We start from the raw sequence: 55,952 nt of genomic DNA, 5'->3' as shown, positions 1-55,952 counted from the left end.
TTCCGGTCAGGCTCTCAGGATGACGACCAATTGCTCGGCTCGACCGGCCGCTCGGGGCGGCCGACCGACGTTCAGCTCGGCCGCCCCACGCTGTGATACACGAAGCCGTGCTCGGCCATCTGGTCGGCGCGGTAGACGTTGCGCAGGTCGACGATCACCGGCTGCTTCATCGCGGCCTTGAGCCGCGGCAGATCGAGCGCGCGGAATTGCACCCATTCGGTGACGATCACCAGCGCGTCGGCGCCGTCGGCGCAGGCATAGGCGTCGTCGCAATAGGTGATATCGGGCAGTTCCGCCTTCGCCTGCGCCATGCCGACCGGATCGAAGGCGCGGACCTTGGCGCCCATGTCCATCAGCCCGGTCACCAGCGGAATCGACGGCGCCTCGCGCATGTCGTCGGTGTCGGGCTTGAAGGTGAGGCCCAGCACCGCGACGGTCTTGCCGCGCAGGCTGCCGCCGAGCGCGTGCGCGACCTTGCGGGCCATCGCGCGCTTGCGGTTGTCGTTGACCGCGAGCACCGCCTCGACGATCCGCAGCGGCACCTCGTGATCGGCCCCGATCTTGACCAGCGCGCGGGTGTCCTTGGGAAAGCACGAGCCGCCGAAGCCGGGGCCGGCGTGCAGGAACTTCGGCCCGATGCGGTTGTCCATGCCGATGCCGCGGGCGACGTCCTGGACGTCGGCGCCGACCTTCTCGGCCAGATCCGCCATCTCGTTGATGAAGGTGATCTTGGTCGCCAGAAAGGCGTTGGCGGCGTATTTGATCAGTTCGGCGGTGCGCCGCTCGGTGTACATCAGGGGGCCCTGGTTCAGCGACAGCGGCCGATAGATCTCGCCGAGCACCTTCCGCGCGCGTTCGTCCGAGGTGCCGATCACGATCCGGTCGGGGAACTTGAAGTCGCGGATCGCCGCGCCCTCGCGCAGGAATTCCGGATTGGAGGCGACCGCGGCGTCGGCTTCCGGATTGGTCTCGCGGATCAGTCGCTCGACCTCGTCGCCGGTGCCGACCGGGACGGTCGACTTGGTGACGACCACCGTAAAGGCCTTCAGCGCGGCGGCGATCTCGCGCGCCGCGGCGTAGACGTAGCTCAGATCGGCATGGCCGTCGCCGCGCCGCGACGGCGTGCCGACCGCGATGAACACCGCGTCGGCTTCGCCCACCGGCGCCGTCAGATCGGTGGTGAAGCCGAGCCGCCCCGCCTTGACGTTCGCCGCCACCAGTTCGTCGAGCCCCGGCTCGTAGATCGGGATCTCGCCGCGATGCAGCGCCGCAATCTTGTCGGCATCCTTGTCGACACAAACGACGTGATGTCCGAAATCGGCAAAGCACGCCCCCGACACCAGCCCCACATAGCCGGTTCCGATCATCGCTATTCGCATTTCACGCTCTTTTGGCTGCGAACCGGCAGAGCGCCGGCGTCGATGCTCTTAGCAGACCGAGCCCGGTTTAAAAATAACAGGAGGCCAAAGGTTGGGCCGGTTATACTATTTTTGCGGATTTAGTATAACCACGCCTTTCGCGAGAGTTCCATTCTTCATATACTATTTTCGCGAAAATAGTATAACGAGGTTCCATGGCGGCATCCGCGGCGCTCGATATCTCATACCAGACGCTCTACTCTGAGCTGGTCCAGCGCTGCCTGGACGCCAGCTTCACCTCCGAGTTTGCTGCCGACGGACGCTTCGTCGCCGTCGAGGTGAAGAAGAGAAAATACTGGTACTTCGATACGCCCAATCCCGAAGGGGGCGCACAGAAACGGCGATATGTCGGTCCCGTCGACGATCCGGACATCACCAGGCGCGTCGAGGCGTTCAAGGATCTCAAGGCGGACCTGAAGGGGCGCCGGCGCCTCGTCGCCACGCTGACGCGCGAAGCCTATTTGCCACGGCCGCTGATGATGAGCGGCCAGGTGGTCGAAGAATTGGCGAAGGCCGGCTTCTTCCGTCTCCGAGGGGTCCTCATCGGGACCGTCGCGTACCAATGCTATCCCGGCGTGCTCGGCCGTCGCCTCGACGCGACCGCAATGCAGACGGGCGACGACGACTTCGCCCAATTCCACGAGATCTCGGTGGCGGTCGGCGACAGCCTTCCGCCGATTCTGGAGGTTCTTCACCGCGTCGACGAAACCTTCCGCGAAATCCCCAGCCAGACGGACGCGCGTGTCTCCACGCAGTTCGTGTCGCGCAACAACTTCAAGGTCGAATTCCTGACGCCGAACCGCGGTCCGGACGATATCGCGGGCAAGCCGGTCCAAATGCCGGCATTGGGCGGTGCCGCGGCATTCCCGCTGCGCTTTCTCGATTTTCTGATCCGACACCCGGTTCGGGCCGTGCTGCTGCACAGAGCCGGCGTGCCGGTTCTCGTTCCGTCCCCCGAACGCTATGCGGTGCACAAGCTCATCGTCGGATCCCGCCGAAGGGAGGATCGGGACAACGCGAGCAAGGCAGCCAAGGATCGCCTTCAGGCCAAATCCATCATGGAGGCGATGATCGCCAACCGGCAGCAAGACGATCTGGCCGCCGCCTACATGGAGGCCTGGGACCGCGGTGATCATTGGGTCGCCGCGATCCGCACCAGCCTGACGACCTACGACGATCAGTTCCGCAGCCTGCTCGGGGCCGAAATCGGTAAGGGCATCAAGAACAACGGCGGAGAACCAGGGGGCTACGGATTCGATGATTGATCGGATGGCTTGTCCCATCGAAGGCGGTCGGCCGGTCGGTATCGCGACGATCCTTCCGGCAGACTAATCCGGTTGAGCGGATGGTTCCGCGAGCCGTCCGGACATTGTATTCCACCGGTGGGCAGGGCATGGTGGGTCTCCGTCTTGAACCCGCTCTGCCCACCGCCGGATCATGAAGAACGACCAGCTCCTCGGCCGGATTTCCGACTATTGCCGCCAGGCGGGCATGGCCGAGACCACGTTCGGCCGGCGCGCTGTCAATGACGGCAAGCTGGTGCAGCGGCTGCGCGAGGGCAAGCGCATCACCGTGGATACGCTGGAGCGGATCGAGGCCTTCGTTGCGGCGGGGCTGGGCACCGCGCCGCCGCCGCGCGGGCTGGTGGTGCCGCCGGAGCGGCGCGACCCGCGCAGCAATTTCCGGTTTTTCGAGAATCGGCAGAAATACCTGCTGTTCGTCCACACCTGCAGCGAAAAGCGCGTGGTCGCCGACCGGGTCGCGCTGGAACTGGGCAGCATCCATCCGCGGCCGCCGGCGCTGCGGGTGTTCGACGCCGGCTGCGGCGACGGCACCGTGCTGGCCCGGGTGATGCGGTCGATGCATCACCGGTTCCCGCACATGCCATTCTACGTCGCCGGCAAGGAACTCAGCGTCGAGGACGTCCGGCTGACGCTCGACAAGGTTCCGGACCGGCTGTTCGAGCATCCGGCGACCGTTTTCGTTCTCACCAATATGTATTACGCCGAAGCGCCATGGCTGACGCCGGCCTCGCCCGCGGCGGCGGCCGGGATGATCTGGCACGAGGTGGCGCTGCGCGGCGCCTCGTCCGGCGAATTCGAGGCGCAGATCGCGGAACTGGCGCCGTTTCTGCAGGAAAACTGGCGCGCCAATGTCAGCCCGCGCACCGGCATGCCGGTCTACGAGCGGCCGGCGGCGATCGTCCTCTACCGCGAGGATCACCGGTTCCTGCTCGATTCGGTGATCCCGCGGGCGGGGCGGACCGAGGCGAATTTCGACCTGATCATCGCCTCGCAGCCCTATCGGGCCAAATCCAGCGTGAATTTTCGCGCCAAACGCATCATTGCGCCGCTGGCGCGGGCGCTGCGGGCGGGCGGGCGGCTGATCGGGATCCACTCCCACGGCCACGATCCGGGGCTGGAAATCGTCCAGTCGGTCTGGCCCGAAGAAAGCCCTTTTTCGGTCAGCCGGCACGAGTTGTTGCGCGCGGTCAAATACGAACTGGGCTCGGCCGGTAGAGATCTCAATTTTAACGCTTATGCGGATAGCCGGTCGATCTTTCGTTATGATATGGAAGCGCTGCCAAACGAGGTCACCGGGCCGATCGGCAATTCGACTGCCTTTGCGGCCTGGAATGCGGCGGTGTATGTCGCCCAGATCGAGGACGATCGACTGACGGAAATGACCCAGGGCGGCCAATATCTCGATGCCACCAGAGAGGTTCTGCGCAAGCACAGCGGGCTCTGGTTCTACGACGAATCCTACGTCATCTCGCGCCGTCGCGACTGACACTTCAGGATATCATTCACGAAAGCGCCGCTGGGGTCCGGCGGATAAGGGGTTGGTGATGCGCGCGTCTTATATGTTCACGAGTGAGTCGGTGTCGGAAGGTCATCCGGACAAGGTCTGCGACCGGATTTCCGACGAGGTCGTCGATCTGTTCTTCCGCGAGGGGCCGAAAGCCGGCATCGATCCGTGGGCGATCCGCGCCGCGTGCGAAACGCTGGCAACCACCAACAAGGTGGTGATCGCCGGCGAGACCCGCGGCCCGGCCTCGGTCACCAACGACCAGATCGAAAGCGTCGTCCGCGCCGCCATCAAGGACATCGGCTACGAGCAGGAAGGTTTCCACTGGGACACCTGCGACATCGAGATCCTGCTGCATCCGCAATCGGCGGACATCGCCCAGGGCGTCGACGCGCTGCAGCCCGGCACCAACAAGGAAGAGGGCGCCGGCGACCAGGGCATCATGTTCGGCTACGCCACCAACGAGACCGCGGATCTGATGCCGGCGCCGATCTTCTACGCCCACAAGATCCTGCGGCTGATCTCGGAAGCCCGCCACTCCGGCAAAGAGAAGGTGCTGGGCCCGGATTCCAAGAGCCAGGTCACCATCCAGTACGAGAACGGCAAGCCGGTCGGCGTCCGCGAAATCGTGGTGTCGCACCAGCATCTGGTCGAGGACATGACCTCCGAGCAGGTCCGCGAGCGGGTCGAGCCCTATGTCCGCCAGGCGTTGCCCGCCGACTGGATCTCCGACAAGACGATCTGGCACATCAACCCGACCGGCAAGTTCTACATCGGCGGCCCGGACGGCGACACCGGCCTGACCGGCCGCAAGATCATCGTCGACACCTATGGTGGCGCGGCCCCGCATGGCGGCGGCGCGTTCTCCGGCAAGGACCCGACCAAGGTCGACCGCTCGGCCGCCTATGCGTCGCGCTACCTCGCCAAGAACATCGTGGCCGCCGGCCTCGCCGACCGCTGCACCCTGCAGCTCGCTTACGCCATCGGCGTGGCGCGGCCGCTGTCGATCTACATCGACACCCACGGCACCGGGAAGGTTTCGGAAGACAAGCTCGAGAAGGCCGTCGCCGAGGCGATGGACCTGACCCCGCGCGGCATCCGCAAGCATCTCGACCTCAACAAGCCGATCTACGCCCGGACCTCGTCCTACGGCCATTTCGGCCGCACCCCGGACGCCGACGGTGGCTTCTCCTGGGAGAAGACCGACCTCGCCGACGCGCTGAAGAGCGCGGTTTAAGAACGCCCGACACGAGCGCATAACCTCTCCCCGCGCGCGGGGAGAGGTCGACCGGCGTAGCGCAGCGAAGCCGGTCGGGTGAGGGGGCCTCTCATCAAGGCCAAGTCTTGGAGGCCGGGCCTCGCCGCCGCCCCTCACCCCGGCCCTCTCCCCGCAAGTACGGGGCGAGGGAGAAGAGGCGCTGTCATAAAACGCCCGATTTCGTTTCGTATTGAAGTGCCCGGATTACTCCGTTTCAGGAAAACAAACACATGACCGCCACCGCCACGAAGACGACGTTCACCGATTACATCGTCAAGGACATCGGCCTCGCCGACTTCGGCCGCAAGGAGATCTCGCTGGCCGAGACCGAAATGCCCGGCCTGATGGCGACGCGCGAGGAATACGGCCCGAAGCAGCCCCTGAAGGGCGCGCGGATCGCCGGCTCGCTGCACATGACGATCCAGACCGCGGTGCTGATCGAGACGCTGGTCGCGCTCGGCGCCGACGTGCGCTGGGTGTCGTGCAACATCTATTCCACCCAGGACCACGCCGCCGCGGCGATCGCCGTCGCCGGCATCCCGGTGTTCGCCATCAAGGGCGAGAGCCTGGAAGACTACTGGGACTACACCGCCCGGATGTTCGACTGGCACGGCGGCGGCACCCCGAACATGATCCTCGATGACGGCGGCGACGCCACCATGTACGTCCATCTCGGACTGCGCGCCGAGAACGGCGACACCGCCTTCCTCGACAAGCCCGGCTCCGACGAGGAAGTGATCTTCTTCGCGCTCTTGAAGAAGCAGCTCAAGGAGAAGCCGAAGGGCTACTTCGCCGAGATCGCCAAAAACATCCGGGGCGTCTCCGAAGAGACCACGACGGGCGTGCACCGCCTCTACGACATGCAGAAGGCCGGCACGCTGCTGTGGCCCGCCATCAACGTCAACGACTCGGTCACCAAGTCGAAATTCGACAACCTCTATGGCTGCCGTGAATCGCTGGTCGACGGCATCCGCCGCGGCACCGACGTGATGATGTCCGGCAAGGTGGCGATGGTCGCGGGCTTCGGCGACGTCGGCAAGGGCTCGGCGGCGTCACTGCGCCAGGCCGGCGCCCGCGTCATGGTGTCGGAAGTCGATCCGATCTGCGCGTTGCAGGCGGCGATGGAAGGCTATCAGGTCGTGACCATGGAAGACGCGGCGCCGATCGCCGACATCTTCGTCACCGCCACCGGCAACAAGGACATCATCACCATCGAGCACATGCGTGCGATGAAGGATCGCGCCATCGTCTGCAACATCGGCCATTTCGACAACGAGATCCAGATCGCGCATCTCAAGAACATGAAGTGGGACAACATCAAGCCGCAGGTCGACGAGATCACCTTCCCGGACGGCAAGCGCATGATCCTGTTGTCCGAAGGCCGCCTCGTGAACCTCGGCAACGCCACCGGCCATCCGTCCTTCGTGATGTCGGCCTCGTTCACTAACCAGACGCTGGCGCAGATCGAACTGTTCGCCAACAACAAGGACGGCAAGTACAAGAAGGAAGTCTACGTCCTGCCGAAGTCGCTGGATGAGAAGGTCGCCCGCCTGCACCTCGCCAAGATCGGCGTCAAGCTCACCGAACTGCGCAAGGACCAGGCCGACTACATCGGCGTCAAGGTCGAGGGGCCGTTCAAGGCGGATCACTACCGGTATTGATGCGGGAGGGCGGCGGGCGCTGCGCGCGCGGCCGTCTTCGCCGGCGCCACTCACCTGGCGCCGCCGCCATCGTCCTCGCACAGCGTCATGGCCGGGCGAAGGCGCGGCCATCCATCCCGCGCGAAGCGCGTCTTCGAAAGACTCTCTTGCGAAGAAGATGGATTGCCGGGTCAAGCCCGGCAATGACGGTCTAGACTAGGCTCTGCCATCCATCGGACAACGAAAAAGCCCCGGAGCGATCCGGGGCTTTTTGCTGGCGGGCGTCTGAGCCCCGTGTCCCGGACACGGCGCAGCACACCCGGGTCCGCGCTCCGCGGCCCGAGTGCAGGCTCCTTGCTGCTCCGCAGATCCGGGACCCCGCTACGCTGCCGGCCAGAGCGGTTCAGCGTCGTCGAAGCGGGACCCCGGATCAGCAGCGCACCACGCCGCAAGCGCGGCGAGTTGCGCAGCATCCGGGGGCTCGCGCCGCGTTGGCCAAACGTTCAGCCCGCAGCTCGGATGGAGGAGCCCGGAGCCTGCGTCGAGTGAAATCCGGGAGATGCATCGTCGAAATCGGAAGACCCGGCTGCGCTCCATGCGGGTCCCGCGGGCAGATCGCTGCTGACGATCTTGCGCCCCGCGCTACAGCGCCTCGTATTGCTCGTAGATCGCGCGGGCGACGCCCAGCAGGTGGTCGCGGTCGGTCTGGGCGACCACGGCGTAGGACAGTTTGGCGTCGATCCAGGAGAATGCCGACAGGCTGCCGGCGCGTTCGAAGCGGAACGCGCTCGGCTCGGCGTCTCCGCCCGGACGTACATAGATGGTGACGCGGCGGCCCTCCGCGTCCTCGTACATGAACTGCGCCGCCGGGCTGTCCGCCGCCGGCAGCAGCCGGCCGCCGATCAGTTTCAGCCCGAGCGCGTCGAGCTTCGGCGCGGTCAGGCGGCGGCCGAGCCGGCGCGACAGCCATTGCACCAGATGCGTCTCCTGGTCGGCCGCGACCTCGACCGGGTGCGCGACCTCGACCGCGTAAGTCCGCCACGCCGCGATCGCGGCGTCGGCGACCGGCACGTTGGCGACGACGGCCGGCGCGCCGTGCCAGCGCTCGGAGGCGAGCCAGCCACCGGCGCCGCCGATGAACAGCAGCGCCAGCGCCGCCGCCATTGCGCCGAGCCGCTGGCCGAACCAGGCGCGGCGCGCCGCCCGCAGATGCGTGATCCGCAGCCGCGCCGGGATCGGCTCGGCGCCGACCGCCGCAAGCCGGGCGCGCAGATCGTCGCGGTCGGCGATCTGGCCGGCGATGCGATGGGCGGCCTCGGCGTCGGAGTCCAGATAGGCCTCGATCTCGGCGCGGCGCGCGGCGTCGAGCCGGCCGTCCACATAGGCCTGGAGCTCGTCCTCGCTGAGAGGGCGACGGGCGGTCATTTCACTCTCCTCAACACTGTGGCGCGGCCGGTCTCGAGGCTGGTGCGCAGCGCCTCGCGGGCGCGGCTGAGCCGCGACATGATGGTGCCGACCGGCACGTCGAACATCCGCGCGGCCTGCTCGTAGCTCAGTTCCTCGACGCCGATCAGCAGCAGCAGCGAGCGCTGGTCTTCCGGCAGATCGTCGAGGCGCGCCAGCGCGTCGCGGGCGATCAGGGCGCGCTCCGGTCCGGCCGCGCCGTCGGCGAGGACGACGCGCGAATCGAGGTCGACCGTGCCGCCGCGCCGGACCGCGCGGCGTCGCTGGTCGAGATAGAGATTGCGTTCGATCGTGAACAGCCAGGCGCGTAAGTCACCGCCCGGCCGGCGCAGCCGCCAGCGCGTCAGCGCCCGCTCCAGCGTGCTCTGGACGAGATCATCCGCGGCGTCGCGATCGCGCAGCAGCGCCCGCGCGTAGCGGCGCAGGCTCGGAATCAGCGGCTCGATCTCGGCGGCGATCTCGTCCAAGGCGATCTCGTCGAATCAGGGCTTGGCGATGTGCCAGGCGCCGTTGAGGAAGCCGTCGCCGGTGGTGTCGCCCGGCTTGGTGTCCTTGGTCCAGGCATACAGCGGCTTGCCCTTGTAGGCCCACTGCTTGGCGCCGTCGTCACGGGCGACGATGGTCCAGTCGCCGGAGGCTTGCGCGCTCGCCGCGGCGGTCAGCGGCGGCCAGTTGGTCGCGCACGGGCCGTTGCAGGCCGACTTGCCGCCGGCGTCCTTGTCGAACGTGTAGAGTGTCATACCCTTGGCGTCGACCAGCGCCTTGCCCTTGGCGGTGTCGGCGATGCGAGCGGGCGCTGCGGCCTGCGCGAACGCCGCGGTGGCGGCGAGTACGAGGGCGGTTGCGAGCGTGAACGAGCGGATCATGTGTTCTCCTTCAGGTGGGTGGATCCCTTTCAGAGACGTCGCGGCAGAGCGGATATTCCCGGAAGAGAGGTCACGAGTCTGTGAGGCTGCGGAGGGCGGAGCGAAACGGCCGACCTGGCGCTCACGGTTGGACCCGATCACGATGTCATTCTCCAAGAAGCAAGTGTAGCCCGGGTGAGCGAAAGCGACACCCGGGACTCTTGATCGGATCGCTCGCCTTCCCGGATTGCGCTGCGCTCATCCGGGCTACAGCGAGCTTCAGAGCTGGAGATCGCGCATCCGCACGTCGCCGCGCGAAAATTCGTCATCGTCCTGCGGCATCGCCAGCAGCATGTCGGCGAAGGACGGCGCGGTGGCGCGGTCGAGTTGCCGTAGCCGTTTGTACTCGGCGACGTCCATCACCACGACGACGGGCTGACCGCGCTTGATCACGATTTGCGGACTGCGCCGCGCCGCCTCGACCACCTCGCTGAAGCGGTTCTTGGCATCCTGCACCGACCAACTGCGCTCGGCCATCGCGATGGATCTTTCTGGCTGAAAATTCCGGCTGGGGAAGGGGGCCGGCCAATCGTGATCAGCAAGCGTTGGGTGGGCAAAGGCGCCCTCGCGCCGTGCCCACGCGCGGCGCGGGGAGCGGCGATGGTGGGCACGCTGCGCTTTGCCCACCCTACAAACTCCGCCGGCGTCAAACTCGTCGTGAAAAAGCCGGCGATCGGTCGCTCAGCGATCCATGCCATCATGAAGGATCGCCTCGCGCGGCGTGTCGGGGAGGTCGACCCCGCCGAGCGCCGCGAACCGCTCATGGATGGCTTGCGCGAGATTGCGCGGGCGAGGCTCGTCGGTCGGCAGCGCCGCGCGCAGGGTCTCCCGTGCCTCGTCCTCGATCGAGCGCCCGTTGACCGCGGCGCGCACGCGAAGCCGCTGCTCAGTGGCATCGTCGACGTCCCGGATCGTCATCACCGCCATGCCGGTCTCCATCAGTCCATGACTTGAAATTCGTCATTGACGCGGCAGGCCGCAAGCGGGGCAGGGATCGGCATCGACGGCCTCCGCCACGCCGAAGCAGGCGGAGCGACGAACGCGGGGCGTTCATCGCGACGCGCTGCGTCTCCGCCGGTTATTTCTTCTTCCCGGTCCCGCCCTGCGGCGGCTGCCAGCCGCCGGTCTTCTGGCTCGGCGCCGCGGCAGTGGTCTTGACCTTCTCCTTCTTGGGTTTCTTGGTCTCGCGGTTGCTCTTCTGCTCGCCTTTGGCCATCTCGATCTCCTGTTCGTTGCAAGTGATGTGGTGCTGATTCCGGCATGGTCGGCGCCGCGCGCGGCGACTCACGCGCGGGTCGGCGTCGACCGGCGCACCGTGCGCCGATCGCTCCCGACTATCCACGCATTTCCTCCGGTTCGCCGTTGCGGGATGCGCTGCGCCGCAAGACCGCGCCGGCGCGGCGCGAAGGCCGAGAGCCCGCAGATGCCGCTTGACAAATCCGTCAATGTAGGATTATTATCCTTGTATCCCGCCCCGATGAGAGGGGCGTTCGCGATCGTCACGATCGTGGGGCGGGTGGCGGTGGCGACGCCGCGGTGTTCGATGCGAGAGGATGGCGCGAAGGTAACGACGCGTGCTGAACCTCGCTGACGACCACACCGCGACGATGCGGTCCAAACCGCGAGGTCCCGGCGCGAGGCCTCGCGCCAGGAGGCAGGGCCACGTCCATCCCTTGGCGGGGATGGCTCCGGGGTTCGTCAGTCCTCCACAACGGCGGCCCTACGTTAGGGTCTAGCCGCCGCAAGTCGGCTTTAGCCGACTTGCGCATCGAAGGATCGATCTCGGGCAGGCCCGAGATCGATGGCCCCGTTCGCGGAGCAAGCCGTAGAAACCACTGCGCGCGGAACGCCGGATGTTTCCGGTGTGACCGTGGTTTCTAACTCGTGTGCTTTCTATTTTTGCACACGAGGCCGCGGGTGCATCGGGCACCCGGCGTTCCGCGCGCCCTCTCGTTGGAGGGCGGAACGTTCCTGGCAAAGCCCGGGCGCATTCGCGCCGCGGGATCGCGAAAGCATGGCTGTTTGACGCGCGGCTGCGATCGGCGGGAGGTTTGACATTTGACGGTGAGGACTGAATCGTCGGCCATGATGATTTGCTGCGACGCGCGTGTTTCGATCCACCGGTCGCCGGAGGCGACGCGATGAATCCACCGCCCCCCGTGCCGCGCCCGCTGGTGATCGGCGCCACCGGCATGGTCGGCGGGGCGATCCTGCGCCGGCTCGCCGCCGATGGCGCGCGGCCGGTCGGCGTCTCGCGGGCGCCGCAGGCCGCGCAGGCCGGCGTCGACTGGCTCGCCGCCGATCTGACGCGGGTCGGCGAGGCGGCGCTGCCGGCGCTCGGCGCCGTGTTCGCGACCGCGCCGGCCGGGCTCGTCGCCGACGCCGTGCCGCAGCTCGCCGCCGCCGGCATGAACCGGCTCGTCGTCTTCACCTCGACCAGCATCGCGACCAAATGGGATTCGCCCGACCCCGAGGAGCGCGCGGCGATCCGGCGCTGGGGCGCCGACGAGGCGCGGCTGATCGCGGCCTGCGATGCGCACAATGTCGCCTGGACGGTGCTGCGGCCGACGCTGATCTATCTCGAGGGCCGCGACGGCAATGTCAGCCGGATCGCCGCGCTGGTCCGCCGTTTTCGGTTTTTCCCGCTGATGGGCGGCGGCGAGGGGCTGCGTCAGCCGGTCCACGCCGACGATCTCGCCGCGGCGGCGGTGGCGGCATCGGCGACCCCGGCGAGCGCCGGCCGGACCTACGACCTGCCGGGCGGCGAGACGCTGAGCTATCGCGAGATGGTCGGACGGATTTTCGACGGCCTGGGCATGCCGCGGATGATCGTGCCGGTGCCGGACTGGGCGTGGCGTCTGGCGCTGCCGGTCGCGGTGCGCGTGCTACCCGGCCTGTCGGCGACGATGGCGGTGCGGATGGCGAAGGACATGACCTTCGACGGCGCGCGCGCGCGCGCCGAGATCGGTTTTCAGCCGCGCAGCTTCTATCCGGAGTTTCGATGATGATGCAGCGATCGCGAATGGCAGGAAATCGGCACGGTGTCCCGATCGTCCTCGCGGGCGGATGCCGGTTAGCGGACCAGTCCGACGACGCCGACCGTGGCCGGCTCGCTGTTGCGCCACGACAGGCCCGCGGAGGCCTGCGCCGCAGCCAGAAACAGCACCAGCGCGACCGATACGACGATGTAGCGTCGGATGTCCGAGACCATGGTTTGGCTCCTGACCAGCCCCCGATTGATGGTCTGCGATTATACTTAACGATTTGCTAACGCCACCCTGACGATGGTCGATTCAGACCATTGTCGAGCAATTCCAGAGTCGCGGCGCGCGCCGGCGACGTCAGGCCGGCTCGCCGATCGTGATGCCCAGCGTGCCGACGCCGTCGACGCCGCAGGTGACCTTGTCGCCCGGAACGAGCGCCGCGACGCCGGCCGGTGTGCCGGTCATGATGACGTCGCCGGCGCCGAGCTCGACCTGCAGCGACAGCTTGGCGATGATCTCGGCGACGTTCCAGATCATCTCGGACAGGTCGCCGCTCTGCCGCTCGGCGCCGTTGACCGACAGCCAGATCCGGCCCTTCGCCGGATGCCCGATCTCGGAGGCGGGGCGCAGCGGCCCGCAGGGCGCGGAATGATCGAACGACTTGCCGATCTCCCAGGGCTGCTCCTTCTTGCGCGAGATCGTCTGCAGATCCCGCCGCGTCAGATCGATGCCGACGCCATAGCCGAACACGTGATCGAGCGCCTGGTCGGCCGCAATGTTCAGGCCGCCGCTCTTCAGCGCGACGACGAGTTCGACCTCGTGCTGCATGTCCTTCGTCAGCGTCGGGTAGGGGATCGTGGCCCCGTCGGGCACGACCATGTCGGCGTGCTTGGCGAAGAAGAAGGGCGGGTTGCGCTCGTCATTGCCGAGCTCGCGGATGTGCTCGAGATAGTTGCGCCCCACGCACCAGATCCGGCGCACCGGAAACATCCTGCCGTCGCCCTGCACGGCGAGCGCGGCTTGCGGGAGCGGTGCGATCACGTAGTCAGCAGGGCTCATGGCGGACTTTCGAAGGCTCGGAATGGCGGATCAGGCGGGGCGCGGAGTACATGCGATGTCGGGAAGGCAAGTCTAGACGGCGGCGTCGACCGGGGCCAGCGGCGCGGCGTGGCGCTGCTGCAAACGGAAGAACGAGGCGTAGCGGCCGCTGCGGCGCAGCAGGTCGTCGTGGCGTCCCTGCTCGACGATCGCGCCGCCCTCGACCACCAGGATGGCGTCGGCGTGCATGATCGTATGCAGGCGGTGCGCGATCACGATGGTGGTGCGGTTCAGGCACAGCCGTTCGATCGCTTCCTGCACCAGCTTCTCGGATTCGGAGTCGAGCGCCGCGGTGGCTTCGTCCAGCAGCACGACCGGCGCATCGCGCAGCAGCGCGCGCGCCACCGCGATGCGCTGGCGCTGGCCGCCGGAGAGCTGCGCGCCGTGTTCGCCGACCGGCGTGTCGTAGCCGAGCGGGAAGCTCATGATGAAGTCGTGCGCATGCGCGGCCTTGGCCGCTGCGACGATCTCGTCCTCGCTGGCGCCGATCTTGCCGAAGGCGATGTTGGCGCGGACGGTGTCGCGGAACAGATAGACGTCCTGCCCGACATAGGCGGTCTGCTGCCGCAGCGAGCGGCGCGACACGCCCGCGATCGACTGGCCGTCGATCCGGATGTCGCCGGAGCCGGGTTCATACAGCCGCAGCAGCAGCGCCAGCACGGTCGACTTGCCGCCGCCGGAGGGGCCGACCAGGGCCGTCATTTTGCCGGGCTCGGCCGTGAAGCTCATGGCATTCAACACCGGCTCGTCGGGCCGATAGGCGAAGCCGACATGGTCGAATTCGACCCGCGCCTCGGTCAGCGCCAGCGCCGGCTTGTCGCCGTCGTCGGGCTCGCTCTGCGGGCTGTCGACGATCTCCAGCAGCATCCGCGCCCCGACCAGGCCGCTGTTGAGTTCGATGTTGAGCCGCGCCAGCCGCTTCGCCGGCTCGTAGGCGAGCAGGAAGGCGGTGAGGAAGGAAAAGAACTGGCCCGGCGTCGCCCCGGTCGCGACAACGCGGTAGCCGCCATACATCAGCGAGGCCGCCACCGCGAAGCCGCCGAGGGTTTCCATCAGCGGGCTCGAGCGATTGGAGACGCGCGCCATCTTGTCGGCGTTCTTGCGGACGGCCTCGATGCTGGCATTGATGCGGTCGCGCATCGTCTGTTCGAGCGAGAACGCCTTCACGGTGCGGATGCCCTGCAGCGATTCCTGCATCGTCTCGAGAATTTCGGCATTGCCGGTGAACTGCGTATAAGCGAGCCCCTTCACGCGGCGCACCAGCTTGCGCAGCACGAACACCGCCGGCGGCGCGATCAACAGGCCGAACAGCGCCATGAACGGGTCCTGCGACACCATCACGATCACCAGCGCGATCAGCGACAACAGATCGCGGCCGACGGCGTTGATCAGCAGGTTGAGCACTTCGGTGACCGAATTCGCGCCCGAGGTGAGGCGCGCGAGAAATTCCGAGGAGTGTCGCTGCGAGTAGAAGGCGAGGTTCTCGTGCATCAGCTTGCCGAACAGCCGGCGCTGATTATTGGCGAGGATCGCGTTCTTGATCTGGGTCAGGATCACCGACTGGCCGTAGGTCGCGACCCCCTTCACGGTGAAGATCGCGAGGCTCACGACCGACAGGATCATGATGCCCTGAAGGTTGCGATCGACATAGGCCTGGTTGATCACCTGCCCGAGCAGATAGGCCGACAGCGCGGTCGCGGCGGCGGCGATCGCCATCAGGCCGAAGGCCAGCAGATAGCGCCGCCAATACACCGACGCCTGTTCCATCACCAGGCGGCGGACGAGTTGCGCCGCGCCATAGGGATCGTCGGTTATCTTGCGTGGGGTATCGGTCATCCGCGTTCCATCAACGGCGTCGAACAGGTCGCGCGCGTTGGATCGGCGTGCGTATTGACGCCTCCTTGCCCCCGATGGACCGGGTTTTCAAGCCAAAAGCTGGAGAGCCGGGGCCGACTTAAGCCGGAATCGCTTGTCGATCAAAGCCTTGGCGCTGGGCGAGCAGCTTGCGCTCCCACGCCAGCGCATGCGCCGCGATGGTTTCGAGGTCGTCGTAGCGCGGGGTCCAGTCCAGCGTCGCGCGAATCCGTCGCGTGTCGGCGACCATCGCGACGATGTCGCCTGGCCTGCGGGCGGCGGTGGCCACCGCGAAGTTGCGCCCCGCGACGCGACGCACCGCGTCGATGGTTTCCAGCACCGAATAGCCCCGGCCGTAGCCGCAATTCAGCGTCACCGGCGCGCCGCCGCGGCGCAGATAATCGAGCGCCGCGCCATGCGCCTGTGCGAGGTCGCTGACATGGATGAAATCGCGGATGCAGCTGCCGTCGGGCGTCGGATAGTCGGTGCCGTAGACCTCGATCTGCGGACGCTGGCCGGTCGCGGCCTCGACCGCGATCTTCAACAGATGCGTCGCGCCGAGCGTGGCGAGTCCGATCCGGGCCTGCGGATCGGCGCCGGCGACGTTGAAGTAGCGCAGCGCTACGTAGTTCATGCCGTTGGCCGCCGCTGTGTCGTGCAGCATGATCTCGGTCATCAGCTTGGAGCAGCCATAAGGCGACAGCGGCCGCGTCGGCGCTTCTTCCGGAACCGGCGTCCGGTCGGGATTGCCGTAGACCGCCGCGGTCGACGAGAAGATGAAGTTCGTCACGCCGCACGTCACCGCCGCGCTCAGCAGATTGCGCGAGGTCATGGTGTTGTTGCGGTAGTAAGCGAGCGGATCGCGCATCGAATCCGACACGATCACCGAGCCGGCGAAATGGACGATGGCGTCGACGCCGTGAGTCCTGATCACGCCTTCCACGAGATTCTCGTCGCCGGCATCGCCGATGAACAGCGGCACGCCTTCCGGGACGAAGCTGGAAAAGCCGGTGCTCAGATTGTCGATCACCACCACGCTCTCGCCGGCCTCGACCAGCGCCAGCACGGTGTGGCTTCCGATATATCCGGCGCCGCCGGTCACGAGCACGGTCATGGAGGGCTCCTCCGAGTGAATTGCGGGTCGGCGCCCGCGCGGTCGGCCTCAGTCTTTCGGCAAACAATGGACTTGCGGTATAGCCAAGCAGCCAAACCGCGCGGTTTTCCAGCGTTCCACAGGGGGAATCGACAATATGGTTGCCGAACTGTAACGAGTGCCGGTTGTTGTGGCGGCCATCGGCGGCGATGTCGGACATTCTCATCATCAAAACTTCCTCGCTCGGCGACGTGGTGCATCAGATGCCCGCGATGACCGACGCCGCGCGCGCGGTTCCCGGGTTGCGGTTGTCCTGGGTGGTCGAGGAGGCCTTCGCGCCGCTGGCGCGGTTGCATCCGCAAGTCGCGGATGTGATTGCCGTGGCGACCCGACGGTGGCGATCGCAACTCGGAACGCGCGCGACCTGGCGTGAGATCGGCGAATTCGGTACGCGGCTGCGCGAACCGGATTTCGACAAGGTGATCGACACCCAGGGACTGATCCGCTCCGCGGTGATCGCGCGCCTCGCGCATGGGGAGCGCCACGGCTACGACGCCGCCAGCATCCGCGAGCCGCTGGCCGCGCGGTTCTACAATGTTCACCACACAGTCCGGCGCGATCTGCATGCGGTGGCGCGCAATCGCTTACTCACCGGCCTCGCGCTCGGCTATCAGCCGCCGGCCGAGATCGACTACGGCCTGATCCGCCCACAGGGCGCGCAGGAGAGCGCCTATGCGGTGCTGCTGCACGGCACGTCGCGGGCATCGAAGGAATGGCGCGCCGAGGACTGGATCGAGACCGGCCGCTGGCTGCAGGGCCGCGGCGTGCAGGTCGTGTTGCCGTGGGGCACGGAGGCCGAGCGGCAACTCGCAGAGAAGTTATGTAGCGCCATCGCCGGCAGCCGCGTGCTGCCGCGGCAGCGGCTCGATCTCACCGCGCAGGTGATCGCCAATGCCGCACTAGTGATCGGCGTCGACACCGGCCTGATGCATCTCGCCGCCGCCTATCGGGTGCCGCTGGTCGGCATCTACGTCTCGACGGATCCGGGACTCACCGGCCCGGTCGGCAGCGGCCCGATGCGCGTGCTCGGCGGCAAGAGCGGCGCGCCCTCGGCACGGCAGGCGATCGAGGCCGCCGAAAGGCTGCTCGATTAGTTTTGGGCAGCGCCGCCGCGCACCATCTTGTCGAGCACGTCGGCGACGAAGGCGTCGATATCGTCGCCCGTGTACAGAAAGCCCGGAAGGCCGACTGCCTGCGCGGCCGCAATGTCGATGTCGCTGTCGCCGATCACGAAACTGCCCGGCAGCAACACCGGCCAGGCGCGCGCGAGATCGAGGATCATTCCGGGCTTCGGCTTGCGGTCGTCGCTCGCCCGCCGATAGGCCTCGACGATGCCGTCCGGATGATGCGGACAGTAGCGGATGTCGTCGATCCGCGCGTCCTGCTTGCGCAGTTCGTCCAGCATCCAGCGATGCAATGCCTGGACGTCGTCCTCGCTGAATAGGCCGCGAGCCACGCCGGACTGGTTCGTGATGACGAAGACGTAGTAGCCGGCCTCGTTCAACCGGCGGATCGCCGACGCGATCCCCGGCATCCAGCGAAACCGCTCGCGGCTCCCGATGTAGTGATCATTGTAGTTGATGACGCCATCGCGATCGAGAAACGCCGCCGGCCGTCGCAGCGCTGCCGGGCCGGTCGTCATGCCTTGGTCGAGCCGAGCGAGGTTTCGATCTCGTCGCAGATCGCATGCGCGGCCATCAGATGGATCTGCTGCACCAAAGCGGTCTCGGCGCCTGGCGCCACCAGCAGATGATCGCACAGTGCGGCCATCGACGCGCCGGCGGGGCCGGTCATGCCGATGGTGACGAGGCCGCGTTCGCGGGCGACGGTCAGCGCCGCGAGAATGTTCGGCGAACGGCCCGAGGTGGTGATGCCGATGAAGACGTCGCCGCGCTGACCGAGCCCTTCGACCTGTCGGGCGAACACGCGGTCGAAGCCGTAATCATTGGCGATCGCGGTCAGCGCCGAGGTGTCGGTGGTCAGCGCGATCGCCGGCCATGCCGGGCGGTTATGCCTGTAGCGGCCGATGATCTCGGCGGCGATGTGCTGGGCATCGGCGGCGCTGCCGCCATTGCCGGCGATCAGGATCTTGCGGCCGTCGCGTAGCGCCTTGATCGACGCCGCCGCAATGGCGCGCGACGCCGACAGCAGGGCTTGGTCGTTCGCGGCAGCGGTCATCGCCGCGAGCGAGCTGTGGAAATGGGCGGCGATCCGGTCCTGGCTCAATTCACACCTGAAAGCTGAGGGGTCGGCACTGGTTAAGCGCAGGGCAGGGGCAGGTGCAAGTCGCGGCCTATTGCGCCGGGGCCAGGCCGGCGGCGCCGAGCGCCCGCAGCGCCGCTGCCATGACGTCCTCGACCGGGATGTCGCGCATGCATTTGTGGTGCACCATCCGGCAGGTCGGCTTGTGGCATGGCCGGCACGGCACCTCGGTCCTCGTCTCGATCACCGCCTCGATCGGGTTGAGCGGCGCATAGTGCCAGGCGCTGGTCGGGCCGAAAATCCCGATGGTGCGGCTGCCGATCGCGGCGGCGACGTGGAGCAGGCCGGAATCGTTGGAGATCACCAGATCGGCTGCCGCCAGCGCCATGATGCCGTTGCGCAGATCGGTGCCGGTGAGGTCGCGCGCGCGCGGGCCGGCCGCGGCGACGATTTCGGCGGCCTTTTCGCTCTCGCCCGGGCCGCCGATCACCCAGACGTCGAGGCCGCGGTCGGCCAGCGCCTTTGCGGCCTCCGCATAATAAGTCCAGCGCTTCGAGGGGCCGACCGCGCCCGGCGCCAGCGCCACGGCGGTCCGGCCCTCCAGCCCGTTGGCCCGCCGCCAGGCGGCGATCTCGGCCGGCGGCACAACGAGTTGCGGCTCCGGCCAATCCATCGGCAGGTCGATGCCGGCCGGCAGCGCCAGCGCGGCACAGCGGTCGATCATCCGCGGCAGCGCCTTCTCGCCGCGCCGCCAGTCGTTGAGCAGGCCGAACCGGACCTCGCCGATGAAGCCGGTGCGGTTTGGGATACCGGCAAGATACGGCGCGATGGTCGATTTGAAGGTGCGGGGCATCACCAGCGAGGCGCCATAATTCTGTTCGCGAAGTTTGGCGGCGAGCGCCCGCTGCTGGCCGAGCGCGAGCTGCTTGCGCGGCAGGTCCCAGACGACGCCGCGACGCACGCCGGGCATGTAATCCACCAGAGGCGCGCACAGCGTGGTGGTCAGGACGTCGACCGGCCGGTCCGGCCAGCGGTCCTTCAGGACCCGCACCACGGTATGGCAGCGCACGAAATCGCCGATCCACATATAGGGGATCAACAAGACAGGGCTGGTTTCCGCGCGATCGTCCGCCGCGGCCAGGCTGATTTTGAGTGAATCGTAATTCATTACGCTGTCTGGCGGAGGATGATACCCCCGAGTTGAACGCGATGATGCCGGTTAGCGCTTGCGCCGCCCGGCGTCCAGCCGGGATTTCGGCCGCAACCTGGTTTCCGGTCGTGGAAATTCGGAGTTCAAGTTGCCTGCCCGGACGGAGTGGGGCAAAGGTGGCCGCGCAAATCGAGGCGGGGAAGTCATGCTGCTGGTCACCGGAGGCGCCGGTTTCATCGGATCGAACATTGTGGCGGCGCTCAACGACGCCGGCCGCAGCGATGTGGCCGTGTGCGATTTCTTGGGCCATGACGGCAAATGGAAGAACCTCGCCAAGCGCCAGCTCGCCGACGTCGTGCCGCCCGCCGAGCTCTCGGACTGGCTGAAAGGCCGCCGGCTCGATGCGGTGTTTCACATGGGCGCGATCTCGGAAACAACCGCGACCGACGGCGATCTGGTGATCGACACCAACTTCCGGTTGTCGATGCGGCTGCTCGACTGGTGCACCGAGAACAAGGTGCCGTTCATCTACGCGTCCTCCGCCGCGACTTATGGCGATGGTGCGCAAGGTTTCAGCGATGATCCGTCGCTCGCCGCCCTGAAGCAGTTGCGCCCAATGAATCTGTACGGCTGGAGCAAGCACCTGTTCGATCTGGCGGTGCTGGAGCGTGCTGGACGCCGCGAGCCTTTGCCGCCGCAATGGGCCGGGCTGAAATTCTTCAACGTTTTCGGGCCCAACGAATACCACAAGGGAACGATGGCGAGCGTGCTGGCGCGACGCTTCGAGGACATCAAGGCCGGGCGCGTGGTGCAGCTGTTCAAGTCGCACCGCGACGGCATCGCCGACGGCGACCAGCGCCGCGATTTCATCTATGTCGACGACGTCGTCCGGGTGATGATGTGGCTGTTCGCGACGCCGTCGGTGAGCGGCCTGTTCAACGTCGGCACCAGCCATGCCCGCAGTTTCCGGGATCTGATCCTGGCGGCCTATTCGGCGCTCGGAACGCCGCCGCAAATCGACTACATCGACATGCCGGAACAGATTCGCGGCAGTTATCAGTATTTCACCGAGAGCGAAGGCGACCGGTTGCGCGCCGCGGGTTATAATGGCGGCTTCACGCCGCTCGAAGACGCGGTCGCTTCCTACGTCAACGGCTACCTCGACGGCAGCGATCGCTTCCGCTGATCGCGCTTCAACCGCGTGGAATTCGATGTTCAATCTCGACACTCTGCTGCAATCGATTGCCCGGACGACGGTGCTGTGCATCGGCGATGTGATGCTCGACGAATTCGTCTATGGCGAGGTGTCCCGGATCTCTCCGGAAGCGCCGGCGCCGGTGATCGCGGTTCAACGCAGCGAGATCAATGTCGGCGGCGCCGGCAACGTCGCGCGCAACATCGCGGCGGTCGGCGCGCGCTGCATTTTCGTCGGCCTGATCGGCGACGACGAGGCGGGCCGGACGCTGAGCGCGGCGCTCGCGCGGGAATCGCGGATCAATCCGCTGCTGGTGTGCGACCCGGCTCGCCCGACCACCCGGAAGGTGCGGTTCGTCTCCGAGCATTTCTCCACACATATGCTGCGCGCCGACTGGGAAACCGCCTCGGCCGCGCCGGGCGAAATCGAACAGCGGCTACTCGACGCCATCCTGCCGCAGCTCGAACGCGCCGACATCGTGCTGTTGTCGGATTATGCCAAAGGGGTTCTGACGGCGCGCGTGATCGCGACGGTCATCGAGTCCGCGCGAAGACTCGGCAAGCGGGTCATCGTCGATCCGAAGAGCGCCAATTTCGCGATCTATCGCGGCGCGACGCTGCTGACGCCAAACCGCAAGGAATTCGTCGCCGCGACGCGGAGCGCGGCCGACACGGTAGAAGAAATCGCGGCGGCGGCGCAGGACGCGATCGCGACCGCCGATTGCGAGGCAATGCTGGTGACCCGGAGCGAGCACGGCATGACGCTGGTGCCGCGCGGCGGCGACCCGATTCACGTGCCGGCGTTGCCGGTGAAAGTGCGCGACGTTTCCGGCGCCGGCGACACGGTCGCCGCGGTGTTGGCGGTGGTTCTCGCAGCGGGTGCGGATTGGGCGACCGCGATGCGGGCGGCGAGTGCCGCGGCTGCCGTCGCCGTCAGCAAGAACGGCACCGCGGTGGTGACGCCGGCGGAGCTGCGGCGCAAGATCCTGCCGCACGCTTCGCTCGCGGCGGAAGACAAGATCATCGGCAGCGACGCCGACCTCGATCTGCGTCTCGCCGAGTGGCGGCGCGAAGGGCTGCGCGTCGGCTTCACCAACGGCTGCTTCGACATTCTGCATCCCGGCCACGTCAAGGTGCTGACCGCCGCGCGCGGCGCCTGCGATCGTTTGATCGTCGGCCTCAACAGCGACGCCTCGGTGCGCCGGCTGAAAGGCGAGAGCCGTCCGGTGCAGAACGAGCGCGCGCGCGCCGAAGTGCTGGCCGCGCTCGAGGCGGTCGATCTGGTGGCGATCTTCGGGGAGGACACGCCGCTGAGGCTGATCACGCGGATCGAGCCGAGCGTACTGGTCAAAGGCGGCGACTACACCCGCGAGCAGGTGGTCGGCCACGAGATCGTCGCGGCCAAAGGCGGGGAGGTGCTGCTGGTCGACGTGCTGCCGGGGTTCAGCACGACATCGCTGGTCGAAAAAGCGCGCGAGGGCACGGCATGATGCGTCGCGCAGCTCCAAGGCGAGACCAGAGATGCTGACCAAGATCTCGTCGTTCACCTACCGCAACTGGCTGATCGCGATCCACGACGCCGGCGTGACCGCGATCGCCGTGGTCCTCAGCTTCTTTCTGCGGTTCGATGGCGAAAATCTGCTGGACCGGCTGCCGCTGCTTCTGCAGATCTTGCCTTACTTCGTCGTCTTCAGTTTCTTCGTCTGCTACGCGTTCCAGCTCACCACCACCAAGTGGCGGTTCGTTTCGATCCCGGATCTGCTGAACATCCTGCGCGCCGCCAGCGTTCTGACGGTCGCGCTGCTGCTGCTCGACTACATTTTTCTGGCGCCGAACGTCTACGGCACCTTCTTCCTCGGCAAGACCACCATCGTCATCTACTGGTTCCTCGAGGTCTCCTTCCTTTCCGGCTCGCGGCTCGCCTATCGCTATTTCCGCTACACGCGGACCCGCAACAAGGCGTTGACCATGGACGCGGCGCCGACGCTGCTGATCGGCCGCGCGGCCGATGCGGAAGTGTTCCTGCGCGGGATCGAAAGCGGGGCGGTGAAGCGGCTGTGGCCGGTCGGCATCCTGTCGCCCGCGAAATCGGATCGGGGGCAGACCATTCGCGGCATTCCGGTGCTGGGCGGGATCGACGATCTGACCAATGTCGTCGAAGATTTCGCCAATCGCACGCGGCCGATCGAGCGCGCGGTGATGACGCCGTCAGCGTTCGAAGCCGACGCCCAGCCGGAAGCGGTGCTGATGCGGGCGCGCAAGCTCGGGCTCGTCGTCAGCCGGCTGCCCTCGCTGGAAGAGAGCCGCGATACGCCGAGGCTGGCGCCGGTCGCGGTCGAGGATCTGCTGCTGCGGCCGAGCGTCAAGATCGACTATCGCCGCCTCGAAGGATTGCTCAAGGGGAAATCGATCGTCGTCACCGGCGGCGGCGGCTCGATCGGTCTGGAAATGTGCGATCGCGTCACGACGTTCGGCGCTGCCCGATTGCTGGTGATCGAGAATTCCGAACCTGCGCTGCACGCCGCGATCGAAACGCTCTCCGCCAAGGTTACACAGACCGTGGTCGAGGGTCGGATCGCCGATATCCGGGACCGCGAGCGCATCTTCCAACTCGTCACGGAGTTCAAGCCGAATCTGGTATTCCACGCCGCCGCCCTGAAGCACGTCCCGATCCTGGAACGCGACTGGGGCGAGGGCGTCAAGACCAACATCTTCGGTTCGGTCAATGTCGCCGACGCCGCGCGCGCCGCCGGCGCCGAAGCGATGGTGATGATCTCGACCGACAAGGCGATCGAGCCGGTGTCGATGCTCGGCCTCACCAAGCGTTTCGCGGAGATCTACTGCCAGGCGATGGACCGCGAACTCGCGAGCGGTTCCGGCGACACGCCGCCGATGCGGCTGATCTCGGTCCGCTTCGGCAATGTGCTGGCGTCGAACGGCTCGGTTGTGCCGAAGTTCAAGGCGCAGATCGAGGCCGGCGGCCCGGTGACGGTGACGCATCCGGACATGGTGCGCTACTTCATGACGATCCGCGAAGCCTGCGATCTCGTCATCACCGCTGCGACGCACGCGCTGAATGCGCAGCATTCGGACGCTTCGGTGTTCGTGCTGAGCATGGGGCAGCCGGTCAAGATCGTCGATCTCGCCGAACGCATGATCCGGCTGTCGGGCCTGCAACCGGGCTACGATATCGACATCGTCTTCACCGGCATTCGGCCGGGCGAACGGCTCAACGAGATTCTGTTCGCCAAAGAGGAGCCTTTCACCGAGATCGGCATCCCCGGCATCGTCGCGGCGCGGCCCAACGAACTGCCGCTCGAGACGCTGCGGACGTGGCTGACCGGGCTTCAGGCGGCGATCGCCGCAAGTCGCCACGCAGACGTCGTCGCAATCCTCAAGGATGCCGTTCCGGAATATCACGCCGGCGACAGCGCGCCTGCCGCCAGAATCGAAGCGCGGAAGTAGTTAGCTTGCACCCGAACGCTGCCGCGCGAATTGCGCCAGCAGAACGGCGACGGCCGCCGCGCCGCAGACCAGCGCGACGGCGTCCGCGACGATCCAATCCAGCGCCACCGACGCCGCCGCCAGAACCGCGAGCAGCAGGTTGAGCGCGAAGACGCGCCCGACCACCTCGATCACCGCGAAGCCATGATCGGTTGCACGCTGATAGAAATGGGTGCGGTGGGCGAGCCAGAACGGCTCGCGCTTCAACATGCGGCGCAGCAGAGTCAGCGTGCTGTCGGCGAGGTAGTACAGGGGCAGCAGCAGCGCGGCTGCGACGTGGCCCTGCAAAGCCAGCTGCAGCAGGCACCAGCCGAGCAGCAGCCCGATCGGCAGGCTGCCGACATCGCCGAGAAAAACCCGTGCCACCGGCCGGTTGAACGGCGCAAAGCCGAGCATGGCGCCGCCCAGCGCCGCGGCGATCAGCGTCGGCGCGACGGGGAGCGCGCCGAACAGCAGCCCGAGCACCACCAGCGCCAGGGTGATCGGGAGGGCTTCGCTGACCGTCATCCAGTCGAGCCCGTCCATAAAATTGACGAGGTTCACGAACCACAGCCCTGCGATCAGCAACGCGGCGCGTTCGATCCACAAAGGGACGTGCGGAAGGATCTGAAGATCCGCGGGCATCGTGAAGATCACCGCGCCGACCCCCACGGCCTGCAGCGCCAGCCGCGGCAGCACCGGAATCGGACGGATGTCGTCGACCGCGCCGACGGCCGCAATCAGGACCGTCGCGCCGAACAGCAATACGGGCAGATGTGCATCCGGCGAGGCCAGCGCGATCGTTCCGCCGGCGACGGCAATCGTGGCGGCGATGACGGCCATGCCTGCGCCCTGCGGCGTCGGCTCCCGATGCGACGAGCGGGCATTCGGGCGGGCCAGGGCATAGCGGACGAGCAGCGGCATGATCGCGGAGGTCAGGGCCGCGCAGGCGATGGCGGCGAGCGCGATGGCGGCGAGCGACGCAATGGCGGAAGAAGCGGTCATGCGTCGCTGCCTGCCGCAGGCACGAGCGATTCCCGCCTTGCGCCCGCGCCCATGCCGTTATTCCGGAACGTCGATAGCAACGTCGCCCTTGGCCGCCTTCTCGGCGCTGACCACCCAGATCAGTCCGCCGATCGCGCCGACCACGAAATACACCGCGCCGAACAGCAGCGAGACATTGACGCCCTCACTCGAGCCCAGTCCCGCATAGGAGAATGCGAGGCCCATGCTGGCTTCGCGCAGTCCCCAGCCGGCGATCGAGATCGGGATCATGGTGATCAGCATCACCGGCGGAATCAACTGCAGCAATTGGCCGAACTCGGCCGGGGCGTCGATCGCCCGCGCGACGCACCAGGCGATCGTCACGGCGAGCACGTGGATCAGCAGGGACGCCACGGTGATGATGGGACCATTGCCGCGACGGAACAGGATTCGGCTCGCGATCTGCGAGCAGGTGTAGAAGTGTCGTGTCGCCCAGATCCGTGTCAGCAGTTCGAACGGCAAGAGGTGCAGAAGCAGAAATACCAGCCCCGCCGTCAGGGCCGCGAGATCGAGCAGCACCAGTCCGAGCCGGCCTTCGGGATTGGCGATCAGGTTGAGCGACCACGGCAGGGTGACCAGGATCAGCACAGCAAGCGCGATCAGGCCGATGGCGCGGTCGACGAACACCGAATAGGTCGCGGCGCGCCAGCCGGCGCCGGCCCGGGCCACCAGCCACAGCCGCATCGCGTCGCCGCCGATCGCCGAGGGCAGGGTCTGGTTGAAGAACGACCCGATCATGTTGTAGCGCATCGCCCGCATCGTGCTCAGCGGTGCGCCGCAATCGGCGCCGACCACGCGCCAGCGCAGCGCGCCGACGAAGATCTGCAGCACGGCAACCACCAGCGCGAGCGCCAGCCAGCCGGCGCTTTCGAGGTTGAGCCGCGCCGTGAGGTCGGCAAAATTGGTCTCTCGCAGCGCGAAGTACAACAGCGCCGCCGAAACCAGGATCTTGGCCGCAGAAAGCAGAAACCGGCGCATGGGACTCGCGGGGTCGGAGGTTGCAAGAAGCCTGCAGCGCGGCGAACACGCCGGCAGCGCTGCGAAAGTCGCCGCCTTGGTATGGTTTCGGGGCTGATCTTGCAAGTGCAGCGCACGCAGCCCTTGCCGCCCCGGCGTACCGGTGGCTAAACAGGCGCGCTTTGGGCGGCCGATGGTCCGCAGGTCCAGGTTCGAGGGCGCGATGGTGGAAACAACCGTACTGGTCACCGGAGCGGCGGGCTTCATCGGCTATCATGTCGCGCGCGAATTGCTGGAGGCGGGACGTGAGGTGGTCGGCCTCGACAACCTCAACGCCTATTACGATCCCGCGCTGAAACAGGCGCGGCTCGACCTGTTGCGCGAACACCCGCGCTTCACCTTCGTCCGGGGCGACCTCGCCGATCGATCGGCGACGGCGTCCTTGTTCGCCGAGCGGCGGTTTCCGGTGGTCATCCACCTCGCGGCGCAGGCCGGCGTCCGGCATTCGCTCAGCCATCCGCACGATTACGCGGATTCGAATCTCGAGGGCTTTCTCAACGTGCTCGAAGGCTGCCGCCACAACGGCTGCCGGCACCTGATCTTCGCGTCGTCATCTTCGGTCTACGGCGCCAACACCAAGCTGCCGTTCTCTGTCGACGACCGCACCGACCATCCGATCAGCCTGTACGCCGCGTCGAAGAAGGCCAACGAGCTGATGGCGCATTGCTACAGCCACCTCTACCGGCTGCCGACCACGGGGCTGCGGTTCTTCACCATCTATGGCCCCTGGTATCGGCCGGACATGGCGCTGTTCCTGTTTGCCAGAGCGATCACCGAGGGGCGGCCGATCAAGCTGTTCAATCACGGCCGGATGCGCCGCGATTTCACCTATGTGGCCGACGTCACGCGCGTGGTGCTGCGGTTGATCGACCGGGTTCCGGCGGGCGTTGAAGGCCGTGCCGCCGGCGCGCCGGCGCGAATCTACAACGTCGGCAACCACCGTCCGGAGGAGCTGATGCACGTCGTCGGCCTGCTCGAGCAGGAACTCGGCCGCGTTGCGCTCAAGGAGATGCTGCCGATGCAGCCGGGCGACGTCCCGGAGACTTTCGCCGACGTCGACGATTTGATGCGGGACGTTGGTTTCAAGCCGGAAACCGCGATCGAGGAAGGGATCAGGGCGTTCGTGGCCTGGTATCGGGCCCACTACAATGTCTAATGTGTCCCGCAGGCCTCAGACGACTGTTGTAATTCTCTGAATCAAAACGTGTTTGGGCAATTTCCGGGGCTCATCGCCACATCTGTGGCGACATGCTAGGAAGCCGCATCGCTCATTTCCGAGGCATTCACGCCATGACGTCCCCATCTGATTCGGCCACAAAATCCCCGCTCCGGGTCGGCGTCATCGGCGCCGGCGTGATGGGAACCAACCATGGGCGGGTGCTGGCCGGGCTGCCGGGGGTGATGCTGGTAGGCATCGTCGATCCGCTGGAGGAGCACCGCAACCGGGCGGTCGAGCTGATTGGCTGCCGGACCTTTTCGACAGTGGACGAACTGCTGCTGGCCGGCGTCGATGCGGTGACGATCGCGGCTCCGACGCATCTGCATCACGAGATTGCCCTGACCTGCCTCGGCCGCGGCATCCATTCGATGGTGGAAAAGCCGATCGCCTCGACCGTCGCAGAGGGGCGCGAGATCGTCGCAGCCGCCCGCAAGGCCGGCGTGACGCTGATGGTCGGCCATGTCGAGCGCTTCAACCCGGCGGTTGCCGCAATCAAGCAGGCGATTCGCAATGAGGACATCCTGTCGATCGGCATCACCCGGGTCGGGCCGTTCCCGCCGCGAATGTCCAATGTCGGCGTGGTGATCGATCTCGCCGTCCACGACATCGACCTGATTCGCTGGTTCACCGATTCCGAGATCACCGAGGTCCAGCCGCAGCTTTCCAGCGCGATCGCCGAGCGCGAGGACATCGCGCTACTGCAGTTTCGGACCGCCTCGGGCGTGCTCGCCCACATCAACACCAACTGGCTGACGCCGTTCAAAGCGCGCACCGTCACGGTCGCGACCCGCGGAAAGTATGTGATGGGCGATCTGCTCACGCGGCAAGTGACCGAGTGCTTCGGCTTCAAGGCCGACGGCAGCTATTCGATGCGGCATCTGCCGGTCGGCCACGACGAGCCGCTGCGCGCCGAACTGATCGCCTTCCTGAACGCCGTCCGTACCAACGGTGTGCCCGCCGTGACCGGCGAAGAGGGGGTCGCCAGCCTCGAGATCGCCATCCAGTGCCTGGAGCAGCCGGTCAAGGCCGCCGCCGGTGGCCGCAAGCCGCCGCTGCGCGCCGCTGGTTAGGGCACGCGCCAAGTCTCATCGCGCGCCGCCAGGCGCATTGTCGTTCCGATTCATCAAGCCGAGTGCCATGAACCAGCATCTTCGTACCGATCCCGTGCCTTTCGTCGACATCGGCGCCCAGCGCCGCCGGATCGGCCAGTCCATCGACGATGCCGTCGGTCGCGTGCTGGCGCATTGCCAGTTCATCGGCGGCCCGGAAGTCGCGGAGTTCGAGGCCAAGCTCGCGGCCTATACCGGCGCCAAGCACGTCATCGGCTGCGCCAACGGCACCGACGCGCTGCTGATGGTGCTGATGGCCAAGGGCGTCGGCCCTGGCGATGCGGTGTTCTGCCCGTCCTTCACCTTCTGCGCCACGGTCTCGCCGGCAGCGCGCACGGGCGCGACGCCGATCCTGGTCGACGTCGACGAAGCCACGTTCACCATCGACATCGCCTCGTTGAAGCGTGCCATCGTCACAGCCAAAAAGCTCGGCCTCAGGCCGAAGGCGGTCATCCCCGTCGATCTGTTCGGCCAACCCGCGGACCACGCCGCGATCGCCGCGATCGCCGAGGCCGAGGGCCTGTTCGTGCTCGACGATGCGGCGCAGAGCATGGGCGCCAGGTACAAAGGCAAGCGCCTCGGCACTTTCGGCGCCGCGACGACGACCAGCTTCTTTCCTGCGAAGCCGCTCGGTTGCTATGGCGATGGCGGCGCGATCTTCACGGACGACGACCAACTCGCCGCCGATCTGCGCAGCATCCGCGTGCACGGCCAGGGCTCCGATAAATACGACAATATCCGCCTCGGCCTGACCGGCCGGCTCGATACCATCCAGGCCGCGGTGCTGCTCGAGAAGCTGAAGATTTTCGACGACGAGATCGTGGCCCGCAACAAGGTGGCGGAACGCTATGCGCAAAGCCTCGGCAACATCGTGACCGTGCCGCGCGTTGCCGATGGCAATACGTCGATCTGGGCCTGCTACACCATCCGGCTGCCCAGGGGCACGGACCGCGACGCCTTCGCGGCAACGCTGAAGGCGCAAGGCGTGCCGACCGCAGTCTACTACGGCAAATCCGTGCACATGCAGTCCGCTTACGGCATGTTCCCGGTGGCCGAGGGTGGTCTGCCGGTGTGTGAGGCGCTCTCTGCGGACGTCATCAGCCTGCCGGTTCACGCCTATCTGGACGAGGCCACCCAGGATCGCGTCATCGCGGCCGTGCGCGGCGCGGTGGGACGCTAAAGCACCGTCATTCCGGGGCGCTCGCGAAAGCGAGCGAACCCGGAATCTGAAACCCGCACAATCGCGGGATTCCGGGTTCGCGCCTTGGGCGCGCCCCGGAATGACTGCGGGGAAGCCGGGCTCTCGGCACTCATTCCCGGTTTTGCGGTCTCGCCGCTTCCTGTAGAAGCGAGCCTATGCTCAGGCGTATTTTCACCGTCGGCGGCTTTACCCTCCTGTCGCGTGTGACCGGCTTTGCCCGCGACATTCTGCTCGCGGCGATTCTCGGCGCGGGGCCGATCGCCGACGCCTTTTTCGTGGCGCTGCGGCTGCCCAACCATTTCCGGGCGATCTTTGCCGAGGGCGCCTTCAACGCCGCCTTCGTGCCGGCCTATGCGCATGTCCACGGCGAGAAGGGCGAGGCGTCCGCGAGGCTGTTCGCCGACCGCATCTTCACGTTGCTGTTCGCATCGCAGCTTGTGCTGCTGGCGGTGGCGCTCGTTTTCATGCCGCAGATGATGAGCATCCTGGCGCCGGGCTTCACCGACGACCCGGCGCAGCGCGCGCTGGCGATCGAGCTGACGCGAATCACCTTTCCCTATCTGCTGCTGATCACGCTGGTGACGCTGTATGGCGGCATCCTTAACGTGATGCAGCGCTTCGCCAGCGCCGCCGCGGCGTCGATCTTCCTCAACATCTCGATGATGGCGACGCTGGCGCTGGCGGCGTTCTTCCCGACCGCCGGCCACGCCGCGGCCTGGGGCGTGCTGATCTCCGGTTTCCTGCAGTATTTTCTGCTCGCCGGCGACCTGTCGCTGCATGGCGGGCTTCCGCGGTTCGCCAAACCGAAGCTGGACGTCGATGTACGCGCCTTCTTCCGCGCGCTCGGACCGGCGACGGTGGGCTCGATGGGGACGCAACTCGCGCTGTTCGCGGATACGATCATCGCCACCTTCCTGCCGGTCGGCGCGCTGTCGGCGCTGTACTACGCCGATCGCCTCAACCAGCTGCCGATCGGCGTGATCGGCATCGCGATCGGCACGGTGCTGCTGCCGGAGATGTCGCGGCAGCTTACCGCCGGCGACGATGCCGGCGCCAAGGCCTCGCAGCGTCGCGCCTTCGAATTCACGTTGCTGTTTTCGGTGCCCTTCGTCGCGGCGTTTCTCACCGTGCCGGACGCGATCATGCGGGCGATGTTCGCGCGCGGCGCCTTCACCCGGGCGGACGCGATCGCGGCCGGGGCGACGCTGGCGGCCTATGCGATCGCGCTGATTCCCTTCGTGCTGATCCGCAGCGCGGTGGCGCCGTTCTACGCCCGCAAGGACACCGCGACTCCGGTCAAGGCGGCGCTCACGGGCGTCGCCGCCAATGTGGTGCTGAAAGTGCTGCTGATGGGGCCGCTGGCGCAGGTCGGGCTCGCGCTGGCGACCGCCGCCGGGGCATGGATCAACCTGCTGCTGGTGATCTTCTTTTCGGTGCGCGCCGGCTATCTGGAATTCGACCGCGCGCTCACGTCAGCGATCGTCAAATTCCTGGCGACCGGCGCTCTGCTCGGCGCGGCGCTGTGGGCGACCGCATGGTTCGCCGCGCCGTATCTCGCGCAATTGCCGTCGCTGCGCGACGAGGCCGCGCTGCTGTTGCTGATCGGCGTCGGCGCCGTGGTCTACGGCGCCTTGATCCTGGCGCTGTTCGGGCCGCGCTGGATCAAGACGTTGCTGCGGGGCTGAGCTCTCAGCCCACGCGGGTCGTGGAGCGGACCAGACTGCTGACGTCGGAATACACTTCCAGCACCGGATTGATGAAACGGTGCGCCTTGTTCTTCGACACGATGGTGTCGTGCATCACCAGATGGTCGATGCCGGTGGTGAGGAAGCAGGCCATCGCATCGCGCGGCGTCTCGACGATCGGTTCGCCCTTGATGTTGAACGAGGTGTTGACCAGCACCGGGACGCCGGTCAGCGCCTCGAATTCCTTCAGGATGTAATAGAGGTCCGGGGCGGTCTCTTCGTCCACCGTCTGCACCCGCGCGGTGCCGTCGACATGGACCACCGCGGGAATCTTGTCGCGCCATGCTGCGGCCACCGGCTTCGCCACCAGCATGAACGGCGAATCGCCTTTGCCTTCGAAGATTTCGTCGGCACGTTCTTTCAGCACGATCGGCGCGAAGGGACGGAACGGTTGGCGATGTTTCACGCGGCTGTTGAGGATGTCCTTCATCTCCGGCCTGCGCGGGTCGGCGAGCAGGCTGCGATGGCCGAGCGCGCGGGGGCCGAACTCGGAAGAGCCCTGGAACCAGCCGATCACCTTCTGGTCGGCGAGCAGCTTCGCGGTTTCCTTGTAAACGCTGTTGCTGCGGATCACGTTGATCTGCGGCTTGACGAAGAATCGCTTGGTCGCCGCCTCGACTTCGCCGTCGCTGTAGGCGCGGCCGATGAAGGCGTGCTTCATCTCGAAGGCGCGCGGCTTCTGCTGGATTGCGAGATGGCCGTAATAGGCGCAGCCGATCGCGATGCCGTCGTCGCCGGCGGCAGGCTGGATCCAGACATTCTCGAAGCCGGCCTCGCGCGCGATCCGGCCGTTGGCGACGCAGTTCAGCGCCACGCCTCCGGCGATGCAGAGGTTCTTTGCGCCGGTGGTCTCGCGCAGCCAGCGCGCCCGCTCCAGCAGCACGCGCTCGGTATCGTCCTGTACCCGCCAGGCGAGGTCCTCCCAATGCTTCATCGCCGGGTGGCTCTCCCATTTGCCGGGGGAGTCCATGATGAAGGGCTGGTTCAGCTCCGGCGTCCAGTGTGGCACCGTCAGCTTGTTGTTCTCGATCTGCAGCATCGGCGGAATTGCGCCGGGCCGGCCGTAGGGCGCCAGCCCCATCAGCTCGCCGCATTTGTTCCAGTCGCCGAACACGTAGGTCGAAGCGCGGCTGTAATACGCGCCGAGGCCGGGCATGTTGTAGAATTCGTCGCTGAGGAAGCCGCGCTCGGGCTCCATCCAGACCTTCTTCAGGCACTCCAGCTTGCTGCCGCTGAACTTGTAGTAGCTCTCGGATTCGCGGGCGAGCGGCGAGGCGCTGTCGCCGGGAAATTCCTCGTCGACATCGGAGCGATAGCTGCCGACGCCGTCCACGATCATGACCACGCCCTCTTCGAACGGACACACCGCAAACGCGCTGTAAGCGTGCGCGAGATGATGCGAGATCGTCGTCACCTTGTTCGAGGTGGTGCGGAACAGCGCGTGCTGGCCGGCATCGCCGCGCTCGTATTCAGGCAGGAACGCCGGCATGTCCTGATACATCAGCCGGTCCTCCATCTCCTGGACCGGAAGGATGTAGCAATTGCGGACCACCAGATCGACGTCGGCCATGGTGATGCCTTCGGCCGTCAGGACATAGTCGATCACCTCCTTGTAGAAGCCGCTGGCGTGCTTCTCGCGGGTGATGCGCTCCTTCAGAATGCCGAAAGCGATCTCGCCGTCACGCAACAATACGGCGCTGACATCGTGATCGTAGGTGTTGAGGCCGAGGATGTAGATGTGCTGATTTGCCATTGACCGTGTTTCTGGAGGTCGGGCCCGGCGCGGACATCGCGACGGGCATCTCGTGTTGTTCAAGTCGATCCGCAACGGGTTGCGGTTCAGAGTCGGTATTCGAGTGTCGTTAATATAGTATCCGCCGGGTCCTTGAACACGTCTTTGCCGGCGTTGCTGGACGTGCATATCGGCGCGCGGCACGGACATCGAATTGCCGCAGTGCACCAATGAACTTGTTGCGGTTGAAACCGTTTAGCACGAGCGGTCAAGTGCTTGTGCGATGGAGACAATCCCCTCACCCGGCTTGACCCCAGCCGTTGCTTGCTCCTAAGCTTGCATCCCTGAAGGCCGGAAAAGTCGGTTTATCCGTGCGCATTTGAACCCGTACGTCGGAACCATGCACAAAGGCGGGTGAAGTCGTGTTCAAAATGCTCAAACGACCGGGAGAAAAACGTAGATGGCTCAAAATGTTCCGAAAGCCCGAAAAGGCATGCTGGCGCGAGTGCTCGCGGCGGTGGCGCTGACCGGCATCTATTGCTTCAGTCTGGTTGGTACCTCGGCGGTGTTCCTCACTGCCAGCACCACCAAGGCTGACGCGCAGCGCGGACGCGGTCGCGGCGGTGCTCGTGGTCGCGGCCGAGGCGGCTTCGCTCGTGGCCGTGGTCGTGGGCGCGGGTTCTATCGGGGCCGCGGGCGCGGCTACTATGGCCGCGGTTGCGTGTTCAATCCGGTCTACGGCCGGGTGATCTGCTACTAGCGATCCGAACGTGAAGCGACGATCGACGAAGGTGCATCGGCAAGCCGGTGCACCTTTTGTTTTGCGCTGACGTTGGTCACGCTCATGTGCGGAGCCAGTCTTGTTGCCGCCCGGCGTTGGTGCATGCGTGGCGAGCGGTACGCTTTCGGGCTGATCAGTTTGGGCTGATCAGTATAGCCTTCGTGGGCGTTTGCACGGATCGACAATCCGCTGCAAGATGTTCGACCGCAGAGCAAGGAGGTGATCGATGGCTCCCACCAAATTCGGCGTTGGCCAGAGCGTCATGCGCAAGGAGGACGATCCCCTCATCCGCGGCAAGGGCCGCTACACCGACGACTACGCGCCGCAATCCGCTGCGCACGCGCTGGTGCTGCGCTCGCCGCACGCCCATGCGACATTCACGCTCGACGCCACGGCGGCGCGCAGCCTGCGCGGCGTGCTCGCGATCCTCACGGCTGACGACGTCGGCGATCTCGGCGGGCTGCCGTGTCTGTTCAACCTGCCCGACAATCCGTTCAAGGGGCCGGACTACGCGATCCTCGCCAGCGGTGAGGTTCGTCATGTCGGCGATGCGGTGGCGTTCGTGGTCGCGGACACGGTGGCGAATGCGCGCGACGCGCTCGAAGCGATCGAGGCCCAATGGACGCCGCTGCCGGCGGCGGTCGGCGCCGCCAATGCGATCAAACCCGGCGCGCCGCAGGTGTGGCCGGACCACGCCGGCAATCTTCTGTTCGACACCGCGATCGGCGACAAGGCCGCCACAGAAGCAGCGTTCGCCAAGGCTCATGCCGTCGCCGAGATCGCCATCGTCAATCCGCGCATCGTCACCAATTACATGGAGACCCGCGCCGCGGTCTGCGAATACGACGCCAGGCGCGATCATTTCACGCTGACGATCGGCAGCCAGGGTAGCCACCGGCTGCGCGATATCCTGTGCCAGAACGTGCTGAAGATCCCGGTCGACAAGATGCGGGTGATTTGTCCCGATGTCGGTGGCGGTTTCGGCACCAAGCTGTTTCCGTATCGCGAATACGCGCTGCTGGCGGTGGCGGCGAAGAGACTCGGCAAGACCATCCGCTGGGCGGCCGATCGCTCCGATCATTTCGTCGGCGACTCGCAGGGCCGCGACAACATCACCACGGCGCGAATGGCGCTTTCAGAGGACGGCAGGTTTCTCGGCATGGATGTCGATCTGATCGGCGATCTCGGCGCCTATCTGTCGACGTTCGGGCCTTACATCCCGTATGGCGGCGCCGGCATGCTGCCTGGTCTCTACGACATCAAGGCGTTTCACTGCCGCATCCGAACGGTGTTCACCCACACCGTTCCGGTGGATGCCTATCGCGGCGCCGGTCGGCCCGAAGCGGCCTATGTGATCGAGCGTCTGGTCGATGCCTGTGCGCGCAAGCTCGGGATGTCGCCGGATGCGATCCGGCGCAAGAATTTCATCACGCCGCGCGCGATGCCCTACAAGACCGCGACCGGCAAGGTCTACGACTCCGGCGATTTCACCGCGCATCTGAAACGCGCGATGGAGATCGGCGACTGGAAGGACTTCTCGAAGCGGGCCAAGGCGGCGAAGAAGCTCGGCCTGGTGCGCGGCATCGGCCTGGCCTCCTACGTCGAAGTCTGCGGCACGATGGGTGAGGAGACCGCCAAGGTCGTGCTCGATCCCGATGGCGACATCACCGTGCTGATCGGCACCCAGTCGAGCGGGCAAGGCCATCAGACCGCCTATGCGCAGATCGTCGCCGAACAGTTCGGCGTGCCGCAGGAGCGGGTCCGCGTCGTTCAGGGCGACACCGACAGGATCGCCACCGGGCTCGGCACCGGCGGATCGGCATCGATTCCGTCCGGCGGCGTCAGCGTGCAGCGCGCGACGCATCAGCTCGGCGAGCAATTGCGCGAACTGGCTGCGGACGCGCTGGAAACCAGCGCTGCGGACCTCGAGATCAGCGACGGCGTGGTGCGGATCGCCGGCACCGACCGCTCGATCTCTTTCGCCGATCTCGCCAAGCGCCCCGGCGTCGACGCATCGAAGCTCAATGCCAGCGCAACGTTCTCCAGCGCCGACGGCACGTTCCCGAACGGCACGCATGTCGTCGAGGTCGAGATCGATCCGGCGACCGGCAAGATCCGGATCGTCAACTACGTCATCGTCGACGATTTCGGCGTGACGCTGAACCCGTTGCTGCTTGCCGGACAGGTCCATGGCGGCACCGTGCAGGGCATCGGCCAGGCGCTGATGGAGCGGGCGGTTTACGATCCGCACGACGGCCAGCTCGTCACCGGCACCTTCATGGACTACGCGATGCCGCGCGCGGAAGACGCCTCGCCGATCGTCTTCGAGACCCACAACGTGCCGTGCACGACGAATCCGATGGGCGTGAAGGGCGCGGGCGAGGCCGGCGCGATCGGCTCGTGCCCGGCGGTGGTCAATGCGATCATCGACGCGCTATGGCGCGAGTACAAGATCGACCACATCGACATGCCGGCGACCCCGGAGCGGGTGTGGATGGCGATCCGCGAACACCATCGGCAGCACAGTCTCTGAGGCTGTTGACGATTGCGTGATCGAGAAGGCGGCATGGTACGATCGTGCAGGATTTTGTCGGGGTGCGGTGAGAGATCGCAGCCGGCCTACTGTCATCTCTTTCGTGATATGGAATAGTTCTATCAAGGTTATGCTTTGTGGGAGTCGGGTCCGGTCGTCGGCCGGATCACCCTCTTTCTTTGACCCGAGCCCGTGGGAGATGGTGGATGTTGCGACCAGTAGTTGTTGCCGGAGCGTTGTTGCTGAGCGTGAATGCGGTGGTGGCGCAGCAGAACCTCGTCGACCGAACGCAGAAGCTGATGAAGGACAACGGCCGGAACGTCATGGCGCTCAGCGCCATGGTGAAGGGCGACAAGCCCTATGACCAGGCCGCGGTGAATGCGGCGCTGAATCAGTTCGACGAAACCGCAAAAGAACTGCCGAAGCTGTTTCCGGAGAGCGTGAAGGGCCTGAAGCCCTTCGACAGTCAGTACAGCTCGTCGCCGAAGATCTGGACGGAGCGCGCCAAGTTCGACGCCGAGATCGCCAGCTTCGCCAAGGCGGTGAGCGACGCGAAGAGCAATGTCAAGGATGCCGCGACCTTGAAGGCCTCGTTTCCGGCGATCGGCAAGTCCTGCGGAAGCTGTCATGAATCCTTCCGCCTGAAGGACGGTTAGTTTTGTCGGCGGAGCGGCGCTGCGAGCGTCCCTGATTGCTAGAACCGGCCGTCTCCGTCTGACGGCCGGTTCGGTGCTTTGCACCGCTCTACAGCGCCCATCAACGTCGCCTTGGGCGCCTTTGCTCGTCCAGTCTCCGACGTGGCCACGTCGCGGCCGAGTTCTAACTTCGCGAAGAGGAGCGGCCGTGATTCGACGAGTGGGCCTGGCTGTCATTGCGATTGCGGTCGTTGCGGGAATCGCGCTGTGGTTTCTGACCGCGCCGGCAACGATTGCCGCCAGCGCGCTGCCATCGCGCCCCGCGAATCTCGCCAACGGCAAGACCGTGTTCGATGCTGCAGGCTGCGCCTCCTGCCACGCCACGCCGAATCAGGACGACCGGACCAGGCTCGGCGGCGGGCTGGCGATGCCGTCGCCGTTCGGCACCTTCCACGTCCCGAATATCTCGCCCGATCCGAAAGACGGCATCGGGCAATGGAGCGAGGCAGAGTTCGTCAGCGCGGTGATGAAGGGGACGTCGCCCGACGGCGCGCATCTGTATCCGGCGTTTCCCTATCCGTCTTACGCGCAGGCAAGGCTCGACGACGTCCGCGACCTGTTTGGTTATATCAAGACCCTGCCGGCGGTGTCAGGGCAGGCGCAGCCGCACGAACTGCCGTTTCCGTTCAGCCTGCGCCGTGCAGTCGGCCTGTGGAAGCTGCTGTTCTTCGATGAGACGACCTTCACGCCGGACCCGGCGCAGTCCGCGCAATGGAATCGCGGCGCCTATCTCGTCAACGGCTTCGGCCATTGCGCCGAATGCCACAGCCCGCGCAATTTCCTCGGCGGCATCGTGACGTCGCAGCGCTTCGCCGGCGGTCCCGATCCGGAGGGCAAGGGCTGGGTGCCGAACATCACCCAAAAGGGCCTGGACTGGAGCGAGAACGATATCGCCTACTTCCTCGAGAGCGGCCTGACGCCGGAGGGAGACAGCGCCGGCGGCTCGATGGCGCGGGTGATCCGCAACACGTCTCAACTGAGCGCCGAGGACCGCACCGCCATTGCCGTCTATGTGAAGTCGTTGCCGCCGGTCGACGGGCCGCCGCGGCCGTCGAACAAGAACTGAGACCGCCGCGCTATTTCGGGCCGAACGCCTTGAAGGTGATGATGGTGTGGGTATCCTTGATGCCCGGGATCACCTGCACCTTCTCGTTGACGAAATGGCCGATATCGGTGGCGCGGTCGACATAGAACTTCACCAGCAGATCGTAATCGCCGGCGGTCGAATAGATCTCCGACGCGATCTCGGCTTCGGCGATCGCATTGGCCACCGCATAGGATTGGCCGAGCGCGCATTTGAATTGAACGAAAAACGGGACCATTGCTTGTCTCTCCAAGGACTTGGCTGGTCCATCAAACCCAAAACAACCGTTGTGGCAAGCCGGTGGCAAACTTGCGGCAGCTCCGGTCGCAGGCTACGACCCGTCCGGAACGGGCCTGCGCGCGGCTGCGGGCCTCGAATGATGCGAGCATGAGCATGGCAATTCCGATCGCCCTGACGATCGCAGGATCCGACTCCGGCGGCGGCGCGGGAATCCAGGCCGACCTCAAATCGTTTGCCGCCAACGGCGTCTACGGTGCCTCGGTGATCACCGCGCTGACCGCGCAGAACACGCTGGGCGTGAGCGGAATTCACGAGGTGCCGGCCGCGTTCGTCACCGCGCAGCTCGACGCGGTGTTCGGCGATCTGGCGGTGGCCGCGGTCAAGATCGGGATGGTGTCGCAGCGGCCGGTGATCGATGCGATCGTCGCCGGTCTCGATCGCTGGGCGGCGCGCAACGTGGTGCTCGATCCGGTGATGGTCGCAACCTCCGGCGACCGGCTGATCGCCGACGACTGCGTCGAGGCGCTGCGTAGCAGACTGATTCCCCGCGCGGACATCATCACGCCGAACCTGCCGGAAGCGGCGGCGCTGCTGGACGAGGCGGTGGCGGCCGATCAGGCGGCGATCGAACGCCAGGGCAGCAAGCTGCTGGCGCTCGGTTGCGGCGCGGTGCTGATCAAGGGCGGTCACGGCCACGGGCCGACCAGCACCGACTTTCTGTTCAGCGCGGCCGGCATGCTGACGCTGGCGGCGCCGCGGATCGACACCACGAACACCCACGGCACCGGCTGCTCGCTGTCGTCCGCCATCGCGGCGAATCTCGCCAAGGGCGAGGAACTCGACGCGGCGGTCGGGCATGCCAAGGCCTGGGTCAGCGAGGCGATCGCCGCCGCCGACCGTCTCTCGGTCGGCAAAGGCCACGGCCCGATCCATCATTTCCACGCCTTCGATTGAAGCAATCCTGGTTCCTGCCGGGATCGGGATCGGGGTCGGCCGTCGCCTTCACGCGCGCGTGACCGAAATGAAAGAGGCACTTATCGGACGGCAGCGCGTTGGTAGTCGCCATGGAGGACCGATGACGCTACCGAGTTTGGCCGACAAGTTTCGCAGTTTCATTCACGATGCCGACTTTCCCTGCGTCGGCGCAAAATCCGCTCTTGCCAAAGGAACCCTGCACGTGCTGGTCGCGCGGGACATTCGGTCGAATTGGGACGATCGCCGTATCTATCAGGGAATTACCAGCATCGTTCGCGACTATCGGGCCGATCGCGCGCTGTTCCAGAGCTTCGCGGTGATCTTCGAGGGCCCGACCGACATCGACGAACGCACGTTCGAGAAATTCCTGTGGGCGCGCGCGGAAAGTCTCACCAACAAGGATACGTGGCTCGGAAAGCCTCGCGACGAGCGTGTGAGCAGCGATCCGGGCGACCCGCATTTCTCGCTCTCGTTCGGCGAGGAAGCGTTCTTCATCGTCGGCCTTCACCCCAACGCCAGCCGGCCGGCGCGGCGGTTCGAGCGGCCGGTGCTGGTGTTCAACCTTCACGATCAGTTCGAGCAGTTGCGGGAGATGGGCCGCTACGAGAGATTGCGGGCGAAGATCATCGAGCGCGATGTGGCGCTGGCCGGCTCGCCGAACCCGATGCTCGCGCGACACGGCGAGACTTCGGAAGCCCGTCAATACAGCGGCCGCGTCGTGGCCGAGCAGGAGTGGGTTTGTCCGTTCAATCCGGTGGAGCGCGTATGACCTCTCCGATCACGATCCCACCGCGCTCGGGCACGGCGTTTCGTCTGGCCAAGGGTGAATACTTGACGGTGATCGACCTCGAAGGAGAGCAGGTATCCGATCTCGTCGTGTTCAATGCCGAGGATCTCGGTGAGGTGATTTCGTCCGGCCGGAGTCTCGACTACGCAAGCAAGCTGTATCTGACGACCGGAGATCTGATCTACTCCAACCGCAGCAATGGCATGCTGAGCATTGTCGAGGACACCGTCGGCCGTCATGATTTCCTGCTGACGCCGTGTTCGAGAGAAACGTTCAAGATCATCTATCACGATGCAGATCCCCATCAGGGATGCTTCGGGAATCTGGAAGCCGCGTTGGCGCCGTTCGGAATCGGTCCGGATGCCATTCCGGTGGCGTTCAACTGTTTCATGAATGTCGTGATCGCGCCGCAGACCGGTGCGTTCACGGTCGAGGCGCCCCTCAGCCGGGCCGGTGACTTCGTCAAATTTCGTGCGGAGATGGACCTCATCGTCGGCCTGACGGCTTGCTCGGCGCTTCAGTCCAACAACTACGCTTTCAAGCCGATCGCATACCGGGTTGATCAGGGTCCTGAGTCCGGGTGATGGACTGGCCCTCGACCGGTCAACGCACCGGTCAGGCCAGGTCCTCCAACGCGTCCTCCAACGCCGGGTCCGGTTCCATCCGCCGCCGACCGCCGCTCGGTCGGGACAGCCACGGCCGATCCGCCTTCCCGCCCTTCGACTAACGCCGCAGGGGGCAAGAGTCCTGTTGTCGCAGCAACGTCGCACTCCGCTGTTAAGCCGGAAATCACTGATGAATTCCAGATTCGCGACGGACCAAGATGACGCCTGACCTCGACAAATCCCTGGTTGAAACCGCCTACGCCCGCTGGGCGCCAATCTACGACGCGGTGTGCGGGCCGGTGATGGTCAAGGGGCGTCGGGCTGCGGCCGCCGAGGCGCGGGCGCAGGGCGGCCGGATCCTCGAAGTCGGCGTCGGCACCGGGCTGTCGTTCGACGATTACGACGCCTCGACCGAGATCACCGGGATCGATCTCAGCACGCCGATGCTGGAAAAGGCCCGCGCCAAGATGGCGTCCGGCCGCTATCCCTGGGTCAAGGAAGTGCGCCGGATGGATGCGCACCATATGGAGTTTGCCGACGCCAGTTTCGACTGCGTCGTGGCGCAGTTCGTGATCACCCTGGTCGCCAACCCCGAACAGGTGCTGTCGGAGTGTCACCGCGTGGTGAAGCCGGGCGGCCGCATCATCCTGGTCAATCATCTTTACTCGGAAGTCGGCGTCGCCGCCGCGGTCGAGCGCTGGGCGGCGCAGAAGACGCGTGGATTGGGGTTGCGTCCGGAGTTTCCGTTCGCGCGGCTGCAGGCCTGGGCGCAGGCCAACAGCGACGCGATCCTGATCGAACGGCGCAAGATCAAGCCGTTCGGCATCTACACGCTGGTGTGCTTCGAACGAGCCGGCCCGTCGCTGGCGGCGTGAAAGCCACCGCATTGTCATTCGCTGCCGCGGGCAGCCTGGCATGGGACATAGACCGATGAGCGATGACGGTCCGGAGCGGCGTTTCCGCACACTTTTCATTTCAGACGTTCATCTCGGCGCGCGCGGCTCGCAGACGCATCTGCTGCTGGACTTCCTCCGCGTCCACGATGCCGACACGATCTATCTGGTCGGCGACATCATCGACGGCTGGGCCCTCAAATCGAGCTGGTACTGGCCGCAGTCGCACAACGACTTCGCGCAGAAACTGCTGCGCAAGGCGCGCAAGGGCGCGCGCGTGATCTACATTCCCGGCAATCACGACGAGTTCCTGCGCTCCTATTACGGCACGCATTTCGGCGGCATCGAAGTCGCGGAGACCGCGATCCACACCGGGGTCGACGGCCGTCGCTATCTGGTCATCCACGGCGACATGTTCGACCTCGTGGTGCAGAACGCGCGCTGGCTCGCCCATGTCGGCGACAAGGCCTACGATCTTGCGATCCGGCTCAACCGCATCGTCAACGCGTTGCGGCGCTGGCTCGGCGTGCCGTATTGGTCGCTGTCGCAATGGGCCAAGCACAAGGTCAAGAACGCGGTGAACTACATCGGCGCGTTCGAGCAGACGCTGGCGCAGGAAGCCCGCCGCCACGGCACCGAGGGCGTGATCTGCGGCCACATCCACACCGCCGCGATCCGCGACGATCACGGCATCCGCTACATGAACTGCGGCGACTGGGTGGAAAGCTGCACGGCGCTCGCCGAGCACGAGGACGGCCGGTTCGAAATCATCACCTGGACCGATCCGATGAAGCGCAATTTGCCGGTGCCGACGGTCGCGGCGCGTGCCGCCTGATGCGCATCCTGATCGCGACTGACGCCTGGCATCCCCAGGTCAACGGCGTGGTGCGGACGCTGACCATGATGGCCGAGGCGGCGAAGTCGCTCGGCGCAGAGGTCACGTTCCTGACGCCGGAGACCTTCCCGACGGTGCGGCTGCCGAGCTACCCGGATCTGCGGATCGCGATCCCGAGCCCGGCCAAGGTCGCGCGCATGATCACCGCCGCGCAGGCGGACTGCATCCATATCGCCACCGAAGGGCCGATCGGCCTGGCGGCGCGGCGCTATTGCCGCAAGCGCGGCCTGCGCTTCACCACCAGCTTTCACACCCGGTTTCCCGAATACGTCTCGGCGCGGGCGCCGATCCCGGAATCCTGGGTGTGGTCGCTGCTGCGATGGTTTCACGGCGCCAGCCATGCGGTGATGGCGGCGACGCCGGCGCTGGCCGATGAGCTGCGCGGGCGCCGCTTCCGCAACGTGGTGCTGTGGCCGCGCGGCGTCGACGGCGAGTTGTTCCATCCGCGCGACGGCGCCGATCTCGGCCTGACGCGGCCGGTGTTCCTGTCGGTCGGCCGGGTCGCGGTCGAAAAGAATCTCGAAGCGTTCCTGTCGCTCGATCTGCCCGGCACCAAAGTGGTGGTCGGCGACGGACCGGCGCGGGCGGCACTGGAGCGCGACTTCCCGCAGGCGGTGTTCCTCGGCGCCAAGCAGGGCGAGGCTCTGGCGCAGGTCTATGCCGCCGCCGACGTCTTCGTGTTTCCGAGCCAGACCGACACCTACGGGCTGGTGCTGCTCGAAGCGCTGGCGAGCGGCGTGCCGGTCGCGGCGTTTCCGGTCACCGGGCCGCGCGACGTGATCGGCGATGCGCCGGTCGGCGTGCTCAGCGACGATCTGCGGCAGGCCTGCCTCGGCGCGCTGAATATCTCGCGCGACGCTTGCCTCGATTTCGCCGCCGACCACACCTGGGCGGCCTCGGCGCGGGCTTTCATCGACAACGTCACCCGGGTCTGGATGATGGACCCTGGTCAGGCGCTGGCCGAATCGGACACCAAGGCGCGCCGCCTGGTCGCCTGAACGCTCAAGGCAACGTGCATTGCCGGGCCGCGCGGGCCTGCGTTACTGTCGCCCCATGATGGATTCAGTCTCGTTCCCGATCACCGCCGCGGATATCGACGCGGCGGCCGATGTACTCGCGCCCTATGCGGTGCGCACGCCGCTGCTGACCTCGCCGGCGCTGGATGCTGCCACCGGCGCGCGCGTGTATCTGAAGCCGGAGATGCTGCAGCGGACCGGCTCGTTCAAGTTTCGCGGCGCCTTCAACAAGCTGTCGTCGATCCCGGCGGCGGCGCGGGACGGCGGCGTGGTGGCGTTCTCGTCCGGCAATCACGCCCAGGGCGTGGCTGCTGCGGCGCAGATCCTCGGCATGCGCGCCACCATCGTGATGCCGGCCGATGCGCCGGCGTCGAAGCGCGAGCGCACCAAGGGCTACGGCGCCGAGGTGGTGCTGTACGATCGCGACCGCGAGGACCGCGAGGCGATCGCGCGCGATATCGCGGGCTCCCGCGGCGCGACGCTGGTGCCGCCTTATGACGACGCCAAGGTGATCGCGGGGCAGGGGACGGTCGGCCGCGAGATCGCCGCCGACCTCGCCGCGCTCGGCGTCGTGCCGGACATCGTGGTCGCGCCGGCCTCCGGCGGCGGACTCGTCGCCGGCACTGCGGTTGCGGTGACGACTCGCTTTCCGGAAGCCGCGGTGATGTCGGCGGAGCCGGAGGCGTTCGACGATCACGCCCGCTCGATCGCCGCCGGCCGTCGCGAGCCGCACAAGTCAGAGGGCCGCACCATCTGCGACGCGCTGATGGCGTCGATCCCCGGCGAACTCACATTCGCGATCAATCAGCAGCTTCTGACACGCGGCGTCACCGCGTCCGACGCCGAAGTGGCCAGGGCCGTTGCCTTCGTGTTTCGCGAACTGAAGCTAGTGGTCGAGCCCGGCGGCGCGGTGGCGCTGGCGGCGCTGCTGGCGGGCCACATCGACGCGCGCGGCAAGACCATCGCGATCGTGCTGTCGGGCGGCAATGTCGATGCCGACCTGTTCGCGAAGCTGATCGCTTAGACCAAGTTCGTCATTGCGAGGAGCACTCGGATCGGCGCTCCGCGCCGTCCGAGCACAGGCTCCGCGACGAAGCAATCCAGAATCTCGTGCTCGGCGCGCTGGATTGCTTCGCTTCGCTCGCAATGACGGGAATAGGGCGTTGATTTGCGGCCTGCTTTTCCCGTCGGGCTCATGACGACTCTGCACTCGAGCGGGCCGCATTGTTTCAATCAGTCGACGAAGCGCGCTGCTAGTCTCGTTCGCAGCGGGAAACGGTCGAAAGCGTCATCCCGCTCCAGGCGCGGCGCGCCTCAGGAGAAGAACGCGACCTTCTCGGCCTGGCTCATCCGCCGCAACGGCGCCAGCAGGTCGCTGCGGGACTGAACCGGATGGCCGACAATTCCGCTCGCGAGCACGGCGGCGCCGAGCGATGGCGATGGCGTCCTGGCCGCGGATTCGGCCGCCGCCATGGCACGAACCGGTTCGCTTGCCATTGCGGTTGCGGCCGCGTGCGTCATTCCGGGCGTCGACGTCGGCGCTTCAGCCATGGGCTGCGGCGTGTCGAGGAATTCGCCGCGCTCGCCGATTTCGAGGCTCGACACATCGATCGACGGCGCCGTCGCAACCATGGCCATGGGCGGCTCGGCCTCCGCGGCCTCGTGCGGAAGCGCCACCGCGGCAGCGATGCGTTCGATCTCGGACGGTTCGCCGGCGCTCGGGCCGGCCTCCGTCGTTTGCTCAGCCTCGGCCTCGGCTTGCGCGGCAGCGGCCGCGGCTTCGATTTCGCCGGGCTCGGGCGGCTGCGGTACCGACATCTCCAGCGCCACCAGATCCAGCATCGCGTCGACATCCGCCGCCGGCTCCTCGGCGGGCTCGGCAGCGTGATTCTGATCAGCCGATGATCCGTCGATGGGGGCCTCGAAGGAAGGCTGATCGGCCGACACCGCAGCTTCGGCGCCGTCGTCTGACTGCATGTCCCGAGGCTCGACGAACTCGACTTCGTCGGGCTCGGCTGCCGTTACGATCGTCACGCCGGCTTCGGCGGCGGCTTCCGGGGCGACTGCGGTCGCCGGCTCGGTCACGGCCGCCGGAGCATGCACATCAGCCACCGGCTTCGCGTGCGGCTGCGCCGCGGCTTCCGGCATCTCGCCATCGGCGATCGGGGAGACCGGCTCGTCCCGGTCCGCGGGCCGATCATCGTCCCGGCTCTCGCGAGCAACCCCGGCGAGGTCGTGGATGCGGTCGAGCAGGCCGTCGAACGCCGCGGTCACCGCCACGACGTCGATCTCGGCGACCAGCCGGTGGCCGGCATCGATCGCCGTCACCTGGGAATCCAGCAGGTTGCAGATCCGGATGTCGGCGCCGCATTCGCGCAGCGTCCACGACACCTCGCGGATGATGCGGGCGCCGTCGTGCGCCGCCGCCAGCACCGCGTCGTTCTCCAGTCCGGCGATCGCCCTGGCGACGCCGGCGCGTGCCTCGCCGACGATCGCCCGGATCGCGACGAGTGATTCGACGATGGAGGGTCCGCCGTTCTGCTTCTGCGCGGCGAGATTCTGCTCGATCCGCGCCACGGCATCGAGCACCATGCGGGTGTCGGCGTTGCGGTTGCGCTTGGCGTATTCGCTCAGAAACCAGCGTCCGCGCGAGGTTTCCATGAAGGCTTCGCGGATCGCGTCATAGTCCGCTTCGTTCGGCATCGCCGGACGAGCGGAGATCGGCGACAGTGCGAATGCTTCTTCGGCCATCAGGGACTCATTGCGCAAATCGCTGCGCGTGACGATAACGATCACCACGAACCGTGCTGAATCGCAATTGAATTGATGTCTCCCGAATCACAAATCCCCACCAGAACAAGGGCTCCGAAGCGATTCGCGGCCGGGCTCGCGGTATTCTACGCGACGGTGTTCGGCATCGTCGGCGCCTATCTGCCGTTCTTCACCGTGTGGCTGAAAGCGATCGGCATCGAAGCGTCCTGGATCGGCGTGATCGTGGCGGCCCCGTCGATCACACGCTTCACCGTGCTGCCGTTCGTCACCGCCGCGGCGGAACGGCGCCACGCGCTGCGCGCCGCACTTGTTATCACCGCCATCGTCACCACGCTCGGCTTTATCTGCCTCGGACTGCTACGAGGGCCGCTGGCGATCCTCGCGGTGTTCGTCGTCACCGCCTGCGCCTGGACGCCGATGGTGCCGCTCACCGACGGCTACGCGCTCAAGGCGGTGACGCGGTTCGGCCTGAACTACGGGCCGCTGCGATTGTGGGGCTCCGCGGCCTTCGTCGTCGGCGCGCTGGTCAGCGGCGTGCTTTCGGACCTGATCGCGCCCGAGCACCTGATCTGGGTGATCGCAGCCGCGGCCGGGCTCTGCGTGATCGCCGCCTTCGGATTGCAGCCGCTCGACGCCCCGGGCGCCAGGCCGGCCGCGCCGGCGCGTCGGGTGGCGCTGCTGCGCAACCCGGCGTTTCTGGCGATCATCATTGCCGCCGGGCTGATCCAGGGCAGCCATGCGGCGTACTACACGTTCGGCTCGATCGTCTGGCAGGCGGCGGGCTACGGCGGCATGACGATCGCGAGCCTGTGGATCCTCGGCGTGCTCGCCGAGATCGTGGTGTTCGCGCTGTCGCCGCGACTGACGCTGTCGCCGGCGCTGATGATGCTCGGCGGCGCGCTCAGCGCCGTGCTGCGCTGGCTGATCACCGCGCAGGATCCGCCGCTCGCCGTCCTCGTTCCGGTGCAGCTGCTGCACGGGCTGACCTTCGGCCTGACGCAGCTGGGCACCATGGGACTGCTGGTCCGCCACGCGCCCGGCCATGTCATCGCCCGGGCGCAGGGCTACTACGCGGCCTGTTCAGGCCTGGCGATGAGCGGCGCCGCGATGCTGTCCGGCCTGCTGTTCGCGCGCTACGGCCTCGCGGTGTACGACCTGATGGCGGTGATGGCGCTGACCGGCGCGGCGGTCGTCGCCGTCTGGCGTCGCCGGCTCGATGCGCAACCGGCGCACGATCAGCCCCACAAATCCGCGTCGGGCGGATAGACGATGCTGCCGTCGTAGCGCAGGCCGTCGTCGCGATCCCTGGCCAGCAGCAGCGGGCCGTCGAGGTCGACGAAGCGGGCCTGCGGCGTCAGCAGCATCGCCGGCGCCATCGACAGCGAGGTCGCCACCATGCAGCCGACCATGATGTCGAGGCCGAGCGCGCGCGCGGCCTCCGCCATCGCCAGCGCCTCGGTGACGCCGCCGGTCTTGTCGAGCTTGATGTTGACGGCGTCGTAGCGGCCGCTCAGGGCGTCCAGCGAGGCGCGGGCGTGGACGCTCTCGTCGGCGCACACCGCGATCGGCCGGCGGATTTGGGCCAGCGCCTCGTCGCGCCCCGCCGGCAGCGGCTGCTCCACCAGCGTCACCCCGGCGTCGGCGCAGGCGGCGAGGTTGCGGGCGAGATTGTCCGGCGTCCAGGCCTCGTTGGCGTCGACGATCAGTTCGGCGCGGGGCGCCGCGCGGCGGACCGCGGCGATTCTTGCATCGTCGCCGTCGCCGCCGAGCTTGATCTTCAGCAGCGGGCGGGCGGCGGCTTTCGCGGTGGCCTCCGCCATCGCCTCAGGGGTGCCGAGCGAAATGGTGTAAGCGGTGGTGGCCGGACTCGGCGCGGCGCTGCCGAGCAGCGCCCAGGCGCGACGGCCGCTGAGCCTGGCCTCGAGGTCGAGCAGCGCGCAATCCAGCGCATTGCGCGCCGCGCCCGGCGGCATCGCGGCTTGCAGCCCGGCGCGGTCGAGGCCCCGGCGCAGCGGCTCGCGCATCGCCTCGATCGCCGCGAGGGTGGTGTCGGGCGTCTCGCCGTAGCGGGCGTAGGGAACGCATTCGCCACGGCCGGCTTGACCGTTGCGCCTGATCTCGGCCGTCACGACCACAGCCTCGGTCTTGGCGCCGCGGCTGATCGTGAAAGCTCCGGCGATCGGCCAGTGCTCGATGCGTGCAGTCAATTGGGTCGGATTGATGGAAGTCATTCGGATTTCTGGCAAACTCAAACCGAGGGTTGCCCGGCGCAACTAAGTATGGCTGGTAGTGCACCTTCCTCACAAGTCGTATTGAACTCCGGATTGGCTCAAAATGGCACAGCAACTGGCATTGGACGGTGGTCCGACGCTCGAACGGATCGCGCGGGGTGACGGGCTGGCGCTGTGCGCCGCCGGTTCCTGGACGGCGAAGTTCGCCCCCATGCTGGAGCGCATTGTCGCAGACGCCGAGCAACTGACCGGGACGCGGCCGAATATCTTCATCGATGTTTCCGAAGTTGTCCGGCTGGACACGTTCGGCGCCTGGCTGATCGAACGGCTGCGCCGCAACCTGACCCAGGACGGCGTCGAGGCGAAGATCGCCGGCCTGTCGGCGGACTATGCGAGCCTGGTCGACGAGGTGCGTCAGGTCGAGCCGTCGGCGCCGGATTCGTCGCCGGGGGGCGGGCTGCGGGCGCCGATCGAGAAGCTCGGCCGCACCATGTACACGTTCGGCGACGATATCGTCGCGCTGATCAGCATGTTCGGCGCGGTGCTCGCCGCCGTGATCCGGACCATCCTGCATCCCTCGACCTTCCGGCTGACCTCGACCGTGCATCATCTCGAGCAGGTGTGCTGGCGCGCGGTTCCGATCGTGGTGCTGATCACCTTCCTGATCGGCGCCATCATCGCGCAGCAGGGCATCTTCCATTTCCGCCGGTTCGGCGCCGACGTGTTCGTGGTCGACATGCTCGGCGTGCTGGTGCTGCGCGAGATCGGCGTGCTGCTGGTGGCGATCATGGTGGCGGGCCGTTCGGGCAGCGCCTACACCGCGGAACTCGGCTCGATGAAGATGCGCGAGGAGATCGACGCGCTGCGCACCATGGGGTTCAATCCGATCGACGTGCTGATCGTGCCGCGGCTGGTCGCGCTGCTGCTGGCGATGCCGATCCTGACGTTTCTCGGCGCCATGGCCGCGCTGTATGGCGGCGGGCTGGTGGCGTGGCTGTACGGCGGCGTCGATCCGGAGGCATTCCTGCTGCGGCTGCGCGACGCGATCTCGATCAATCATTTCACCGTCGGCATGATCAAGGCGCCGGTGATGGCGCTGGTGATCGGCATCGTCGCCTGCGTCGAGGGGCTGGCGGTGAAGGGCAGCGCCGAGTCGCTCGGCCAGCACACCACGGCGTCGGTGGTGAAGGGGATCTTCTTCGTGATCGTGATGGACGGCGTGTTCGCGATCTTCTTCGCCTCGATCGGAATCTGACGATGGCGGATGCAGCACAGGCAGTCCCGGCGCAGGCGGTCGATCCGATCATCCGGGTCCGCGACGTTTCGGTGCAGTTCGGCACCACGAGGGTACTGAACGGCCTCGACCTCGACGTTCGCCGCGGCGAGATCCTCGGCTTCGTCGGCCCCTCCGGCGCCGGCAAATCGGTGCTGACCCGGACCATCATCGGGCTGGTGCCGAAGCTGAGCGGTCAGATCGAGGTGTTCGGCGTCGACCTCGATGCGGCCGGTGCGGCCGAGCGGCGCGGCATCGAACGGCGCTGGGGCGTGCTGTTCCAGCAGGGCGCGCTGTTCTCGTCGCTGACGGTGCGGCAGAACATCCAGTTTCCGGTGCGGGAATATCTCAAGCTGTCGCAGCGGCTGCTCGACGAGATCACCATCGCCAAACTGGGGATGGTCGGTCTCAAGCCGGAAGTGGCCGATCGCTACCCGTCGGAACTATCCGGCGGCATGATCAAGCGCGTCGCGCTGGCCCGTGCGCTGGCGCTGGATCCGGAACTGGTGTTCCTCGACGAGCCGACTTCCGGCCTCGACCCGATCGGCGCCGGCGAGTTCGACGAGCTGGTCCGCACCCTGCAGCGCACTTTGGGTCTCACCGTTTTCATGGTAACTCACGACCTCGACAGCCTCCATACCGCGTGCGACCGGATAGCCGTGCTGGGCGACGGCAAGGTAATCGCCGCCGGATCGATGGCCGAGATGCAGGCATCACAGCATCCGTGGCTGCGGTCGTATTTCCACGGCAAGCGCGCCCGGGCGGTGGTCGGCTAGGTGATGATCAATCCGAATCGGTTTCGCAGTATTTCAGAGGTGTGCGCCGCTTTGAGTCCGCAATTCGCGCGCAAAGCGTGCGGGCGGACGGCGCCGGACTTAGTTGGAGTTGATTGAATGGAAACGCGGGCGAATTACTTCCTGATCGGCGTGTTCACCCTGGCGGTGATCGCTGCGGCGTTCGGGTTCGTGCTCTGGTTCCAGAGCCTCCACTCCACCAAGGCGCGCAGCCCGCTCCGGGTGGTGTTCGAAGGCGCGGCGACGGGCCTGCGTAACGGCGGCAGCGTCAATTTCAACGGCGTCCGGGTCGGCGAGGTGATTTCGGTCAAGCTCGACAATCCGAAGCGCGTGGTGGCGCTGGCGATGGTCGAGAACACCGCGCCGATCCGCAAGGACACGCTGGTCGGTCTCGAATTTCAGGGCCTGACCGGCGTTGCCGCGATCTCGCTCAAGGGCGGCATGGAGACCGCACCTCCGGTGCCGCTCGACGACGACGGCGTGCCGGTGCTGACCGCCGATCCGGAACTGCTGATGGACATCTCCGAGTCGGTGAAGGCGACGCTGCGTAACGTCAACAAGGTCGTCGCCGAGAACGCCGAGTCGGTGAAGGAATCGCTGCAGAACCTGCAGACCTTCACCTCCAGCCTGGCGCGCAGCTCGGACAGGATCGACAGCATCATGGCCAAGGTCGACGGCGTGATCGGCAAGACCGACAGCGTGATGCAGGGCATCGACGCGCTCGCCGGCGGCAAGGACGGCGGCGAACTGTTCCAGGCGGTCAAATCGTTCCGCGAACTCGCCGACAATCTCGACAAGCGCTCCAGCGCGCTGATCATCGACGGCCGCCGCACGCTGGGCGATCTCAGCCGGGCGATCAACAATTTCGACCGAAACCCGACCCGCGTGTTGTTCGGCCCGAGCAACACCGCGCAGCAGGCGCCGCCGCCACCGACGGCCGAGCCGCCGCGCCCGCCGCGCCGGCGGCAATAGCAAGGGCAGGTGGTCAGGGAGCCGTCGGCCGGGAAGCCGTTCCGCGGCCGCGACGCCGGTCGGTGAGGGGCTTTCGTGATGACAACTCAGCACGTGGATGCCTTCCACGATGGCCGCGTTCGGGTGCGGACTATTTCTGCCGAAATGCGCGCGCGAGCTGGTCTTCTAGCGGCTTGCGCAAATAGGCGAAGGCGGTCCTCACGCCGTTCTGGATGAAAGCCTCGACCGGCATGCCCGGAACCAGTGCCTTCCCATCGAGCTTGGCGAGTTCGCTGGCCGCCAGGCTGATACGCGCCACATAGTACGCGGCTCCCGATTGCGGGTCCTTGGTCAGGTCGGCGGCAATCCGGGTCAGCGTTCCGTCGAGCTCCGGCGTGATCGCGGCGTCGAAGGCGCTGAAGCGCAGCTTGGCGGACTGCCCGATCCTGAGCCGGTCGATCATCTGCGGATCGACCCGGGCCTCGACCACCAGCGCGTCCTTCGGCACGATCAGCATCAACTGCTCGCCCGCGGTGATCACGCCACCGACGGTGTGGACCGACTTCTGGTGGACCAGCCCGTCCTGCGGTGCGCGCAGCACCACCCGCTCGAGCTGATCGATCGCCGCGATCCGGCGCTCGCCGAGATCGGCGAGCTTGGTCTCGACGTCGCGAAGTTCGGTCGCATTTTCGCGGCGCTGGTCCTGAACCAGCTGGATGATCTGCAGTTCGGTTTCGGTGATCCGGCCCCTGGCGCGGGCGATCTCGGCGATCAACTGACCATCCTCGCCATTCAGGCGGGAGGCCTCACGCTCCAGCGCGGTGAGCCGCGCATAGGGCACCAGATTTTTTTCGAAGAGCTGCCGCACGCCTTCGAGCTCGGTCTGGATCCAGCGAGTCTGCTCGCGCTTCGACGCGATCTGCGCTTCGAGGCCGCGAATTTCGTCGGCGATCTGCGCCTTGCGTTCGCGCAACTGCGACTGCTGGCCGGTGATCGCCTCGCGCCGGCGGGCGAACAGCGTCGTCTCGCCCTCGATCATTTCGTCGATCACGGCGACGTCGCGGCGTGCGGCGATGTCGGCAGGCACCAGCAGATCGTCCTTGCCGCCCTGTTCGGCCTGCAGGCGGGCGCGCCGCACCCTGAGCTGATTGAGCTGGTTCTCGATCAGCGCCAGGTTGGCGCGCGACATCGTCTCGTCGAGCCGGACCAGCATGTCGCCGGCATGCACCTGATCGCCGTCGTTGACGTAGATTTCGGCGACCACGCCGCCGCTCGGATGCTGAACCCGGCGGACATTGCTGTCGACCACGACTTGCGCCGGCGCGATCACGGCGCTGGCGAGCGGCGCGGTCATCGCCCAGACGCCGGCGGTGGAGGCCATGATCACCAGCGTGGCGATGCCGAATCCGGCGGCGCGCCGGATATCGCGAAACGGATCGCTGCGGCCGGCCTCGGGTGGCGCGGGTGTGGTCATGTCGAAGTCCTCAACTGACGGCGGCGGCCGGCGGCGGGCGCGTATCCGGCACCGCCTGCAACGCCGCTCCGCCCGGCGCCGGATGAGCGGCCAGCGATTTGCGCAGCACTTCGTCCTTCGGCCCGAACGCCTGGACCTGGCCGCCGGCCAGCGTCAGCACCAGATCGACCGCGGCGAGCGCCGCCGGCCGATGCGCGATGACGATGGCGATGCCGCCCCTGGCGCGGACCCGGCGGATGGCATCGGAGAGCGCGGCGTCACCCTCGGCGTCGAGGCTGGCGTTGGGCTCGTCGAGCACCACCATGAACGGGTCCTTGTACAGCGCGCGCGCCAGCGCGATCCGCTGCCGCTGGCCGCCCGACAGGGTCGCACCGGCTTCGCCGATCCGCATCTCGAACCCCTTCGGCAGCTTCAGGATCATGTCGTAGGCGCCGGCCGCCTTCGCCGCGGCGATCACCGCCGCCTCGTCGATCTGCGGATCGAACCGGGCGATGTTCTCGGCCACCGTGCCGTCGAACAATTCGACGTCCTGCGGCAGATAACCGATCATGCCGCCGCGAATTTCCGCCGGCCATTGATCGAGCGTGGCGCCGTCGAGGCGAATTTCGCCGCGTGCGATCGGCCAGATCCCGACCAGCGCCCGCGCCAGCGTCGACTTGCCGGCGGCGGAAGGGCCGATGATGCCGACGGCCTGTCCGGCTTCGAGCGCGAACGACGCGTTCTGCACGATCGCGGAGGTGCCGCCGGGCGCGGCGATCACGACCTGCTCCACCGTCAGATTGTTCACCGCGCGTTCGGGCGCGACATCCGCGTTCGTCGCGCCGCCGTCCCGAAGAGCGGCACGCAGGCGTTGCCAGGCCTGCCGGGCGCCGAGAAACGGACGCCAGATCGAGATCGCCAACTCCACCGGCGCCAGCGCGCGGCTGCCCATGATCGACGCGGCGATCATCACGCCGCCGCTGGCAAGCCCTTCGATCACCAGATAGGCGCCGAGGCCGAGCAGCGCCGACTGCAGCATGAAGCGCAGCGTCTTCGACAAGGCGCCGAGCGAACCGGCGATATCGGCGTTGCGCTGCTGAGCGTCGACGAGGTCGTCGTTCGCCGCGCCGATCCGCCCGATCATGCGCTGCTCCATGCCGAGCGCCGCGACGATCTCGGCGTTGCGGCGGCCGGCTTCGAGCTGGACGCCGCGGACCGCGCCGCTGCGCGAGGCCTCCTGGGTCGGTGCCCGCGTCAGCACCTCGGCGAGCAGCGCGATCCCGAACAGCAGGACCGCGCCCGCGACCAGCGTCCAGCCGAGATAAGGATGCAGCAGGAAGCAGCCGGCGACATACAGCGGCATCCACGGCAGGTCGAACAGCGTCGTCGGGCCGAGCCCGGACAGAAACGACCGTACCGAATCCAGATCGTGCGACAGTTGCAGCCCGCGATTGGTGCCGCCGCCGCGCAGCGGCGCGCGCAGGATGTGGCAGACGACGGGCCGCCACAGCGTGGCGTGCAGGGCCGATCCGATCCGGGTCAGAATGCGCTGGCGCAGAAGATCGAACACGCCCTGCAACGCATACGCCGTCGCGACCGCGATCGACAGCGCGATCAGGGTCGGAATGCTGTGCGATGGAATGACCCGGTCGTACACCTGCAGCATATAGATGGAGCCGGTGAGCATCAGCAGATTGAGCACGGCCGAGAACAATCCGACCGTCAGGAAAGCGGTTCGGCAGGACGCCAGCGCGGCGGACGGCAGGTCGCGGGAGGCGGTCGCTGGCCCGGATGACGTTGATGCGGTCATGGTACTCAATCGAAAACGACGCCGAACCGTCATGGTCGGATGCGGTCGGCGTTGGTTAGCGAGCTTCCGCGTCAACCGCATGACAGGTCGATGAGGGCAATCGGCGCTGCCGGCGCGGCGCAGGCCGCTGCTGCGACGAAACGCCGCCGTCGCGCGACCGGCGACGCGGCGACACGCGCTCATCGGACCAAACCCCGGTTGCGTAGCACGACGTACTAATCATCCGCTCAACCGAATGTCTCCGGCGCGTTGTCGGACGCCGCGCTCTCCGGCGGTTCTTCCGCCGTACAACCAGCGGTTAGTTAGTTCGCTCGGCGCGTATCGCACCGACGGCGCGGCCGCTTCATTCGCCCGTAAGAAAGCGGTCACCGAATTGTTGCTGTTTGCGTTCTAGTAACGCGCATTAACATTTCGTTAACCAACGGCCGTCCGGACCGCGCCCTCAGCCATGAGTTGAGGCGTCGATCCACGACGCCTTCTCTCAAC

50 protein-coding genes are annotated in these 55,952 nt (G+C 66.7%); 28 read left to right on the top strand and 22 right to left on the bottom strand.

Annotated elements, in window-relative coordinates; all coding sequences use genetic code 11:
- Positions 1–71 precede the first annotated feature (71 nt).
- Positions 72–1,379: a UDP-glucose dehydrogenase family protein gene (locus ACTZWT_RS19450; protein ID WP_444771329.1), complete on the bottom strand. Its 1,308-nt coding sequence runs from the start codon at positions 1,377–1,379 to the stop codon at positions 72–74.
- A gap of 194 nt (positions 1,380–1,573) precedes the next feature.
- Here ACTZWT_RS19450 and ACTZWT_RS19445 point away from each other — a divergent pair, with 194 nt between their 5' ends.
- The 4 genes from ACTZWT_RS19445 (at position 1,574) to ahcY (ending at position 7,145) form a co-directional block, all read left to right on the top strand.
- A complete protein-coding gene (locus ACTZWT_RS19445; protein WP_444771328.1) occupies positions 1,574–2,683 on the top strand; it encodes a nucleotidyltransferase family protein in 1,110 nt (369 codons plus the stop codon).
- 172 nt (positions 2,684–2,855) lie between these two features.
- Entirely contained in the window at positions 2,856–4,208 is a 1,353-nt protein-coding gene (locus ACTZWT_RS19440) for a hypothetical protein (RefSeq protein ID WP_444771327.1), read from the top strand.
- 58 nt (positions 4,209–4,266) lie between these two features.
- A complete protein-coding gene (metK, locus tag ACTZWT_RS19435) occupies positions 4,267–5,463 on the top strand; it encodes a methionine adenosyltransferase (RefSeq protein WP_444771326.1) in 1,197 nt (398 codons plus the stop codon).
- Between the two features lie 251 nt (positions 5,464–5,714).
- A complete protein-coding gene (gene ahcY / locus ACTZWT_RS19430) occupies positions 5,715–7,145 on the top strand; it encodes an adenosylhomocysteinase (protein WP_444771325.1) in 1,431 nt (476 codons plus the stop codon).
- 621 nt (positions 7,146–7,766) lie between these two features.
- Here the strand turns inward: ahcY and ACTZWT_RS19425 are convergent.
- The 6 genes from ACTZWT_RS19425 to ACTZWT_RS19400 all read right to left on the bottom strand — a co-directional run bounded on the left by ACTZWT_RS19425 (position 7,767) and on the right by ACTZWT_RS19400 (position 10,709).
- Positions 7,767–8,549, bottom strand: coding sequence for an anti-sigma factor family protein (locus ACTZWT_RS19425; protein WP_444771324.1), 783 nt, complete (start codon positions 8,547–8,549; stop codon positions 7,767–7,769).
- The gene (locus tag ACTZWT_RS19420) at positions 8,546–9,055 is read right to left on the bottom strand and encodes an RNA polymerase sigma factor (RefSeq protein ID WP_444771323.1); all 510 of its coding nucleotides are present in this window, start codon (positions 9,053–9,055) and stop codon (positions 8,546–8,548) included. The genes ACTZWT_RS19425 and ACTZWT_RS19420 overlap by 4 nt, the downstream gene beginning before the upstream one ends.
- Before the next feature lie 15 nt (positions 9,056–9,070).
- Positions 9,071–9,454 carry a COG4315 family predicted lipoprotein gene (locus tag ACTZWT_RS19415; protein WP_444771322.1) on the bottom strand — a complete coding sequence of 128 codons (384 nt, stop codon included), beginning with the start codon at positions 9,452–9,454 and terminating at the stop codon, positions 9,071–9,073.
- A gap of 258 nt (positions 9,455–9,712) precedes the next feature.
- Positions 9,713–9,970: a type II toxin-antitoxin system Phd/YefM family antitoxin gene (locus ACTZWT_RS19410; RefSeq protein WP_444771321.1), complete on the bottom strand. Its 258-nt coding sequence runs from the start codon at positions 9,968–9,970 to the stop codon at positions 9,713–9,715.
- Between the two features lie 204 nt (positions 9,971–10,174).
- A complete protein-coding gene (locus ACTZWT_RS19405) occupies positions 10,175–10,420 on the bottom strand; it encodes a FitA-like ribbon-helix-helix domain-containing protein (RefSeq protein WP_444771320.1) in 246 nt (81 codons plus the stop codon).
- Between the two features lie 151 nt (positions 10,421–10,571).
- Positions 10,572–10,709 carry a hypothetical protein gene (locus ACTZWT_RS19400; protein WP_444771319.1) on the bottom strand — a complete coding sequence of 46 codons (138 nt, stop codon included), beginning with the start codon at positions 10,707–10,709 and terminating at the stop codon, positions 10,572–10,574.
- A gap of 925 nt (positions 10,710–11,634) precedes the next feature.
- Here ACTZWT_RS19400 and ACTZWT_RS19395 point away from each other — a divergent pair.
- Positions 11,635–12,498 carry an NAD-dependent epimerase/dehydratase family protein gene (locus ACTZWT_RS19395; RefSeq protein WP_444771318.1) on the top strand — a complete coding sequence of 288 codons (864 nt, stop codon included), beginning with the start codon at positions 11,635–11,637 and terminating at the stop codon, positions 12,496–12,498.
- Positions 12,499–12,566: 68 nt separating this feature from the next.
- Here the strand turns inward: ACTZWT_RS19395 and ACTZWT_RS19390 are convergent, their stop codons facing one another.
- From ACTZWT_RS19390 to galE, 4 genes are all read right to left on the bottom strand, one after another.
- Positions 12,567–12,704, bottom strand: a complete 138-nt coding sequence (locus ACTZWT_RS19390; RefSeq protein WP_444771317.1) for a hypothetical protein — start codon at positions 12,702–12,704, stop codon at positions 12,567–12,569.
- A 130-nt stretch (positions 12,705–12,834) separates the two neighbouring features.
- The gene (locus tag ACTZWT_RS19385) at positions 12,835–13,536 is read right to left on the bottom strand and encodes a fumarylacetoacetate hydrolase family protein (protein ID WP_444771316.1); all 702 of its coding nucleotides are present in this window, start codon (positions 13,534–13,536) and stop codon (positions 12,835–12,837) included.
- A gap of 72 nt (positions 13,537–13,608) precedes the next feature.
- On the bottom strand, positions 13,609–15,411 hold the full coding sequence (locus tag ACTZWT_RS19380) for an ABC transporter ATP-binding protein (protein WP_444771315.1): 1,803 nt from the start codon (positions 15,409–15,411) through the stop codon (positions 13,609–13,611).
- Positions 15,412–15,529: 118 nt separating this feature from the next.
- The gene (galE, locus tag ACTZWT_RS19375; RefSeq protein ID WP_444771314.1) at positions 15,530–16,543 is read right to left on the bottom strand and encodes a UDP-glucose 4-epimerase GalE; all 1,014 of its coding nucleotides are present in this window, start codon (positions 16,541–16,543) and stop codon (positions 15,530–15,532) included.
- 188 nt (positions 16,544–16,731) lie between these two features.
- Here galE and waaC point away from each other — a divergent pair, with 188 nt between their 5' ends.
- Entirely contained in the window at positions 16,732–17,676 is a 945-nt protein-coding gene (gene waaC / locus ACTZWT_RS19370) for a lipopolysaccharide heptosyltransferase I (protein WP_444771313.1), read from the top strand.
- Here the strand turns inward: waaC and ACTZWT_RS19365 are convergent.
- From ACTZWT_RS19365 to waaF, 3 genes are all read right to left on the bottom strand, one after another.
- Positions 17,673–18,224 (bottom strand): D-glycero-alpha-D-manno-heptose-1,7-bisphosphate 7-phosphatase, encoded by a 552-nt coding sequence (locus tag ACTZWT_RS19365; RefSeq protein WP_444771312.1) that lies wholly within the window; start codon positions 18,222–18,224, stop codon positions 17,673–17,675. The genes waaC and ACTZWT_RS19365 overlap by 4 nt on opposite strands.
- Positions 18,221–18,808, bottom strand: a complete 588-nt coding sequence (locus ACTZWT_RS19360; protein WP_444771311.1) for a D-sedoheptulose 7-phosphate isomerase — start codon at positions 18,806–18,808, stop codon at positions 18,221–18,223. Before ACTZWT_RS19360 ends, ACTZWT_RS19365 begins: the two co-directional genes overlap by 4 nt.
- 67 nt (positions 18,809–18,875) lie before the next feature.
- Positions 18,876–19,952 carry a lipopolysaccharide heptosyltransferase II gene (waaF, locus tag ACTZWT_RS19355; RefSeq protein ID WP_444771310.1) on the bottom strand — a complete coding sequence of 359 codons (1,077 nt, stop codon included), beginning with the start codon at positions 19,950–19,952 and terminating at the stop codon, positions 18,876–18,878.
- A gap of 187 nt (positions 19,953–20,139) precedes the next feature.
- Here waaF and rfaD point away from each other — a divergent pair, with 187 nt between their 5' ends.
- Genes rfaD through ACTZWT_RS19340 form a run of 3 tightly spaced genes read left to right on the top strand, consistent with a single transcriptional unit; the run spans position 20,140 to position 24,593 of the window.
- A complete protein-coding gene (gene rfaD, locus ACTZWT_RS19350; protein WP_444771309.1) occupies positions 20,140–21,120 on the top strand; it encodes an ADP-glyceromanno-heptose 6-epimerase in 981 nt (326 codons plus the stop codon).
- A 25-nt stretch (positions 21,121–21,145) separates the two neighbouring features.
- Entirely contained in the window at positions 21,146–22,618 is a 1,473-nt protein-coding gene (gene rfaE1, locus ACTZWT_RS19345) for a D-glycero-beta-D-manno-heptose-7-phosphate kinase (protein WP_444771308.1), read from the top strand.
- A 31-nt stretch (positions 22,619–22,649) separates the two neighbouring features.
- Entirely contained in the window at positions 22,650–24,593 is a 1,944-nt protein-coding gene (locus tag ACTZWT_RS19340; RefSeq protein WP_444771307.1) for an SDR family NAD(P)-dependent oxidoreductase, read from the top strand.
- Here the strand turns inward: ACTZWT_RS19340 and ACTZWT_RS19335 are convergent, their stop codons facing one another.
- Positions 24,594–25,616, bottom strand: coding sequence for a glycosyl transferase (locus ACTZWT_RS19335; RefSeq protein WP_444771306.1), 1,023 nt, complete (start codon positions 25,614–25,616; stop codon positions 24,594–24,596).
- 57 nt (positions 25,617–25,673) lie between these two features.
- Positions 25,674–26,633 carry a lysylphosphatidylglycerol synthase transmembrane domain-containing protein gene (locus ACTZWT_RS19330; protein WP_444771305.1) on the bottom strand — a complete coding sequence of 320 codons (960 nt, stop codon included), beginning with the start codon at positions 26,631–26,633 and terminating at the stop codon, positions 25,674–25,676.
- Positions 26,634–26,835: 202 nt separating this feature from the next.
- Between ACTZWT_RS19330 and ACTZWT_RS19325 the strand changes: the two genes are divergently transcribed.
- From ACTZWT_RS19325 to murJ, 4 genes are all read left to right on the top strand, one after another.
- Positions 26,836–27,828 (top strand): NAD-dependent epimerase, encoded by a 993-nt coding sequence (locus ACTZWT_RS19325; protein ID WP_444771304.1) that lies wholly within the window; start codon positions 26,836–26,838, stop codon positions 27,826–27,828.
- Between the two features lie 134 nt (positions 27,829–27,962).
- A complete protein-coding gene (locus ACTZWT_RS19320) occupies positions 27,963–28,961 on the top strand; it encodes a Gfo/Idh/MocA family oxidoreductase (RefSeq protein WP_444771303.1) in 999 nt (332 codons plus the stop codon).
- A gap of 67 nt (positions 28,962–29,028) precedes the next feature.
- Positions 29,029–30,180, top strand: coding sequence for a DegT/DnrJ/EryC1/StrS family aminotransferase (locus tag ACTZWT_RS19315; protein ID WP_444771302.1), 1,152 nt, complete (start codon positions 29,029–29,031; stop codon positions 30,178–30,180).
- 176 nt (positions 30,181–30,356) lie between these two features.
- Entirely contained in the window at positions 30,357–31,886 is a 1,530-nt protein-coding gene (murJ, locus tag ACTZWT_RS19310) for a murein biosynthesis integral membrane protein MurJ (protein ID WP_444771301.1), read from the top strand.
- A gap of 4 nt (positions 31,887–31,890) precedes the next feature.
- Here the strand turns inward: murJ and ACTZWT_RS19305 are convergent, their stop codons facing one another.
- Positions 31,891–33,699: a carbamoyltransferase family protein gene (locus ACTZWT_RS19305; RefSeq protein WP_444771300.1), complete on the bottom strand. Its 1,809-nt coding sequence runs from the start codon at positions 33,697–33,699 to the stop codon at positions 31,891–31,893.
- A 439-nt stretch (positions 33,700–34,138) separates the two neighbouring features.
- Between ACTZWT_RS19305 and ACTZWT_RS19300 the strand changes: the two genes are divergently transcribed.
- The 4 genes from ACTZWT_RS19300 to ACTZWT_RS19285 all read left to right on the top strand — a co-directional run bounded on the left by ACTZWT_RS19300 (position 34,139) and on the right by ACTZWT_RS19285 (position 38,753).
- Positions 34,139–34,438, top strand: coding sequence for a hypothetical protein (locus tag ACTZWT_RS19300; protein WP_444771299.1), 300 nt, complete (start codon positions 34,139–34,141; stop codon positions 34,436–34,438).
- Positions 34,439–34,685: 247 nt separating this feature from the next.
- Positions 34,686–36,992: a xanthine dehydrogenase family protein molybdopterin-binding subunit gene (locus ACTZWT_RS19295; protein WP_444771298.1), complete on the top strand. Its 2,307-nt coding sequence runs from the start codon at positions 34,686–34,688 to the stop codon at positions 36,990–36,992.
- 206 nt (positions 36,993–37,198) lie between these two features.
- The gene (locus ACTZWT_RS19290) at positions 37,199–37,648 is read left to right on the top strand and encodes a c-type cytochrome (RefSeq protein WP_444771297.1); all 450 of its coding nucleotides are present in this window, start codon (positions 37,199–37,201) and stop codon (positions 37,646–37,648) included.
- Positions 37,649–37,835: 187 nt separating this feature from the next.
- Positions 37,836–38,753, top strand: coding sequence for a c-type cytochrome (locus tag ACTZWT_RS19285; RefSeq protein ID WP_444771296.1), 918 nt, complete (start codon positions 37,836–37,838; stop codon positions 38,751–38,753).
- 10 nt (positions 38,754–38,763) lie between these two features.
- Here the strand turns inward: ACTZWT_RS19285 and ACTZWT_RS19280 are convergent, their stop codons facing one another.
- Entirely contained in the window at positions 38,764–39,009 is a 246-nt protein-coding gene (locus ACTZWT_RS19280) for an Lrp/AsnC ligand binding domain-containing protein (RefSeq protein WP_322518144.1), read from the bottom strand.
- A gap of 155 nt (positions 39,010–39,164) precedes the next feature.
- Between ACTZWT_RS19280 and thiD the strand changes: the two genes are divergently transcribed.
- The 7 genes from thiD (at position 39,165) to ACTZWT_RS19245 (ending at position 45,206) form a co-directional block, all read left to right on the top strand.
- On the top strand, positions 39,165–39,965 hold the full coding sequence (thiD, locus tag ACTZWT_RS19275; protein ID WP_444771521.1) for a bifunctional hydroxymethylpyrimidine kinase/phosphomethylpyrimidine kinase: 801 nt from the start codon (positions 39,165–39,167) through the stop codon (positions 39,963–39,965).
- Between the two features lie 121 nt (positions 39,966–40,086).
- Positions 40,087–40,755, top strand: a complete 669-nt coding sequence (gene gntA / locus ACTZWT_RS19270; RefSeq protein WP_444771295.1) for a guanitoxin biosynthesis heme-dependent pre-guanitoxin N-hydroxylase GntA — start codon at positions 40,087–40,089, stop codon at positions 40,753–40,755.
- Positions 40,752–41,357 carry a DUF1989 domain-containing protein gene (locus tag ACTZWT_RS19265; protein WP_444771294.1) on the top strand — a complete coding sequence of 202 codons (606 nt, stop codon included), beginning with the start codon at positions 40,752–40,754 and terminating at the stop codon, positions 41,355–41,357. The genes gntA and ACTZWT_RS19265 overlap by 4 nt, the downstream gene beginning before the upstream one ends.
- Positions 41,358–41,596: 239 nt before the next feature.
- Positions 41,597–42,253 (top strand): class I SAM-dependent methyltransferase, encoded by a 657-nt coding sequence (locus ACTZWT_RS19260; RefSeq protein ID WP_444771293.1) that lies wholly within the window; start codon positions 41,597–41,599, stop codon positions 42,251–42,253.
- Positions 42,254–42,308: 55 nt separating this feature from the next.
- Positions 42,309–43,106 (top strand): UDP-2,3-diacylglucosamine diphosphatase, encoded by a 798-nt coding sequence (locus ACTZWT_RS19255; RefSeq protein ID WP_444771292.1) that lies wholly within the window; start codon positions 42,309–42,311, stop codon positions 43,104–43,106.
- Positions 43,106–44,164 carry a glycosyltransferase family 4 protein gene (locus tag ACTZWT_RS19250; protein ID WP_444771291.1) on the top strand — a complete coding sequence of 353 codons (1,059 nt, stop codon included), beginning with the start codon at positions 43,106–43,108 and terminating at the stop codon, positions 44,162–44,164. Before ACTZWT_RS19255 ends, ACTZWT_RS19250 begins: the two co-directional genes overlap by 1 nt.
- 55 nt (positions 44,165–44,219) lie before the next feature.
- The gene (locus tag ACTZWT_RS19245; protein WP_444771290.1) at positions 44,220–45,206 is read left to right on the top strand and encodes a threonine/serine dehydratase; all 987 of its coding nucleotides are present in this window, start codon (positions 44,220–44,222) and stop codon (positions 45,204–45,206) included.
- A 290-nt stretch (positions 45,207–45,496) separates the two neighbouring features.
- Here ACTZWT_RS19245 and ACTZWT_RS19240 read toward each other — a convergent pair whose 3' ends face one another.
- Positions 45,497–46,774, bottom strand: coding sequence for a hypothetical protein (locus ACTZWT_RS19240; RefSeq protein ID WP_444771289.1), 1,278 nt, complete (start codon positions 46,772–46,774; stop codon positions 45,497–45,499).
- A gap of 234 nt (positions 46,775–47,008) precedes the next feature.
- On the opposite strand from ACTZWT_RS19240, the gene ACTZWT_RS19235 reads away from it, so the two are divergent.
- Positions 47,009–48,220 (top strand): MFS transporter, encoded by a 1,212-nt coding sequence (locus ACTZWT_RS19235; RefSeq protein ID WP_444771288.1) that lies wholly within the window; start codon positions 47,009–47,011, stop codon positions 48,218–48,220.
- Here ACTZWT_RS19235 and dgcA read toward each other — a convergent pair.
- Positions 48,190–49,185, bottom strand: coding sequence for an N-acetyl-D-Glu racemase DgcA (gene dgcA / locus ACTZWT_RS19230; protein WP_444771287.1), 996 nt, complete (start codon positions 49,183–49,185; stop codon positions 48,190–48,192). The two genes, ACTZWT_RS19235 and dgcA, sit on opposite strands and share 31 nt — an antisense overlap.
- 103 nt (positions 49,186–49,288) lie before the next feature.
- Between dgcA and ACTZWT_RS19225 the strand changes: the two genes are divergently transcribed.
- From ACTZWT_RS19225 to ACTZWT_RS19215, 3 genes are all read left to right on the top strand, one after another.
- Entirely contained in the window at positions 49,289–50,440 is a 1,152-nt protein-coding gene (locus ACTZWT_RS19225; protein WP_444771286.1) for an MlaE family ABC transporter permease, read from the top strand.
- Positions 50,441–50,442: 2 nt separating this feature from the next.
- Positions 50,443–51,234: an ABC transporter ATP-binding protein gene (locus ACTZWT_RS19220; protein ID WP_444771285.1), complete on the top strand. Its 792-nt coding sequence runs from the start codon at positions 50,443–50,445 to the stop codon at positions 51,232–51,234.
- Positions 51,235–51,351: 117 nt separating this feature from the next.
- Positions 51,352–52,224, top strand: coding sequence for an MlaD family protein (locus ACTZWT_RS19215; protein ID WP_444771284.1), 873 nt, complete (start codon positions 51,352–51,354; stop codon positions 52,222–52,224).
- Between the two features lie 130 nt (positions 52,225–52,354).
- On the opposite strand, the gene ACTZWT_RS19210 is transcribed toward ACTZWT_RS19215, so the two are convergent.
- Together ACTZWT_RS19210 and ACTZWT_RS19205 are read right to left on the bottom strand one after the other, a co-directional pair.
- Positions 52,355–53,677: an HlyD family type I secretion periplasmic adaptor subunit gene (locus ACTZWT_RS19210; protein ID WP_444771283.1), complete on the bottom strand. Its 1,323-nt coding sequence runs from the start codon at positions 53,675–53,677 to the stop codon at positions 52,355–52,357.
- 10 nt (positions 53,678–53,687) lie between these two features.
- Positions 53,688–55,466, bottom strand: coding sequence for a type I secretion system permease/ATPase (locus ACTZWT_RS19205; protein WP_444771282.1), 1,779 nt, complete (start codon positions 55,464–55,466; stop codon positions 53,688–53,690).
- Positions 55,467–55,952 lie beyond the last annotated feature (486 nt).

The sequence above is a fragment of the Rhodopseudomonas sp. NSM genome, from assembly GCF_052445935.1.
Taxonomy (GTDB): Bacteria; Pseudomonadota; Alphaproteobacteria; order Rhizobiales; family Xanthobacteraceae; genus Rhodopseudomonas.
Note: the sequence above shows the minus strand (reverse complement) of the source record. Positions and strands in the feature narration are given on the sequence as shown.

What these genes read in the sequence shown, in the direction of transcription:
- ACTZWT_RS19450 (WP_444771329.1), bottom strand. Translation starts at nt 1,379, where the DNA reads ATGCGAATAGCGATGATCGGAACCGGCTATGTGGGGCTGGTGTCGGGG.
- ACTZWT_RS19235 (WP_444771288.1), top strand. Translation starts at nt 47,009, where the DNA reads ATGTCTCCCGAATCACAAATCCCCACCAGAACAAGGGCTCCGAAGCGA.
- ACTZWT_RS19220 (WP_444771285.1), top strand. Translation starts at nt 50,443, where the DNA reads ATGGCGGATGCAGCACAGGCAGTCCCGGCGCAGGCGGTCGATCCGATC.
- ACTZWT_RS19315 (WP_444771302.1), top strand. Translation starts at nt 29,029, where the DNA reads ATGAACCAGCATCTTCGTACCGATCCCGTGCCTTTCGTCGACATCGGC.
- ACTZWT_RS19255 (WP_444771292.1), top strand. Translation starts at nt 42,309, where the DNA reads ATGAGCGATGACGGTCCGGAGCGGCGTTTCCGCACACTTTTCATTTCA.
- ACTZWT_RS19250 (WP_444771291.1), top strand. Translation starts at nt 43,106, where the DNA reads ATGCGCATCCTGATCGCGACTGACGCCTGGCATCCCCAGGTCAACGGC.
- ACTZWT_RS19365 (WP_444771312.1), bottom strand. Translation starts at nt 18,224, where the DNA reads ATGACGACCGGCCCGGCAGCGCTGCGACGGCCGGCGGCGTTTCTCGAT.
- ahcY (WP_444771325.1), top strand. Translation starts at nt 5,715, where the DNA reads ATGACCGCCACCGCCACGAAGACGACGTTCACCGATTACATCGTCAAG.
- ACTZWT_RS19240 (WP_444771289.1), bottom strand. Translation starts at nt 46,774, where the DNA reads ATGGTGCTCGATGCCGTGGCGCGGATCGAGCAGAATCTCGCCGCGCAG.
- ACTZWT_RS19335 (WP_444771306.1), bottom strand. Translation starts at nt 25,616, where the DNA reads ATGACCGCTTCTTCCGCCATTGCGTCGCTCGCCGCCATCGCGCTCGCC.
- ACTZWT_RS19330 (WP_444771305.1), bottom strand. Translation starts at nt 26,633, where the DNA reads ATGCGCCGGTTTCTGCTTTCTGCGGCCAAGATCCTGGTTTCGGCGGCG.
- rfaE1 (WP_444771308.1), top strand. Translation starts at nt 21,146, where the DNA reads ATGTTCAATCTCGACACTCTGCTGCAATCGATTGCCCGGACGACGGTG.
- ACTZWT_RS19325 (WP_444771304.1), top strand. Translation starts at nt 26,836, where the DNA reads ATGGTGGAAACAACCGTACTGGTCACCGGAGCGGCGGGCTTCATCGGC.
- ACTZWT_RS19380 (WP_444771315.1), bottom strand. Translation starts at nt 15,411, where the DNA reads ATGACCGATACCCCACGCAAGATAACCGACGATCCCTATGGCGCGGCG.
- ACTZWT_RS19280 (WP_322518144.1), bottom strand. Translation starts at nt 39,009, where the DNA reads ATGGTCCCGTTTTTCGTTCAATTCAAATGCGCGCTCGGCCAATCCTAT.
- waaC (WP_444771313.1), top strand. Translation starts at nt 16,732, where the DNA reads ATGTCGGACATTCTCATCATCAAAACTTCCTCGCTCGGCGACGTGGTG.
- ACTZWT_RS19320 (WP_444771303.1), top strand. Translation starts at nt 27,963, where the DNA reads ATGACGTCCCCATCTGATTCGGCCACAAAATCCCCGCTCCGGGTCGGC.
- ACTZWT_RS19385 (WP_444771316.1), bottom strand. Translation starts at nt 13,536, where the DNA reads ATGAGCCCTGCTGACTACGTGATCGCACCGCTCCCGCAAGCCGCGCTC.
- ACTZWT_RS19290 (WP_444771297.1), top strand. Translation starts at nt 37,199, where the DNA reads ATGTTGCGACCAGTAGTTGTTGCCGGAGCGTTGTTGCTGAGCGTGAAT.
- ACTZWT_RS19260 (WP_444771293.1), top strand. Translation starts at nt 41,597, where the DNA reads ATGACGCCTGACCTCGACAAATCCCTGGTTGAAACCGCCTACGCCCGC.
- ACTZWT_RS19205 (WP_444771282.1), bottom strand. Translation starts at nt 55,466, where the DNA reads ATGACCGCATCAACGTCATCCGGGCCAGCGACCGCCTCCCGCGACCTG.
- ACTZWT_RS19225 (WP_444771286.1), top strand. Translation starts at nt 49,289, where the DNA reads ATGGCACAGCAACTGGCATTGGACGGTGGTCCGACGCTCGAACGGATC.
- gntA (WP_444771295.1), top strand. Translation starts at nt 40,087, where the DNA reads ATGACGCTACCGAGTTTGGCCGACAAGTTTCGCAGTTTCATTCACGAT.
- dgcA (WP_444771287.1), bottom strand. Translation starts at nt 49,185, where the DNA reads ATGACTTCCATCAATCCGACCCAATTGACTGCACGCATCGAGCACTGG.
- ACTZWT_RS19295 (WP_444771298.1), top strand. Translation starts at nt 34,686, where the DNA reads ATGGCTCCCACCAAATTCGGCGTTGGCCAGAGCGTCATGCGCAAGGAG.
- ACTZWT_RS19305 (WP_444771300.1), bottom strand. Translation starts at nt 33,699, where the DNA reads ATGGCAAATCAGCACATCTACATCCTCGGCCTCAACACCTACGATCAC.
- ACTZWT_RS19245 (WP_444771290.1), top strand. Translation starts at nt 44,220, where the DNA reads ATGATGGATTCAGTCTCGTTCCCGATCACCGCCGCGGATATCGACGCG.
- waaF (WP_444771310.1), bottom strand. Translation starts at nt 19,952, where the DNA reads ATGAATTACGATTCACTCAAAATCAGCCTGGCCGCGGCGGACGATCGC.
- ACTZWT_RS19415 (WP_444771322.1), bottom strand. Translation starts at nt 9,454, where the DNA reads ATGATCCGCTCGTTCACGCTCGCAACCGCCCTCGTACTCGCCGCCACC.
- ACTZWT_RS19215 (WP_444771284.1), top strand. Translation starts at nt 51,352, where the DNA reads ATGGAAACGCGGGCGAATTACTTCCTGATCGGCGTGTTCACCCTGGCG.
- ACTZWT_RS19340 (WP_444771307.1), top strand. Translation starts at nt 22,650, where the DNA reads ATGCTGACCAAGATCTCGTCGTTCACCTACCGCAACTGGCTGATCGCG.
- ACTZWT_RS19390 (WP_444771317.1), bottom strand. Translation starts at nt 12,704, where the DNA reads ATGGTCTCGGACATCCGACGCTACATCGTCGTATCGGTCGCGCTGGTG.
- rfaD (WP_444771309.1), top strand. Translation starts at nt 20,140, where the DNA reads ATGCTGCTGGTCACCGGAGGCGCCGGTTTCATCGGATCGAACATTGTG.
- ACTZWT_RS19440 (WP_444771327.1), top strand. Translation starts at nt 2,856, where the DNA reads ATGAAGAACGACCAGCTCCTCGGCCGGATTTCCGACTATTGCCGCCAG.
- ACTZWT_RS19410 (WP_444771321.1), bottom strand. Translation starts at nt 9,970, where the DNA reads ATGGCCGAGCGCAGTTGGTCGGTGCAGGATGCCAAGAACCGCTTCAGC.
- metK (WP_444771326.1), top strand. Translation starts at nt 4,267, where the DNA reads ATGCGCGCGTCTTATATGTTCACGAGTGAGTCGGTGTCGGAAGGTCAT.
- galE (WP_444771314.1), bottom strand. Translation starts at nt 16,543, where the DNA reads ATGACCGTGCTCGTGACCGGCGGCGCCGGATATATCGGAAGCCACACC.
- thiD (WP_444771521.1), top strand. Translation starts at nt 39,165, where the DNA reads ATGGCAATTCCGATCGCCCTGACGATCGCAGGATCCGACTCCGGCGGC.
- ACTZWT_RS19395 (WP_444771318.1), top strand. Translation starts at nt 11,635, where the DNA reads ATGAATCCACCGCCCCCCGTGCCGCGCCCGCTGGTGATCGGCGCCACC.
- ACTZWT_RS19300 (WP_444771299.1), top strand. Translation starts at nt 34,139, where the DNA reads ATGGCTCAAAATGTTCCGAAAGCCCGAAAAGGCATGCTGGCGCGAGTG.
- ACTZWT_RS19400 (WP_444771319.1), bottom strand. Translation starts at nt 10,709, where the DNA reads ATGGCCAAAGGCGAGCAGAAGAGCAACCGCGAGACCAAGAAACCCAAG.
- ACTZWT_RS19445 (WP_444771328.1), top strand. Translation starts at nt 1,574, where the DNA reads ATGGCGGCATCCGCGGCGCTCGATATCTCATACCAGACGCTCTACTCT.
- ACTZWT_RS19425 (WP_444771324.1), bottom strand. Translation starts at nt 8,549, where the DNA reads ATGACCGCCCGTCGCCCTCTCAGCGAGGACGAGCTCCAGGCCTATGTG.
- ACTZWT_RS19210 (WP_444771283.1), bottom strand. Translation starts at nt 53,677, where the DNA reads ATGACCACACCCGCGCCACCCGAGGCCGGCCGCAGCGATCCGTTTCGC.
- murJ (WP_444771301.1), top strand. Translation starts at nt 30,357, where the DNA reads ATGCTCAGGCGTATTTTCACCGTCGGCGGCTTTACCCTCCTGTCGCGT.
- ACTZWT_RS19405 (WP_444771320.1), bottom strand. Translation starts at nt 10,420, where the DNA reads ATGGCGGTGATGACGATCCGGGACGTCGACGATGCCACTGAGCAGCGG.
- ACTZWT_RS19265 (WP_444771294.1), top strand. Translation starts at nt 40,752, where the DNA reads ATGACCTCTCCGATCACGATCCCACCGCGCTCGGGCACGGCGTTTCGT.